This window comes from Rothia sp. (in: high G+C Gram-positive bacteria) (assembly GCF_015265375.1).
Taxonomy (GTDB): Bacteria; Actinomycetota; Actinomycetes; order Actinomycetales; family Micrococcaceae; genus Rothia.
On the sequence record NZ_JABZXW010000003.1, the window covers coordinates 1 to 57,671 of the forward strand.

Here is a 57,671-nt window from a genome sequence, read left to right on the forward strand (position 1 = left end):
GGCTGAATCTGTCCGATTCCGGGGAGCTTCAACCAGTTACGGTTACCGTTCACCTCAACGCCAACGACCACCACAGCAAGCTGCATGACCAGCGCGGTGGCCAGCATCGCGTACACCACAAACTTCTTGTGGTAGACACCCACCGGGATACGCGTAATACCCGCCATCGCGAGAACGCCCACGACCAAGAACATGATCTGAGACGAAACCTGCGAGAACGGCGACTGACCCTGCGAAATCATCGTGACGCTCGAAGCCGACAGCACCATAATGCAGCCAAAAATAGCCAGACCCAGGGTGGTGACCAGCAGCATCACCGGCACATCCCACAGGTCAGCCTTCAAACCACGACGGTACAGCCTACCGGCACGAGCACGGAACGGCGCAGAGAAATCCTCCAAACCGGCTCGCAAAGACGCCCAACGACCACTCGTAGTCGAACGCGCCGAAGAAGCCGAACGCTCCGAAGATGCGCTGGTACTCACATGCCCTCCTATAGGCCTCAACTGCCACGGATCCGTCGTGGCGAATACACGAAAAAGGTTCAGGGGTGGGACACCGTTACCATCCCACCCCCGAGAAGAACCCGCAGAAAACACCCCGGTCACCCGAAGCGCCTCCTGCAGGTAGCGTCCTAAGAGTCTGCCAGCTGGGCGGCGACAGCGTTCGCAAACGCATCACCGCGCACCGCGTAATTCTTGAACTGGTCCATCGACGCAGACGCGGGAGCCATCAGCACGGTATCGCCCGGATGCGCCAGCTCAGCAGCCTTCGCAACGGCCGCGTTCATCACGGCGATGCCGTCCGAAGAATCAGCCACTGCCGCGGTCATGTTGTAGGTCGGAACCTCGGGAGCGTGGTTAGCCAGCGCCGACTTCAACGCCGCAGTATCAGTACCGATAATCAGCACAGCCTTCAAGCGCTTGGCGTGAGCAGTAATCAGCTCATCGTATTCAACGCCCTTCGACAGGCCGCCAGCAATCCACACCAGCGAGGGGTAACCGCTCATCGACGCGTTCGCGGCGTGAGGATTCGTAGCCTTCGAATCATTCACCCACATGATGTCATTCGCGTAACCCACCAGCTGGTTGCGGTGCGCACCGGTCTTGAAGGAACGCAGGCCAGCGCCCACAGCCTTCGGGTCAATATCAGCCGCACGACACAGAGCCGCAGCCGCCAGGGCATTCTCCACGGTGTGCTTCGCGGGCATCTTACCGGGTGCCGGAGCCAGATCCTCCAGAACCGCCAGCTCATACGCCTCGTTGTAGCGGTTCTTCAAGAAAGCACGGTCCACCAGAATATCCTCAGCCAGGCCGAGCATCGACACGGCGGGCATCTCAGTGGAGCTGAAACCAATCGCGCGAGCGCCCTCAATGACGTCCGCGTTCTCGACCATACGCAGGGTGTCCACGTGGTCGGTGTTGAAGATGCAGGCGACCTGAGTGTGCTCGTACACGCGCGCCTTATCAGCCTTGTATCGTTCGAACGAACCGTGCCAGTCCACGTGGTCCTCAGCAATGTTCAGAACCACCGAAGCATACGGGGACAGCGAGTAGGTCCAGTGCAGCTGGAAGCTGGACAGCTCCACCGCGAAGAACTCGTAGGGCTCATCGTCGGCAATGGCGTACACGATGGGCATGCCCACGTTACCCACCTGAATAGCCTTCTTACCGGCGGCCTTCAGGATGGAATCAACCATGCCCACGGTGGTGGTCTTACCGTTCGTACCGGTCAGGCACAGCCACTTGGGGGTCGGGCGGTCGCTGCGCTCGTTCAAGCGCCACGCCAGCTCCACATCGCCCCAAATCTGGATGCGACGCTCGTACGCATCCAGCATCACCGGGTGGTCGGGACGCACACCCGGAGAGGTCACCACAAGCTCGGGTTCCTGACCGTCTACCAGGGGCAGGGCACGCATGTGCTCGGGACCGAACAGGCCCTCAACCGGGCCGTACGCGTTCTTGTAAATCTCGATGCGCTCACTCTTCTCCGGAGTATCCGCGCCGTCGATGACAACGATCTTCGCGCCCAGCTGGGCAAGCACGTCGGTCACAGCGTCGCCGCTGGTGCCCATACCCACCACGACCACGCGCAGGTTAGCCCAGGGCGCACCCCAGTGAGTCAGCTCCGCGAGGCGCTCGTTCTCGTACACCGGGTTCACCGCAATAGCGGCGGCGTTCGCTTCAATGCGAGCTGTATCCGGCTGTTCAATAGTTGACATTAGTGAATCACTCCAGAAGTCTGCGAGAACCAGTCACCGAAGAACAGCGCCAGGGCGACGAGCACGCAGAGGGCATTAACAACCCAGAGGCGGAACACGGAGTTCACTTCGCCGCTGCTGACGGTACCGGGGGCAATGCCTCGCTTATCAATTGAGTACATGCCGTTGACGCCGACCTTCTCCATGTGATGGTGGAAGGGGGTCATACGGAAGTAACGGTGCGCGTGTAGGGGCTTCTCCCCCGCTGCCACCGAACGCTTACGGCTGGTCTTGAACACGAACTTCTGCACAATCACAGAGAACACTTCCAGCACGGGAATCAGAGCGATAACCAGCAGAAGCAGCTCGGTGCGGGTGAACAGCGCGAAAGCAACCATTGCGCCGCCCAATGCCAGGGAGCCGGAGTCGCCCATGAAGATCTGTGCCTTCGACACGTTCCACCAGAGGAAGCCAGCCAGCGAACCCACCAGGGAAGCAGCAATCAGCGCCAGCGAGCCGGGGTCGCGCACATCGTAGCAGGCGGTGCCAGCGCCAGCGGAGCAGGCGTGCACGTACTGCCAGATGCTGATGGTCAGGTAGCCGGAGAAGATGGTCATCATGATGCCGCCAGCCAGGCCGTCCAGACCATCGGTGAAGTTCACCGCGTTCGTACCGGACAGGGAGATGAGGGTAATCCAACCAACCAGCAGGATGGAACCGAAGACCGCACCCGCCGCGAACAGATCAATAGGCAGGTCACGCACGAAGGAGATAGCGGTCGACGCCGGACGAGCACCCGACTCATTCGGGGACTGGAACGCCAGGTACGCAAAGGGCAGGGTCACGCCCAGAAGACCAATGGTCTTCTGTTTCTCGGTCAGACCCTCGTTGCCCTTATTGCGGAACTTCATGATGTCGTCCGCCGCGCCCACACCGAGCATGCCCAGGGTGAAGGCGATGGTCAGCCACGCGGTAGCGGTCGGTACCGGCGCGGTTCCGAAGAGCAGGGCGCTCACCGCCAGGGTCAAGAAGTAGGCGAGAATCGCCGCGGGGATGAAAATCAGACCCGCCATGGTGGGGGTGCCCGCCTTGTGCTGGTGGGCTGCCGGGCCTTCCTCACGGATGAGCTGGCCAAGCTTCAGAGACTTCATCTTCTTGATGAACACCGGCAGCGCGGTGAGGGAGATGAGGAATCCGAAGATTCCAGCAATCAGCACGGTAATCATAAAGCGCTACCCTTCGTTCGTGGTCTGTTCGGTCGAAGTACGGTCGCCATTAGCGGCACCGTCCAGGTGAGCGGCAAGGTGGTCGCTCAAATCGGTGGTTTCAACAAAGTCACCGGCAGAAAGCCAAGTCGGTGCCTGCTCTTCCTCAGCGCCGAAAGTGTACTCGGCGAAAGCAACCTGGTCACCCAGAATGCCCAGCTTCGCCCCGTTCGAGGACTTGAAAAGCACAATGTCGCCGGGGCGAACCTCGGCGCGCAGAATCTGCTCTGCCTCCTCCGGGGTCTTCACCCAGGTCGCCTCATTACCCCAGGAGCCTTCCAGGTGAGCCGCATTGTAGGTGGGCTTCGTCTCGTCGCCCACAGCAATCAGCTTAGAAATGTTCATGCGTACCACGAGGCGGCCGATGCGGTCGTGCTCCTCCAGGGAGGCGTCACCGAGCTCCAGCATGGCTCCCAGAACAGCCCAGGTGCGGTGCGGCTGACCGGTCGCCGGGTCAACGGTGCGGCCCAGCTGTGCCAGAGTGCGCAGCGCCGCCGCCATCGACTCGGGGTTCGCGTTGTACGCGTCGTTAATGACGGTCACGCCATCAGCGCGGTCGGTGCGCGCCATACGCCACTTCGAAGTTGCCGCTGCCTTATTGAGCGCGCGAGCAATCTTCTCACCGGAAATACCGCTGTTGTAGGCGACGGTCGCCGCAGCCAGCAGGTTGTGCACGTGGTGCTCACCGATCAGCTGCGAGGAAATCTCGTACTCGCTACCGTCGGGCAGGCGCAGAGTGAACTCGGGGCAGCCAGCGTCGGTGGTGCGCAGGTTCAGCGCCGCCACGTAACGTTCGTAGGGCTGGCCGTTCGCGTCGGTCTTCTCACCCACACCAAAGTAAGTAACGGGGGCAACCGAACGCGACGCCATGCGCAGCACGCGCTCATCGTCAGCGTTCAGAGCCAGGGAGCCGGTCGGCTGAACACCCTCAGCCAGCTCGCCCTTGGTGCGCTCAATATTGTCCACGCCGCCGAACTCGCCAGCGTGCGCGGTACCAACCTTCAGGATCGCGCCGTGGTCCGGGTGCGCAATATTCGCCAGGTACTCGATGTTGCCCACATGGTCCGCACCCATCTCAATGACCAGGTAGCGGGTGGACTCATCGGCACGGAAAACGGTCAGAGGCACGCCCACCTCACTGTTGTAGGAGCCGACCGGTGCAACGGTCGGGCCCTCCGGGGTGAAAATGGCGGCAAGAAGGTCCTTGGTGGTGGTCTTACCGGCAGAACCGGTAATACCGATAACGGTCAGCTCACCCTGAGCGCGCATCTGCTCAATGGAGTAGCGCGCCAAATCGCCCATCGCCAGCACCACATCGGGCACCTGGATGCTCGGGTAGGGCACGCCCTGCTCATCGAGTACTTCACGCTCGACCAGCGCCAGGGTCGCGCCCCTCTCAAACGCCATGGGGATGAACCTGTGGCCGTCAGTGACCGCGCCGGGCTTCGCCACGAACAGGGTGCCGGTCTGCACCTCACGGGAGTCGGTGGTGGCGAAGTCTGCGTACACCTGCTCCTCACGGCCCTCCAGGCCGATAGCGGTGCCGCCGGTTGCCTCAATAATCTGGGCGGCGCTGAGCTTAATCATTCTTCACCATACCTTCAGCGGTCTTAGAGTCACTTTCTTCGAGCATGCGCTGGTAGTCAGGCAGAATCTCGAAACCGTGCGCACGCAGGGCACGGGCGGTTTCAACGCGGTCGTCCAGGGCGATATCCACGCCGTCAACATCCTGTTCGGTTTCATGGCCGCGGCCAGCAATCAGGATGGCGTCATGCTCGCCCGCCAGGGCAATTGCCGCATCAATAGCGGCGGCACGCGGAGAAATATTCAGGATCTGGGTGGCTCGGCGGTTCTCAGCCTTCTGCGCGCCCTCCTCAACGGCGGCACGAATCGGCTCGGGCGCCTCACCGTGCGGATCGTCATCAGTCACAACCACAATATCTGCATACTGTGCCGCAATCGCACCCATAATCGGGCGCTTGAGCTGGTCACGCTCACCGGTCGCACCGAAAACAATCATGACCTTGCCGTCTCCGGGGCGGTCCATCGCCTCCAGTGCGCGGGTCAGACCGTCCGGGTTGTGCGCGAAGTCCACAATCGCGTGCGGAGCCAAAGAAATCAGCTGCATACGGCCCGGTACCACCGGAGTCAGAGCCGAACCGGACGCCAGCTCAGGGAGCAGATGCGCACGCTCAGCGGAGTCAGTGTCCAGGTACGCCATGAGAGCCGCCAGTGCAGCATTCGAAACGTTAAAGTCAGCGGGCAGACCGGTGTAGCATTCAACACTCTCACCGGCACCATTAGCCACGTGGAAGCGGTGGCCCAGGCCCTCACGCTGAACCTTCACCACAGCCCAGTCGCGGGCACCAAACTCTGCGGGCACCTCAGCCAGACCGGCACCGCGAGCCGTCACCAGACGGTGCACCTGCTGCGCACCCATCTGCTCGCAAGCGGCGGAGAACATCTTCTCGCCCCACTCGTCATCAGCAGTAATCACAGCCAGCTCGGCGCGCTCGGGAGTGAACAGCTGAGCCTTCGAATCGAAGTAGTGCTCCATGGTGCCGTGCAGATCCAGGTGATCCTGAGTCAGGTTCGTAAAGCCAGCAACCGCATACTTCACGCCGTCCACACGGTGGTAATCAATCGCGTGCGAAGACACCTCCATCGCCGCGCAACGCACCTGATGCTGACCCATAATCGTCAGCAGAGAATGCACGTGAGGAGACTCCGGGGTGGTCATCTTCGAAGGAACCGACACACCATCAATCAGAATCTGAATAGTGCCAATCAGACCGGTCTTCACACCCAGACCGGTACGGAACACCGACTCCAACATGTAGGTGGAGGTGGTCTTACCGTTCGTACCGGTCACCGCGTAACGGTGAGTAGCGGGGAACGACGCCGAACCATAAATCAGCGCCGCCAACGGACCGACGTACTCGCGCAGGTTCTCAGTCACCAGGAGCGGCACCGGCGCCTCACCCAGCAGTTGCGCACCGGCAGCATCCGTCAAAATAGCGGAAGCACCAAGCTTCAACGCAGCCTCAGCAAACTGCGCACCGTGCACCTTCGCACCGGGCAGAGCCACGTACAGGTCCTGCGGGCGAACGCCACGGGAGTCCATGCTGATACCGGTGACCTCAACAGAATCACCGGATTCAGAACCCTGAACGCCGCTAGCCGGCTGGGAACTCACCTGAGCACCCAAGCCCTGCAGATGTTCGCGAAGGTGCGCCAAACTCACCGGGCGCACAGAATTCGGGCGCAGAGTCTGAGCGTCGCCGCCCAGCAGGTTCTGGCCGGGTGCGTGAGATGCGGTATCCATCGTCCTTCTTTCCTCTCCGCTGTCCGAAGCGGTGAGCTCTGTACGGTCAATGCGCTCAAGGCACACAGGGTCATTCAATATTCTACGGGCTTTAGGCTTCGACAGGTGTTCAGTGCCGGGGCTTCTTCATCACGAATCAGCTACCGGGCGCCTCTCCCCCGCTCACCTTTAGCTCGTCTTATTGGGGCTATCCTCAGCAAAAAGCGGAATCAACTCCGGTTCACCGGTAGAACGCGGCACGTTATAGGTGTGCAGAGTCTTCTCCATAATCTTGGAGAACTCAGCCGTCGTACCGTTCGTACCCACGCTACCCTCAGGACGCTGCATGGTCACCGCCACCAAGAACTGCGGGTTCTCAATCGGCGCCACACCAATAAAGGACGTCGTGTTGCCGTCGTAGCCGCCCTTCTCACTCGGAGTTTCCGCAGTACCGGTCTTACCGCCCACGCGGTAGCCGGTCACCTTCGCCGGACGGGCGTGGCCTTGCTCCACCACATTCTCCATGAGAGTCAGGCAGGAAGCGGCAGTCTCCTCGCTGACCATGCGTTCGCCAGGCTCTACGGCACGCTTATGTTCGGTACCGTCGGCGTCAATGATCGCGTCCACAATGCGCGGCTTCAGACGAACGCCCTTATTGCCCAGCGCCTGGAAAATCATGGCGGTCTGCAAAGGAGTCTGCGCAACACCCTGACCGAACAGCACAGTGTACTGCTGACGGCCATCCCAATCACGCCAATCAGCGATTATACCCTGCTCCTCACCGGTCAGCTCAATGCCGGTAAACTCGCCGACGCCGTACTTCTTCAACCAGTTGTAGCGCTCTTCCTTGCTGAGCTTCTGACCGACCAGCACCGTACCGGTGTTCATCGAGTCATGAATAATGCCCGAGAAAGTACGCCGCTGCGCCCCGTGCTCAAACGCATCCTTGAAAGTCTGGCCGTCAATCGTGAGGGTCGCGGGCACGTCATACACGCTCGTCGGGGTGGTCAGGCCCTGCTCAATCAGCGCCGAAGCAGTTAGCATCTTCTCGGTCGAACCGGGCTCCACGCTCTGCGAAATAGCGCGCGGGGTCATGTCCGCCGCGTCCTCAATGGTTGCCGCACCCGGGTCCATCGTGGAGGAATCAGCAAGAGCCAAAATGGAGCCGTCACGCACATCCATAACAATGGCGGTACACCACTCAGCCTTCAGCTCCTCAGCGCGAGCACGTACCACCTGCTGCGCAAAATACTGCACATCACGGTTAATGGTCAGACGAATATTCTTACCGTCCACCGCCAGGCGCTGCTCTTCCTTCGCCACGGGGATACGCACACCATCAGCACTAATCTCGTAGGTACGCTCACCGGGAGTACCGGCAAGCTCCTTCTCGAAGACACGCTCAATGCCCACCGAGAAGTTACGGGAAACCGTACCGCCCTTACCGTTGCCGTCAGCCTCTTCAACAATGTTGTACTTGCCGACCACGGAGCCACCCACACTACCGTTGGGGTACAGGCGCTGGGAGAACGCCTCACCGTAGATGAAGGGCGCACCCAGGGCATCAATCTTATTGAAAATTTCCGGGGTGATATTTGCTTTGATCACCGAGTACTTTGAGGTGCCGTCCAGCTTGGACTTGATGAACTCGTCGGTAATGCCCGGGTCAACGGTCTTGAGAATATCGACCATCTCGTACACCAGCTGGTTGGGGGTGACCTCAATCTTCTGGGTGCGGTCCTCGTTGTAACGCTTGAAGGTCGCCACGGCACTCTGATCAGCGGTCAGGTTATAGCGCTGCACAGTACGCGCCATGACATTGCCGTTGATATCCAGAATCTGGCCGCGCACAGCAGGCAGCACCTGGGAGCGCAAACGCTTCTGACGGGACGCATTCGCCACCGCACCGGGATCAAAGCCCTGGCGGATAAACAGATTCGCACCAATGACGCCCAGAGCACAGGTGGCAGCGGCGCCGGCGACAAAGCCACGGCGGGTCAGGTCCGGCTGACCGGATGCCGATTCGTTCGCGTTCTTACGCGCGTCGGAGCTCATGCGGTGGTCCTTTCGCTGGTCTAGTCTATCGGTGATGCTACGCATCCTGTGGTCAGTGTTGTTTATCGTGCGGGCTGGCTAGCCGCGGGCTGCTGAGCGGTGCTCGGTGCGGCGGAAGCAACCGGGCTAGCAGGGGCGCTATTCGCCGGTGCGGGGTTGGCCTGCTGAGCTGAGTTAGTTTGCTGAGCAGGGCTCGCCGAGGCGCTTGCAGATGCCTTAGCCGCCGCGCTCGCCTGGCCGTGGCGCTGCTGAACGGACTTGTCCGCGTCCACAATGCTCTTGGCGTAGCTTTCGTTCGAGCCAGCTGCCGGAGGCGAAATCAGGTTCTCCTGCTTGTTTCCCTCAGCACCGGTCGGGCTTGCCACCGGGGCGGGGGTGCCCTCAATCGTGGAGGACTGCAGGTTCAGGGTCGCTTGCGAAGAGCTCACAAACATGCCCAGGGTACTGGCGCGTATTGCCAAATCCTGCGGAGCTTCCTTGAAGCCAATCTCCTGCTGTAGCGCCTGGTTCTCCTGCACGAGGCGCTGCTCCTGCGCGCGCAAATCCACCATGTCGTACTGTCGGGTCACAATCAGCACGTTGAGCAGCAGAATAAAGACCAGGGTCAGCGGGATTGCCGCAAAAACAGCGAGCATGGTGGGCGGGCTGAGCTTACGGGCTCGGCGGCGCACGGTCGAGAGCGGGTGACGCGACTTCGGCTTCTCCTCGCGGGGCTCTTCGGTGCGGGCTGCCGCACGAACGCTCGAGGGCACGCGGCTCGCGTTCGTCGAGGTGCGCTTACCGCCGTGCGAAGCAGCAGTACTGGCGGGGCGAACTACCGGCTGGGCTGCAGTGACCGGCTCCAGACGCGCGGTGCGGGTACGACCGGAGTGTGCGCGAGTGGAGGCGCGGCTCGCCCCGGTCGATGCGCCAGTAGAGGATGCGCGGGTAGAGCCAACGGCGCTGGGGGTACCGGCGGCAGGGCGCGAGGAACCGGCGCGTCGACTCCGCGGTGCGCCCTGGGTGCGGGTGGGGCGCTGGGATGCGTGCTGGGTGCTCACTCTTCTTCGCTTTCTGTCTTCTACTTGGCGGGGATGCGGATCTTCTCGGCTGCGCGCAGCTTGGCGCTGGCGGCGCGGGAGTTCTGTTCGATTTCCTCGTCGGTAGGCGGTTCGGCGCCACGGGTAATGATTTTGACGGTGGGCTTGTGTTCTTCAAGCTCCACGGGGAATCCCTTGGGCGCCTTGGAGGTTGCCTCTGCGGTCAGTGCCCTCTTGACGATTTTGTCTTCGAGGCTGTGGTAGCTCATGGCGACGAATCGGCCGCCGAGGTTGAGCGCCTCCAGGGCTGCCGGTACGGCGCGTTCGAGGGCTTCCAGCTCGTGGTTCACTTCGATGCGCAACGCCTGGAAGGTGCGCTTGGCGGGGTGGCCGCCGGTGCGCTGTGCGGCGACGGGCACTGCCTTCTGGATAATGCGCACGAGCTCGCCGGTGGTTTCCAGGGGCGCGTTGGCGCGGGCAGTGCAGATGGCACGGGCAATACGCGAGGCGAACTTCTCTTCGCCCCAGTTGCGGATAATGCGGCGCAGCTGGTCTTCGCTGTATTCGTTGACGACGATGCGGGCGGTGAGCTCATCTTCCGAGTTCATGCGCATGTCCAGGGGTGCGTCGTAGGAGTATGCGAAGCCGCGGGTGCGTTCGTCCAGCTGCATGGAGGAGACACCCAGATCCATCAGGATACCGTCGATGCCCTGCACGCCGGCGGTTTCCATGGCGCGGTCAATCTCGTCGTAGACGGCATGAACGGGTACGAAGCGGTCACCGAAGCGCGCCAGACGCTCACCGGCGATGGCGTGCGCCTGCAGGTCACGGTCAATACCAATCAGCACAAGGTTTTCGAAGCGCTCCAGCAGGGCCTCAGAGTGGCCACCCATGCCGAGGGTGCCGTCAATAACGTAGGCGGTACCGCGCTCCTCAACGGCGCGTTCAATGCCGGGGGCCAGCAGGTTAATGCAGCGGTCCAGCATGACGGGCACGTGGCGTTCGCTGGCTTCACGCTGGGAGAGGTTCTCAATGGATGCGCCGGTGACCTTGGCGGCAGTACCGGAGGCGGTCGTACCGGTTTCGGGGGCGTGGTCTACGCTCATGGGTGCTCCTGTGAGAGTTTGTCCTGCGGGAAGGCTTACGGAAGAGTAGTGCGGTGGTGATAGAGAGACGCCGGGCGGTAGCCGTCGCGCCGGCGGGGATGCCGGCTAGAGCAGCGGGCTGAACGGGTCCTCGTCGAGGGAAGCGAATTCAGCTTCGGTGCGGGCGAGGTATTCCTCCCAAGCGGCTGCATCCCAGATTTCTGCGCGGGTTCCGGATCCGATGACGACGAGATTGTCGCTCAGCCCTGCGTACTGGCGCAGTATCGGCGGGATGGTGATGCGTCCCTGCTTGTCAGGCAGTTCGTCTGAGGCTCCTGAGAGGAAGACTCGCAGGAAGTCTCGGGCGGCTCGTCCGGGCAGGGGCGCGGTGCGCATCCGCTCGTGGATGCGTTCAAATTCTGCGGCGGGGAAAACGTACAGGCATCGTTCTTGACCGCGGGTCAGAACGAGGCCTGCAGAGAGTTCCTCACGGAATTTGGCGGGAAGGATGATTCGTCCTTTGGCGTCCATTCGTGGTGAGTAGGTACCTAAGAACATTCACTTCACCTCCCCGATGTGTGCCGTTGTGCTGAAGCCTGCGGGAGCGGGGTTGCTCCACAATCCTGCAGGTGCCGGTGGCGGGGTGTGCCGGGCTGGCGCCTCCGCCGTTTGCTTGAGGGCACGGCGATAGGACTGACTTTCAGCATTCCCCTCCACTTTACCCCACTTTCCACCACCTACCCCACCCGGCAGAGTATCTTTTAGTGTTTTTATGCTCTCTTCTGCATTTTTAACGCTGGCGCACAGCTTCTACACAGCTTCGAGCGTGCGGGTGCTCAGCGCTGTACCCTCATCATGCTTGCCACGCACTGGCTCAACTACAGGCTCAATGGCGGGGTCGATTGCGGCAATCAGCATGCTCAGTCCATCAACCTCTAAAGCACCCGTCTATCACTAGTTCGGGCATAGAAAAGCGGAAGGCAAGAGAATTCTTACCTTCCGCTTGTAAAGTCTTGTTGAAGCCTTAAGGCCCTAGAGAGCACGGATGCTCAGCCGCGAGAAATACTAGTCGTGAGAAATACTAACCGCGAGAAAACTGTTGAACAAAGCAGTATTAGAACTGGCCGTTATTGCGCTCGTCCCAGCGGTCCTCCAGACGGTTCATGAAGGAGGAACGCTCCTTCTGCTCACGCTGACGCACACGCGCTGCACCCTCTGCCTTACCGCCCAGGAAGGAATCCACGGGAGTCTTCTTGCTGGTGGTCGCGAAGTACACGCCACCTGCCGCGAAGAGGAAGCCGAATACGCCCAACCAAATCATGTTGGACGCAACCGCACCAATAATGATGCCCAGGCCAATGAGAACGAAGAGAATACCGAGAGCCAGGTGGCGAGCACTGAAAACCGGTGCGGTGTTGCCGGTCGAAGACATGGAGGAGGCAAAGTGCGGGTCCTCATTACTCATGAGTTCTTCGAGCTGGTCCAGAACCTTCTGTTCACGCTCGGACAGTGCCATCGTTTTCTCCTTTGAGGTGTCGCTACTCAAGATGACGTCGGTATCAGCCGGGTTAGCTAGTGCATCAGCTGGCGCTGGGCACGATTCTTCCCGTCGTATGTTTCCGGTCGTATGCTTCCCATCGTACCGCGCGGGGTGGGGTTGGCGCATTCTTTTTCGGGCAGAAATACTTGAAGGTCTTCGGTGGAGGGCGCCTCCCCTTCTGTGGTGGCTACCCTCGATCTAGTTCCCTTCCTCTGCCTTTTGCTCAACCTGCTGATTCGGCGCAGCCACTCCGGAGGCGGGTTTGAGGCTTTCCTGCGAGTATTTGCGGTGAATCGCGTCCATGACGTGCTCCACTTCGGACCATCTGCCGCTCTTCACGAGGTGAGCACCAGATCCCGAATGAGCACCAGACCCCGAGCGAGTACTGTTCTCCATACTATTGCCCACTCCCCCGCCGCCGCCTCGTTGGGCTGAGGCAGTTCTGGCGGAGGCGGTTCTTGCAGAGCGTGAGCTTGCCGCGTTCTCGATGGAGTCGAAGAGTGTCTGCTGCACGCCGTCTTCTGCACGGGCGAGCTTTTCGGCGCGCACGCCAATGAGTCGCAGGGCGCGTGGCGCCTCCTGACCCACCAGAATCTCATCGGCACGCAAGGCTTCCAACGCGAGGGAAGCGATCTGCATACCGGAATCGATGGGCACGTTCAGGGCAATAGCGCGGGTGTGCGTTTCGAAGGTGCTGTAGCGGATTTTGAGGCTGAGCCCTCCGGCGAGTTTTCCAGCGGTGCGTAGACGCTTGCCGAGTTTGAGGCTCAGTTCCCGAACGGCTGCACTGATTTCGTGGACATCGGTCGTATCAGTCTCGAAGGTGTGCTCGCCGCCCATGCTTTTCTCTTCGCGTTCGGTAACCACGGGGCGTTCATCAATACCGCGCGCCATGGCCCAGAGGTGCTCTCCTTGGGCGGTGCCGAAGCGTTCTTTGAGCCAGTCCAGGCTCATGGAGCGCATTTGGGCGATGGTGTGAATACCGTATCGGGAGAGCTGTTCGGTGCTTTTCGCACCAACTCCCCACAGGTCGGAGACTTTTCGGGGGTCGAGGAATTCTTGAACCCGCTCGGGCGGGATGACCCACAGCCCGTTCGGCTTACTACCGGTGGACGCCATTTTGGCGAGTAGCTTATTGGGTGCAACACCGGCTGAGGAGGGCAGGGAGAGCTCCTGTGCGATGCGGTCGCGAGCGCGCTGTGCCAGGGCGACGGGGTCTTGGCCGTGCAGGTAGGCGCCGGTCAGGTCCACGAAGGCTTCGTCCACGCTGACCTGTTCCACGTAGGGGCTCAGGTCGTGCAGAATACCCATGACGGCGCGGGAGTAGTGCCGGTAGTCGCCGCGCAGCGGCAGAACGGTGGCGTTGGGGCTGAGGTTTTGGGCGCGGCTGAGCGGCATGCCCGAACGCACCCCGTGGGCGCGCGCCTCGTAGGAGGCGGAGCATACGACCGAGCGGGGACCCAGGGGCGCCACGATAATGGGCTCACCGCGCAGAGCGGGGTTTTCGAGGAGTTCGACGTTGACGAAGAAGGCGTCCATGTCCAGGTGCATAATGACGCGGCCCCTCCTTGCGCCGCTGTTCTTGCCGGTTCGCGTCTGCCCCATGTCGCCTCCTCTCATAGCTTCTACGCCCACCTACCAAAAATATAGCACATTTCTACGAATACTAGGGGTAATATATCGTAAACGTATTCGTAAATGCGTTCTCTTGGGCTTTTCTCCACTAAGCTAGAAGAAGTGCACACCGCACGGCATCAGGACCGTACATAGCGACCATCAGCGAGGATAGTATGACTCCCCCTTCTCCTTCCGGAGCACCCACTCCCCAGGCGACCGAGAGCCTCACCGTAGCAGCCCCGAAGATCCCGGCGGATTCTGCGCACCTCGCCGAGCGTATTGCTGAAGAGCAGCGAGCCTACCTGCACGCTTTTGACACTCTCATGGCTGAGTTTTTTACCCGCCAGCGCGAGCTACTCGAGGGCATTTCTTCTGAGACTCTACCCCTGCTGGAGGCTATTGAATCCCTCTCCACCGGCGGCAAGCGCCTGCGTGCCCTGCTGAGCTACTGGGGTTGGCGAGGTGCGGGCGGCGCACCCGTAACCGAGAACCGCGCATCCTGGTCTATTGTGAAGGCCGGCATGGCGGTGGAGCTGTTCCAGACCTCCGCACTGATTCACGACGACATTATCGACCGCTCCGATACCCGCCGCGGCGCTCCCTCCGTGCACAAGCGTTTCGAGGCGGCGCACGAGCAGAATGGTTGGCGCGGTGATGCTTTCAACTACGGTCTGACCGGCGGTATTCTTGCCGGCGATCTGACCCTGGCGTGGTCTGCCGAGGTTTTCGCGTCCCTGGGTGAGGGAGCGATTTATGGCGCCCCTGCACGCACTATTTTTGACCGGATGCGCACCGAAGTTCTGGCGGGTCAGTACCTGGACGTCTACTCCGAGGTTCTCGAAACCGAGGACGCTCAGGCAGCTCTGCAGCGTGCCCTGAACGTGATTCGTTTCAAGTCCGCCAAGTACTCGTGCGAGCACCCCTTCACGATTGGTGGTGCTCTGGCTCTGCAGGCTGCCGCGCTGGAGAACGGCACCGGTGCCGTGAGCGAGCAGCACCCGGTACTTGCAGGCTACCGCGCGTTCGGCCTGCCGCTGGGTGAGGGCTTCCAGCTGCGCGATGATGAGCTGGGCGTTTTCGGTCAGCCCGAGGTTACCGGCAAGCCCGCCGGTGACGACCTGCGCGAGGGCAAGCGCACCGTGCTGGTGGCGCTCACCTCCGCCGCACTCGATGAGAAGGATGCGGCGCTTCTGCACGATAGCCTGGGCAACCCCGAGCTGAGCGATGAGCAGGTGGAGCGCATCCGCGAGCTGATGGTCTCTTCGGATGCTTTCGCCAAGCACGAGCAGCTGATTGAGCAGAAGTCTCAGGCTGTGTTTGAGGCGCTGGAGGCGATGAACCTGGACGAGCTGGTGCACGCGGCGCTGACCGATATTGTGGGTCGCGCGCTGCGCCGCAAGGCTTAGGCTGTAAACGTTTAAAGAGTTGAGGCGGCATACCGAAGTATGCCGCCTCAACTCTTGAGTTATAGTACCAAGCCAGTGTTACCAGGCTAGTATTACCAAGCTAGTGTTACCAAGCTAGTGTTACCAGGTTAGTATTACCAGGCGAGTGCCTGCGCACGGCGACGGATCTCAGTCTTGCGACCGTCGATCAGTGCGTCAATCGGGCGGCCGGGCAGGGATTCGTCGTTGGTGTACAGCCACACGATGGCTTCTTCATCGCTGAAGCCGGAATCCTTCAGGACCACGAGGGTGCCCTTGAGGGATTCGAGTACTCGCGAACCGTTCAGGAACAGTGCGGGAACCTTGCGCACGTTGGTTTCCGGGTCGCGCAGAGCGATGAGCGTACCGTCAGAAATCAGGTTGTGAACGCGGGTCACCTTCAGGTCGAGGGCCTGCGCAATTTCGGGGATGGTTACCCACTCGCCGACGAGGGCGAAGGTCTGAGCAATATTTTCGTTAGTCACCTTTTAAGAGTGCCAGAGCTGGCACGTATTTACCACTTTTGACCCGCCGCAGGTTCGGCGCCCCTCCCGGATTCTTTCGTTCCTGCGTGCTGCCCGCTGTTCGTGCGTTGGGGTCGGAACCGCCAGCGCTTCTTAAGAGTTCGCTGAGTGTTCACCTGCTCGGTGCTCTTTGGCATCGCGTCTGCCCAGGTGGGCGGGCTAAAATGTTGAGACGTATGAATACTCCCAGCCCACGCCGGATTTCTCCCGTGAACCCCCGTTCTTCTAATACTTCTGTTCCTCCCGCCACTCGTCCCGCTGCCCCGGATACCGCTATTGGTTCTTCGCAGTGGCTCAGTGGCGCCATTATTGAGGGTCACTACCAGGTGGGTTCGCTCATTGGCCGCGGCGGCATGAGCGAGGTGTATTACGCGCTGGACCTGTGGTCGAATAACCCGGTCGCGCTCAAGGTCCTCTCCCCCGCCCTCGCTGAGGATGCGGCAAACCGCCAGAAATTCCACCGTGAAGAGCGTTCGATGCGCCAGGTGGGCGGCGGCGGACATACGGTGGGCGTGATTTCTTCGGGTACCGAGTATTTTTCCGGTCAGATGGTTATGTACATCGTGCTCGAGTACGTGCACGGTTGTACCCTGAGCCAGCTGCTGCGTGTGCGTAACGCGCTTTCCCTGGGTGAGGCGCTGGACATCCTCATTCCGGTGGTGGAGGCGCTCTCCGAGGTTCACGCCAACCGCTACCTGCACGGCGATATTAAGCCGGGCAATATTCTTCTCGACGCTAACGGCCAGGTAAAGCTCACGGACTTTGGGCTCTCCCGCCGTGACGATCAGGTGGATGCGGGCGCCCCCATGGGTACCCCCGCCTACGTGGCGCCGGAGGTTCTGGATCCGAAGGTGAAGGTCGGCGCGCAGGCTGATATTTTTGCGCTCGGCGTGATGATGTACCGCATGCTTTCCGGCCGCCTGCCCTTTGTGGGCCTGGAGAATGACCAGCAGGTGCTCTACCATAACGCCAATATTGAGATGCCCGCGCTGACCGATGTGGCGCCGGGTGCGGACCGCGATATTGCGGGGCTGATTTCGTGGTGTACCCGCAAGCAGCCTCACGCCCGCCCCGAGGATGCGACCGAGCTGTTCACGGCTCTGCTGGAGATTTCTGAGTCGTTGGGTGAGTCCGAGCGTGCATGGCGTGCACCCTCGTGCCCGGAGCCGGAGCTTCCTCTCTGGGAGGCTGTGGCGGACATTGCGGAGCGTAGCGGCGCCGCGCAGATGGTGCGTAACACCCCGATTAGCGCATTTAGCGATGCCCGCGACCTTCTGGCGTATGACGTCTATTCCCCCGACAGCCTCGTGTACGATGCCTCGGCGGCGGGTCAGGGCGTGCACCTTGCCGACGTTGACGCCGAGGACTCCGTGCTGAACCGCCAGGGCATTCCGCCGCTGGTGCGTTCCGCCTCCGACGATGACGAATCTGACGCTGACCAGGAGCACGACGGCGCAAAGGGCAAGTCCGGTAAGCGCGGCCTGGGGTCGTTCATGGGCCGCCGTGCCTCCGCGGCGAAGGGCCCGCTGACTCAGTCCGTCGGCATTGGTCCGCAGACGGAGCAGGAGTTCATCTCGGCTAACGGCGAGTACGCCCCGATTCACGCGGAGCGTTCCTTGAACCCCTCGGGTGCGCGCCGCCCGAAGTCTAAGGGGTCGGCGAGCGCCGCTGAGGCTTCACCGGATGAGGAGACCGTTTCTTCACAGGAATCCGAGCAGTCTTCGCAGAAGGATCCTCGCCTGCCCGCTAAGCAGTTTAGGACTCCGCCCTCTGGTATGGCGGTGGGCGGCTGGGCTCTGGCGCTCATTCTGCTGGGTATGGGGTCGAGCTTCACCGGCTGGTGGCTTGCGACCTCGCTCGTGCAGTCGCAGTGGTGGCGCAATATTGAGGCGTTCCTGACCTTCTAAACTTTGTCTTCGCGCTATATACCGCGCGCAGGTTAAAAGCAATTGCCCGGGTCTTCACTCAGTGTGAGTGAAGACCCGGGCATTGTCGCGTCTGCTACTCTCCGCCAACTATCGCGGTGAAAAGCGTGAGCGTTTTATGCGCGGTTCTTGAGGTACTCGGAGACCAGGAACGCGATTTCCAGGGACTGCGAGTGGTTCAGGCGCGGGTCGCACAGGGACTCGTAGCGGTCAGCCAGTGCTGCCTCGTCGATGGCGTCGGAGCCACCCAGGCACTCGGTCACGTCGTCGCCGGTCATTTCCACGTGGATACCGCCGGGGAACGAACCCAGAGCCTCGTGCACCTCGAAGAAGCCGCGAACCTCGTCGAGCACGTCGTCGAAGCGGCGGGTCTTGTAGCCGGAGGGCACGGAGATGGTGTTGCCGTGCATCGGGTCGGTTACCCAAACAACCTTCGCGCCTTCAGCCTGCACGCCCTCAACGATCGAGGGCAGCTTCTCGCGAATGTTCTTCGCGCCCATGCGGGTGATGAAGGTCAGGCGGCCGGGCTCGCGGTTCGGGTCGAGCTTGTCGATCAGTGCGAGTGCGTCCTCTGCGGTGGTGGTCGGGCCCAGCTTCACGCCGATGGGGTTGCGGACCTTGGAGAGGAAGTCCACGTGTGCGTCGTCGACGCCGCGGGTGCGCTCGCCAATCCACAGGAAGTGTGCGGAGGTGTCGTAGGGCAGCTGGGTGCGCGAGTCGATGCGGGTGAGGGCACGCTCGTAGTCCAGTACGAGTGCCTCGTGGCCTACGTACATGTCGGTGGTCTTGAGAGCTTCGAAGTTCACGCCGCAGGCTTCCATGAACTTGAGGGCGCGGCCGATTTCGTTGGCGGTCTTCTCGTAACGCTCGTGCGCGGGGTTAGCGGTGAAGCCGCGGTTCCACTGGTGCACGGCGCGCAGGTCTGCGAAGCCGCCCTTGGTGAAGGCGCGCACCAGGTTCAGGGTGGAGGCGCTGGTGTGGTAGCCGCGCAGCATGCGCTTGGGGTCGTGTACGCGTGCTTCGGGGGTGAAGTCGAAGCCGTTGACGGTCTCACCGCGGAAGGAGGGCAGGGTGACGTCGCCGCGGGTTTCCATATCTGCCGAACGCGGCTTGGAGAACTGGCCCGCCATGCGGCCCATCTTCACCACGGGCATGGATGCGCCGTAGGTGAGCACTGCAGACATCTGCAGGATGGTCTTGACGCGGCCGGAAATCTTGTCGGCGGTTGCGCCCGCGAAGGTTTCTGCACAGTCGCCGCCCTGCAGGAGGAATGCGCGGCCTTCAGCAACCTCACCGAGTGCCTGACGCATTGCGTCGACCTCACCGGCGAAGACGAGCGGCGGTACCGAGTTCAGCTCGGCGATGGTGCTTTCAAAATCTTCGTGCTCGCTCCAGGTGGGCTGCTGGTCAATGTGCAGCTCGCGCCAGGTGTCCAGGCCGTGGTCGGGGGCCTGCGAGGTGCTGAGGTTTTGGTTGCTCATCTTCACTCCATCGGGATGGTCTTGTGCGTTTTCTGATTCAGCCCTGGTTCGGGTGCCCGGTGCGCCGTGTTCGGCGTGCGTGCACGTGGTTCTCAGGGATGAATAGACTAATTGTACTCTTGCTTGCTTCAACACCTAACCCTGCAGTCAGGTACATCTCACATGTTTAGATAGCGCCACCCGGTATCGGCGATAAGCGGGTTGATAAGTGCCGTTGCAGAACGGCATACGAAAGGGCGGGATGCGGCGCGTACCGCATCCCGCCCTCTGGCGTATGTGCGCACCCGTTTGGGGTGCTGTCTCAATGTCTAGTACTGCAGGTCTAGTGCTGCAGGTGCGCGACTGCTTCGTCAGCGCTCATGTTCTTATCAGCCATGAGCTTCTTGACGCGGTCGGCGTACACGTTCACGTATTCCTGGCCGCTGAGGGCACGAATCTCAGAGCCGATACGGTCGGCGATTTCACGCTGAACGCGGTAGCTCGTGTCCGTTCCGTCGGTGTACTCCTCGAAGGTGAGGGGCTTGCCAATAATGGTGCGCACCTGGATGGGCTTGCCGTCGTGGCGCAGGCGAATACGGTTCGAGCCGGAGGGCTGAATCAGGTCGGTACCAATCTGTCCGACGGGCACCACGGGCACGCCGGTTTCCAGGGCGAGGCGGGCGACGCCAACCTTGGGGCGGTAACCGCGTCCATCGGGGCTGCGGGTGCCCTCGGGATAGATGCCAATAACGCCGCCGTCCTTGAGGACCTGCGCGCCAGCGTTGAGGGATTCCTGGCTCTTCTGGCCACCCGAACGGTCCATGGGCAGCTGACCGACGCCGCGGAAGAACGCCGCCATGGCACGGCCCTTCACGCCGGGGGTGGTGAAGTAGTCGCTCTTGGCGAGGAAGTTCACGGTGCGAGGCATGGCGAGAGGAATGAAAATGGAGTCGCAGAACGCCAGGTGGTTGCTGGCGACGATGTAGGGACCCTCGGGCAGATTCTCTAGACCCACCACGTCATGGTGGTACAGTCCCTGCAGCAGGGGGGAGCCAAGAATCTTGAGCGTTGAATAGAGGGCGGTGTTAGGCATGGGGTCTCCTCTCTGAATGTTCCCGGCTCAATTCTAGCGTGTCTGGAGAGGCGCGAGAGAACGCGCGATAATTAAAGAAAAGAGAACGATTTTTCTGCGCACCGGTGTGCTGGGTGCGCTGGGGGCGATATACCAGCATCGGCGCTGTATCTGTGGCGCCCCACCGGGGTACGCTATAGAGCCTGCACCTGCGTTCATATTCGCGCAGGTTGGCTAAGGAGGACCATGAGCATTTTCGATAACTCGTTGGAGCCGCTCAAGCGGATGCGCCGCAAGGCTCGCGAGCGCAGGCTTCTAGCAACCCAAAATGTTAAGGACTCCTTGGCGCGTCGCCTCGAGGGCGACCAGGAGACGTTCGATCACTCCCCCGTTTCTTTTACCCCTGACCATGCGCAGCATTCTGTGGGTATTTTGCTGGTGCACGGTTTTACGGGTTCGCCGCACAGTATGCGCCCGTTGGCTCAGCATTTTATGGAGCTCGGGTTTGCGGTGGAGATGCCGCTGCTGACCGGCCACGGCACCCGATGGCAGGATTTGCGTGATAGCACCTATGAGCAGTGGCTGGCTTCTGCCGAGCAGGGGTACCGCCGCCTGACCGATCAGGGTCTGCGTGTGGTGGTCATTGGCATGTCGATGGGTGGCACGGTGGCAACTCACCTGTCGGCGCGTCTGCCGGTGGCGGGTACGGTGTTGATCAACCCCTACATGGTGGATGTGAACCCGATGATGCGCCACGCGGGCAAGGTCTCTAAGGTTCTGCCGATGCTCAAGGCTATTGGCTCCGATATTGCGATTCCTGGCGTGAGCGAGGGTGCGTATTCTATCGTTCCGACGGCGGCGGTGCATCAGCTGCATCTTTTGGGTGCTGAGACGCGTGCGCTGATTCCGCAGTTGAAGGCGCCGGTGCTGTATGCGCGTTCACTGGGCGATCATACTGTGTCGGATAGCTCCCATAAATATTTTCTCGAACATTGTTCAGTTCCTGTAGAATTTAGGTGGCTGACCCGCAGCTACCATGTGGCAACGCTCGACTACGACGCCGAGTATCTTTTCTCTACCGTTCAAGCTTTTGTCGCATCCCTAAACCACTAAATTCTGATAGTTCCGCCCGCTGCACACCGGCGAATGCATCACCCGCCGCGGCGAGCAGAACAACCAGAAAGCCATCACGGCACCTCGAACCATCGAGGACAGCCCGCGGCACCGGATCCGCCACGGGCTCACGCCCTGATTCGAAAGGCGCATTATGAAAGTCTTCTCCGCTCCCGCTGAGGTTCTCGTCGACCCCTCGCTGAACCTGACAAGCATTGTTGAGCGCCACCGAGCCGATAGTTCCAACCCGGTGCTCTACCGTCGACAGATGTCGCCGGGTAACTGGCAGCCGGTTCGAGCCCAGCAGTTCCACCAGATGGTGACCGATCTGGCGAAGGGCATGATTGCTGCGGGTATCCGCCCGGGTGACCGTGTGGGCATTATGAGCCGCACCCGTTTTGAATGGACCGTCATTGACTTCGCGATTTGGTACGCGGGCGCCATCTCCGTGCCGGTGTACGAGACGAACGCTGCCGCCCAGGCGGCGTGGGCACTGTCCCATTCTGAGGCTGTCGCTATCTTTGTCGAGGATGAGAAGCTCCTGAATCGTGTGGCTGAGGCTGAGGAGTTCGCCTCCACGACTGAGGAACCCATGCAGTTGAAGCACCGCTGGGTCATTGAGAACGGCGACCTTGATACCCTCAGCGCTCGCGCGTCCGAGGTGAGCGATGAGCAGCTGGAGCAGGTACGTTCCGCTGCCGGCTGTGATGACATCGCGACCATTGTGTATACCTCCGGCACGACCGGCCGCCCCAAGGGTTGCGCGCTGACTCACGGCCACTTCCTAAACCTGAGTGTCAACACCAAAATGGTCGAACCCGAGATTGCGAACTCCCGCAACTCCTCCATTCTTTTCTTGCCGCTGGCGCACGTTCTGGCGCGTCTGATTCAGGTGCTGGCACTGGATGCCGGTCTGGTCATCGGTCACTCCCCCAATATTAAGAACCTGGCTGCTGACTTGGATAGCTTCAAGCCGACCATGCTGCTGGTGGTGCCCCGCGTCTTTGAGAAGGTGTACGAGGGCGCCATGGCGAAGGCGGCTAAGGGCGGCAAGTTCAATAAGTCGCTCTTTGAGCGTTCCACCGATATTGCGGTGCGCTGGTCACAGGCGAAGGTTGAGGGCCGTGTCCCGCTGAAGCTGGCGGCGCAGTACGCTCTCTACGACAAGCTGGTCTACTCGAAGCTGCGTGCGGCTCTGGGCGGCGAGCTGCGCTACGCGGTCTCCGGCGGCGGTCCCCTCGGCGAGCGCCTGGCGCACTTCTTCCACGCGGTGGGTGTGCAGGTGGTTGAGGGTTACGGCCTGACCGAGACCTGCGCCCCGATTGCGGCTGGCCGCATCAACCCGTACCAGATTGGCATGATTGGCCCGCTCATCCCCGGTTCCGAAGGCTACATCGCTGAGGACGGTGAGCTTCTGGTCCGCGGCGTGGGCGTGATTAGCAGCTACTACAAGAACCCCGAAGAGGACGCTCAGGCGTTCACCGAGGACGGCTGGTTCCGCACCGGTGACCTGGCTCGTTTCGATGAGCGGGGCTACCTGAAGATTGTGGGCCGCAAGAAGGAAATCATCGTCACCGCCGGCGGTAAGAACGTCATTCCGGGCATTGCGGAGAACCATCTGCGCACCTCTCCCCTGGTGTCTCAGGCGATGCTGGTCGGCGATGAGAAGCCGTTCATTGCGGCGCTGGTGACCTTGGATCCGGATACCCTGCCCGAGCAGCTCGAGCACCTGGGTCTGCCGCGTTCGCTCTCCATCCCGGAGGCTGCCGTTCACCCGGCGGTTCGTGCCGCAATTCAGAAGCTCGTGGATGAGGCGAACCAGCTGGTTTCCCGCGCCGAGGGTATTCGCGAGTTCCGCATCATGAACCGTGATCTGACCGAGGAAGATGGTTACCTGACTCCTTCGCAGAAGCTGCGCCGCGCGAAGATTCTGCAGGACTTCTCCTCCTACGTGGATGAGATGTACGGCAAGGTTTCCGATAGCACTTCGGATTCCTTGGCTCGCCTGCAGGAGTACGCTGCGGAGCAGTCTGAGAAGTTCGCTGAACTGCGTGAGCAGGCAGCCGAGCGTCTGCACGAGTATGCTGACCAGCAGACGGAGCGTCTTGCTGAGCTGCGCGAGCAGGCAGCTGAGAAGCTTGAGGAGCTGCGTGAGCAGGCGGCTGAGCGTATGCAGAAGCCGCAGGAAGAGAAGGCGGAAAAGGCAGAGGATGCTTCCGCTGAAGCTCCTGCTGAGAAGGCAGAAGCTAAGAAGGCTGAGAAGAAGCCTAAAAGCGACAACGACTAACCGGCTCCGGCTGGCATAACGAGAGGAGGGGGTCGTATCTAAGTGGTACGACCCCCTCCTCTCGTATATTGGCTCGTGTATGCTGACCGCCCAAAGCCTCGGCTTCCGGGCGTTATCTAGCCGGCGTTAGTTGGCGGGCGTTAGTTGGCAGGCTCGTCGAATTCCAGGCCGAGCAACGCGTTCTCAACGATTTCGGTCAGTGCCGGGTGAATCCAGTACTGGCCGCGTGCGAGGGTGCGCGCATCCATGCCGAAGCTCATTGCCTGCAGCAGCGGCTGGATGAGCACGGAGGACTCTTCACCGACCAGGTGCGCGCCGAGCAGCTCACCGTTGTCCTTGCGGGCAATCAGCTTGCACAGGCCGATCTTGTCTTCCATTGCCCAGCCGTAGGCGGTGTCGCCAAAGTTCTGTGCCTTGACGGTAATCTCATAGCCTTCACGCTCAGCCGCCTGGCGTGCCTGCTCTTCGGTCATGCCGACCACGGCGATCTGCGGGTTGGTGAAGACAGCACCGGGTACGTAGCGGTGGTCGCTTGCGCGCAGGTCCTCGGGGTGGCTGAGGTTGTGCTGCACGACGCGTGCCTCGTGGTTTGCCACGTGCTTGAGCTGGTAGCGACTGGATACGTCACCGAGGGCGTAGACGCCGGGTACGGGTGCGCCGTTGTAGAGCACGCGCTGGTACTTATCGACGCTGAGCTGACCGCCGTCCTGCACGTCGAAGTAATTCTTCGCGTTGAGGGTGTCGGTGTTGGGGCGGCGACCGGTTGCCACGAGCACAGCATCCGCAGGGATTTCGAGCAGCTCTTCACCGTTCTCGGTGGTGCCCTTCGCTACGACGGTCACGCTGCCGTCGGCGTTCTCACGGATTTCGGAGAGGCCAGCATTCTTGACGATGTTCCACTGCTTGCTTGCGGCTTCTTCGAAGCGTGCCACGACCTCTTCATCCACGCCGCGCAGCAGGCGGGAGGAGCGGTTCAGCTGGGTTACCTCGGTGCCGAATGCGGAGAAGACGTGGGAGAACTCTGCCGCAATCACGCCGCCGCCGATGACGACCATGCGTGCGGGCAGTTCGTCCATGCGCATGACGTTGTCGTTGGTATAGACCTTAGCGGAGTCAATGCCGGGCACGGGAGGCAACACGGCGCGGGAACCTGCCGCAATCACAATCTGGCGGCCCTGCAGGCGGGTGCCGTCGGTCAGCTCGATGGTGTGGGAGCCGACGAAGCGCGCGTACTGGTCGTAGAAATCGACGTTGGGCAGGCCGGCACGCCAGTTGCGGCCGCCTTCAGCGATCTGGTCGATGCGGGAGGCGAAGATACGGTCACGAATCTGCGCCCAGTGCACGGCGTCCACGTGTGCGTCGACGCCCAGGTGCTTGACCTCGCGGGTCTTCTGCGCGATAGTCGCCGGGTAGACGTACATCTTGGTGGGGATGCAGCCAACGTTCAGACAGGTGCCGCCAAAGATACCGCCGTCGACCAGGGCGACCTTCTTGTCGTCCCATTCGGGGCCGATGAGGGTGTTGCCGGATCCGGAGCCGATGACGATGAGGTCGTACTGTGCTACGCCGTCAATGCGTTCTACGTTCTCGATGCTCATGTGGTCCTCTCGTTTAAGGTGTTGAGGCTGGGCTCGTTCCCCAGCGTGCCCCTCGATGACGGGCTTATTTCTGTTACTGCCACTATAACGCGTGGAGGGTCTGGGCTATTCCCAAGATCTCATCTCATTGCCTGTTGATACGCAAAAGTGCGCCGTCCCAAGGAACACAGCGCTGAGAATACGGTGTTGAGAACACTGCTGTTTCTTGAGAAGACGCACTCAAGCATTGAAACTATTTGAGCCCGCGGATTAGCAAGGCTTAGATGTCTGCGTTTAGATGTCAGCCATGAGCCCTGCCAGCAGACGGGTGAAGTCAATGGCGGGGTCGACCGACTCTTCGTCGGGCCAAAAATGAATCGGGTAGGCGGCGCCCTGCGCACGCTGCAGCACGGGGCTTTCGGCGAGCACCGGATCTGCCACGAGCTCGCCAAAGAGGGAGCGCATTTCGTCACGGCGATAGCGGTGTTCGCTGTCGTTGGGGCGCATCTTATTGATGATGACGCCCGCACCGTCAATGCTGATGCCGCTTTCCTGCTGAAAGCGCACAATAGCGCGCAGGGTTCGTTCGGTACCTGCCACGGAGAAGAGGGAGGGCTCAGCGACCGAGAGGATACGCTCACTCACCGCCCAGCCCATCGAAGACAGGGTGCCGAGGAACGGAGGGCAGTCAATCAAGATGACGTCGTAGGCGTCCGCTGCCGCCTCCACCATGCGCTTGAATCGGCGGATGAACGGTGCGGCATCCTGGCGGTCCACGAGGGTGGAGCGTGCCGAGCCGCGCGCGACCTTCACGCTACCGGTGGTCACGGGGTTATTGGTCAGCAGGGTGGGCTTGCCGACAAGCGCATTCCAGGAGGAGCTACCGGCTTCCTCCGCGAAGGCACGCTCATTGGAGCTGGCAATCAGGGAGGCGACGTCAGGGATGGTTTCATCCACCGCCAGACCGGTGCTGGCGTCGCCGTGGGGGTCGAGGTCAATAACGAGTGTGGAGAGTCCGCTGTGTAATGCCGCGGAGGCAAGCCCCAAAGTGATGGACGTTTTGCCGACGCCACCTTTGAGGCTGCTGATACTGACGATGCGGGGCATGCAGGTCCCTTTTATGAGTGAGGTGTAATGCCCCTTTATTTTAGCGAATCTTCGCTTTTCTTCCGGCTCTGACAGGGGTGTATCTTGAGTTTTTTCTCAAGTGGGCATTGAATATTCCCTCGGGTTTAAAGCTTCAGACCGCGCTCGCCACCTGGCGGGTGGTAAACGCGGGCTGTTCTAAGTTTTATGTTTTATGCCTGTGCGCGGCGGGCACGGCGGGCGGCGAGTTCGTCGCCCTCGAAGTTTTCGTGCATTTCTTCGCCGGGCTGGCCGTTGAGGTTCATTTCGATTTCGCGCCAGACGCGACCGATAGCGATACCGAAGACACCCTGACCCGCCTGAACCAGGTCAATAACTTCGCTCGGGGAGGTGCATTCGTAGACGGTGGTGCCGTCACTCATCAGGGTAATGTTCGCGAGGTCGTCAATGCCGCGGGTACGCAGGTGCTCGATGGAGGTGCGAATCTGCTGCAGGGACACGCCGGTGTCGAGCAGACGCTTCACAATCTTGAGTACGAGTACGTCGCGGAAGCTGTAGAGGCGCTGGGTGCCGGAGCCGGATGCGCCACGCACGGTGGGAACAACTAGGTTGGTGCGTGCCCAGTAGTCGAGCTGGCGGTAGGTGATGCCGGCTGCCTTGCAGGCGACAGCGCCACGGTAGCCGAGATTTTCCTCGACAACAGAGACAGGGTCGGTGAAGAGCACGCCCTGTTCACCGCGCGGAGGCGGTGCTACGGGAAAGAGGGTGTCGAAGCCGTCCAGGGGCTGGTCGAAGCCCTGGGGTGCTTCTTGGGTGCCTGCGGCCTCGCCTGCATTTTCGGCTACCTGCTGCTCTAGCACGGTCCCTCCTTTTCGTTAAACCCTTTTAAGTGCTTCACCGCGCCCTATCAAATGCGGTCGATATCGTTCCGGTGTAGACCCGAGTTTCGGGTGAGATTCTAGGGTGGAGCCCTAGAATCTGTGTCTATGATTCGCGTGGTTCCTTTCGGTTCCGGCGCGGTTTTCAATGCTACACATTGGTTCGACAATACGATTCGCGGAACACGTCTCGATAGTGCGACCGATGCGCGATAGGCGCGGTTGTTCAATCTATTTTAACTGATAGAGGGCTCTACTTAAAATTGAACCCACCGGAGCGAATGATCTTTTCAGATTCATTCTCCAGCGTTAACACCTTATGAGGTGTCCCTCCCCCACTATCCCGTTCGCTTTTCCTGGGTATCCACCCCTCATGGGAGTTTAAAAAGTAAATGCGTACGGATAGGTAGTCCGTACGCATTTACAGCTGAGTTGAGTGAATAGCCTTGGCAGGCCGGGAGCCCCCTGGTGAGAAAGCTCTTCGTGTTGGACGAAGGGGTAGAAATTCCGAGCGTGCCAGCGTCGGCTTCGTCCAAGTCTAGAGGCCGCTACCCGTTGGTGCGGGCAGGGACTATAGAGGGAATCACCATGGTCAGCGGTGATTCCCGAGGGAAATCCCCGTTTGGGGAGAGCGGTAGAACCGCTCAGGGTTTACGAGCGGCAGACTGTCCGGTAGCCTGCGTCTTCGTGTGCCTACTCGTAGGTAGGCATTGCCGATTCAACGAGAGTTGCGTGCAGCTGCAGGCACAACTTGCGAATCTTGTCGGCACGTTCCTGCGCCTGAGCCTGGGAGGCTGCGTCGCGGCGCGATGCCAGCGGAGCCACTGCGATTTCCACGAGGGAGATTTCGCGGTCTGCCGCAGACTTGAATGCGCGCAGGTGGCGGGGCTGAATGCCGTGCTGGGTCAGCTCTGCGCTCACGCGGGCAATCAGCACGTCGTAGTCGGTGTATTCAACATCCGAGCCATCTTCGAGCAGTCCGAAATCAATCAGTTCACGGATCAGCTCGGGGGTGGTGTTAGCGTACTCTGCCAGCTCGCGCAGGGTGTAGGTGCGACCTTCCTGCTCATCCGGTCCGAGGACGCTGTCCAGGACGTCTTCGCTAACGGTGGCAGGCATGGAGTTCAGCACGCGACCAGCTTCCAGGTCCTCCAGATGCTGACGGATGACCTTGAGCGGCATGTAGTGATCACGCTGCATGGTGAGAATGTAGCGCAGGCGCTCAATGTCCGTCTGGGAGTACTTGCGGTAACCGGTTTCGGTACGGCTGGGGTGCACCAGACCGCGCTCCTCCAAGAAACGAATCTTGGATGCGCTAATTCCGGGGAACTCCAGGTCGAGCTGGCTAAGAACCTGACCAATGGTCCGGCTCTTAACGTCACGCGGGTTACGGTCAGAGTCGCCGTTCTCCACGTCCTCTAGTTCAACCTCAGCGTTAGTGAGGTTTTCATCGATGCGTGAGGTCATCTATGTCTTTCGGGTACTTTGTTCAGCCGATGTCGATACGAGCCGAAGTTTGAGTGAGTGGCTCGTTCCCCCGGTCGGGAGTCTCGCTTCGTGCCGAACATCTTTGCTTAGTGTTGAGAGTGTGATAGATAAGTTCAGTTGTTTATCACGAAATGATAAACCGCAAACCTTCGAGACAATCTTATAGCCTCACAAGGCATTTTGCTATTCAGTTCGCCCTTTTCAGGGGCTTTTTGAACCCAAAAATAGCCACACAATCAAACACTATCCAGTAGAGACAGTACCAATTTTAGCAAAATTCCAATACTTCGAGCGCGCATATCTCATATTGGACTGCTTTACGAGGAAAATTTTATCTTCTCGCGATAGTTGAAGTTTTCATCACATTTAACTTGAAAGAGGCTCCCACTAGGGGTTTAGCCTTCTTTCAAGCCCCTCAGATGGCTTCAGAGACCCTCAAGATGAACCTTAAATGCGCCCGTTTATTTGCGTTTGTGTGCACTTTAAATGAAAAACGGCGAGACCAATCGGTCTCGCCGTTTCATCAATACGTACCTCTCATGCTGAGGAACGCCAAAGCTATAGAGTCTATCGACTTAGAGCTTAGCCAGCTCAGCCTTGTACGCCTCTGCATCCAGCAGGTTAGCCAGGTCGTCAGCGTTCTCGGGGCGAATCTCAACAATCCAGCCCTCGCCGTAGGGATCGGAGTTGACCAGTGCGGGGTCATCCTCCAGACCCTCGTTGACAGCAACAATCTCACCGGAGATGGGAGCAAAGAGGTCAGAGACAGACTTGGTGGACTCAATCTCACCGAAGCTATCCTCAGCAGCTACAGAGTCGCCAACGGAGGGAAGGTCGACGTAGACGACGTCACCCAGTGCATCCTGAGCGTGGTCGGTAATACCAACACGGACGGTGCCCTCAGCGGTGAGAGCGGAAACCCACTCGTGCTCAGAAGTGTAAGAGAGTTCTGCGGGAACGTTGCTCATAGCAGCGGTGTCCTTTCAGTGTGTTCTTGCGTAGCGCGGACCGTCCCGCGCACGGTGTCGTTCCGTATGTGGGATGACGGAACGTCCTACACCAATTATCACATAAGAAGTAACGCGGGGCACGTCCAAACACCCCCGTACCACTTCTAAGACACTATATTTTCCTCTTCTTATTCGTGCACCTAACCATCCGCACCGTATTGGCTTCTAGGCGCCCTTCTATTCATCACTTCCACACACGGTTCTATACACAGGACTCTCTCCCCCGAGAGAGCCTAGCAAACACGCAAAAGGCTCAGGGCCCCACACCATGAAGGTGCAGGGCCCTGAGCCTAGGCTAGAGAGCTAAACTCTCACAGCGCCTTAGCGGGAAGAAATGACGCGCTCGGAGAAGCGGTTCGGGTTACCGAAACGGTGTGCGGTAATCGAAACAGCCTGCTCGCGGAGGAAGGGCAGCATCTCGATACGGCCAGCCTCGGTGACGGGTGCGAAGTACACTGCAACATCCGGGCGACCACCCAGTGCCGAGTAGATGGACTTCACGTCGTTACCGATGTAGCGGATACGGGTGCCTTCCAGCGGAGTACCAGCCAGTGCGCGAACCGGGGTCTTAGCGTTCGAAGCCAGGTACTCGCGGAACTGAGCGTCCGACTTGACTTCGTACTTGACGCCCTTGTTCTCGAGGACGCCACGGACGTCGACCGGCAGGTCCTTACCGACGGACAGAGCAACCGGTGCGTTAGCTGCCAGACCGGCGAGCACAACGCGCAGGGTCTCTGCTGCAGATGCGGACTCGTCTGCACGAACCAGAACCTGGGTGGGTACGTAGCGCAGGATGTTGCGCTCCACGCCCAGCTTCGAGGGATCGTGGCCGAAGCCGAACTCGGTGTCCCAAGCGTGTGCGTCAGAGGAGACACCGCGCTTGATGAATGCGAAGTCCTCGCGCTTGCCCAGTTCGGAGTTCTCGATGGTAGCCAGGGTCTCGCGGACGGTCACGGAGTGGGTGACAGCGGTTGCGGTTGCCTGTACGGGCTCCCAATCGGACAGAGCGATCAGGTAGCTGGGGCCACCAGCCTTGGTACCGGAACCCACGGTGGACTTCTTCCAACCACCGAAGGGCTGACGCTGAACGATTGCACCGGTAATTGCACGGTTGACGTACAGGTTACCTGCCTGAACCTTGGAGAGCCACAGCTCGAGCTCGTCAGCATCCAGCGAGTGCAGACCTGCGGTCAGACCGTAATCGGGTGCGTTCTGCAGCTCGATTGCCTCTTCCAGGGTGTCAGCGGTCATGATGCCCAGGATGGGGCCGAAGTACTCGGTCATGTGGTACTCGGAACCGGGCTTGACGCCTTCGCGAACACCGGGGCTCCACAGGCGACCGGTCTCGTCCAGCTCCTTGGGCTGAACGAGCCAGCGCTCGCCCGGGCCGAGGGCGGTCAGACCGCGCAGCAACTTCTCTTCCGGCTTCTGAACAACGGGGCCCATCTCGGACTCGATGTCCTGCGGGTGTGCCACGTGCAGGGAGCTGACGGAGTCAAGCAGCTGACGGCGGAAACGCTCGGACTGTGCCACGGAGCCAACCAGGATGACGGTGGAGCCAGCGGAGCACTTCTGACCTGCGTGGCCGAATGCCGAGTAGACGACGTCCTTGACGGCGAGGTCGATGTCAGCGTTCGGGGTGACGATGATGGAGTTCTTACCCGAGGTCTCACCGAACAGGGGCAGGTCATCACGCCAGGAGCGGAAGAGCTCAGCGGTCTCGTAACCACCGGTCAGGATCAGGCGGTCAACCTCGGGGTGCGAGATGAGCAGCTTGCCTGCAGCGCGGTCAACAACCTTGACGAGCTTCAGAACTTCCTTGGGAACGCCTGCATCCCACATGATCTCTGCGATCAGGGCACCGGTGCGAGCGGTGATGGTTGCGGGCTTGAAGATGACAGCAGAACCTGCAGCCAGACCAGCCAGAACACCACCGGCGGGGATAGCGGTCGGGAAGTTCCACGGGGGAACAACCAGGGTCAGGTCAACGGACTTGGGCTTTGCGCCGTCAATCTTCTCGAGGTCCTCAGCCAGCATTGCGTAGTAGTATGCGAAGTCGATTGCCTCGGAGACCTCGGTGTCGCCCTGCTCCAGGGTCTTGCCAGCCTCAGCTGCCATAACCTCCAGCAGGTCACCGCGGCGCAGTGCGATAGCCTTACCGACCTTGCGCAGAATCTCTGCACGCTCGTGGCCGGAGAGCTTGCCCCATGCCTTACCAGCTTCCTCAGTTTCCTTGATCAGCTTCTCAGCCTCAGCCTCGCTGGTCAGCTCGTTAGCCTTGAGGGTGTCGATGCCCAGCTTGGTGGTCTTGGAACGCTCGAGGATTGCGCGGCCCCACTCGCGGTTACCGGAGAGTGCGGGGTCGGTGTCGGGGGTGTTCTCGAAGCGGCCGGCCGGCACGAAGACGTTGTCCTCGTTCTCGGTCAGACGGTTCTGGGTGCGCTTGGAAGCGGGAACCTCGTCGGTGACGGAGTTCAGTGCACGCATGAAGCGGTCCTCTTCGCGCTTGAAGATGGACTCGTCGGTTGCCAGGTCGAAGATACCGGACATGAAGTTCTCGGAGGAAGCATTCTCCTCGAGACGACGGATCAGGTATGCGATAGCAACGTCGAATTCCTTGGGGTTCACGACAGGCACGTACAGCAGCAGGTGGCCAACGCGGCGGCGGATGATCTCTGCCTGCTGCTCAGCCATACCAATCAGCATCTCGAACTCGACGCGATCCTTCACGCCGCGGTCCTCGGACAGCAGCAGTGCGAAAGCAACGTCGAAGAGGTTGTGGCCTGCAATACCGAGGCGGACGTTCTTCACGTGCTCGGGGCGCAGTGCGTAGTCCAGAACGCGCTTGTAGTTGGTGTCAGCAGCCTGCTTGGTGTCCCAGGTGGTCAGCGGCCAGCCGTGCATAACAGCTTCCACGATTTCCATGGAGAGGTTTGCACCCTTAACCAGGCGGACCTTGATGCCTGCGCCGCCAGCAGCAACGCGCTTTGCGGACCACTCCTGCAGGTGCTGCATTGCAGCCAGGGTGTCGGGCAGGTATGCCTGGAGCACGATGCCTGCTTCCAGGTCCTTCAGCTGGGGCTGGTCCAGGATCTTGGTGAATACCTCAATGGTGAGGTCCAGGTCCTTGTACTCCTCCATGTCCAGGTTGATGAACTTCTTGGGGGAGGAAGAAGCAGCCAGCTCGTACAGCGGGGTCAGGCGGCGAACAGCAGTCTCAACAACCTCGTCGAATGCCCAGTGCTGGTGGGGGCCGGAAACTGCGGACACCTTGATGGAGACGTAGTCAACGTCGTCACGTGCCAGCAGGCGCTTGGTCTCAGCCAGGCGGTGCTCTGCTTCCTTGTCACCCAGAACTGCCTCACCGAGCAGGTTAACGTTCAGGCGGTTACCGGTCTTGGTCAGCTCTGCGATAGCGTCGCCCAGCTTCTCCTCAGAAGCGTCAACAATCAGGTGACCGACCATCTCGCGCAGCACGCGACGTGCAACGGGAACGGTGGGCCATGCAACCTTGCCAGCCAGCTTGCCGCCGAAGCCAACAGCGGACTTCATGTACCAGGGCAGGAAGGAAGGTGCCAGACCGGAAATGCGGGAGAGGTTGCGGCCGGAGACATTGTCGTCTTCGGGGCGAATAACGCCATCAACAAAGCCGACGGTGAAGGGAAGACCATTGGGGTCCTTCAGAACACCGGCGAGCTGCTCAGCTGCGAAGGTGGGCTTGATCGACTGGGACTCGTTTACCCACTGGCGAACAAGCTGACGAGCTTCCAGAGCCATCTTCTGGTAGTGCTCAGATGCGAAAGGATGGGTCATCCTTGACTCCTAACTATCTTACTGTGTGCGGTGCACACCACGTTTGGCGATGTCTCTATTTCACCACAAAAGGGTAATAAATACCTCATTAGAAAAACTGAATGTTTTTTCCAAAATCCATTTAGTTTTTCTAAATGATTGTGCGGTGAGGTTTTCACCCCGCGCCCCCTCCGAACCTCCTGTTCGAAGAGACAAGGTGAAGTTTGTAGCGACATCGCTATCCATCTCTCTCAGGCTAGCACTTTCAGAAAGCAAATACCGAACCGATTTCGTAACAATCGAACACTTCAAAACCAGTCCCAAAAGCATCTTCGCCCCTGAGAATCATCACGTTCACGCAAAATACCCGTCACACAAGCCAACACACACATCCGCGGCTCCCGCCGTCTCAAAAAGAGCCGCAACAAAGCCCACGCGGTACCATAGACAAGAGTCCACAATGAGAGACGCCCCACGGCAGAGCTCAGCGGCACAAACTGCAGAACAACCGGGCGCGCCAGGGAGGAAATAACGTGTCAATCTACGACATCCGACGCATGCAAATGCTCCTCGAAATCCAAGAACGCGGCACCGTCATCGCTGCCGCAGAAGCGCTCAGCCTCACCCCCTCCGCCGTCTCCCAGCAGATTGCCACCCTCGAAAAAGAAACCGGCACCCCGCTGTTGCAGCGCATCGGCAGGCGCGTACAGCTCACCAGCGCCGGACTCATCATCGTCGACAGCGCCCGCAGCATCCTGCGCGAACTCGACCGCATGCAAACCTCCGTCGCCAACCTCACCGGCGAACCCGCAGGCATGGTCCGCCTCGCAATCTTCCAGTCCGCGGCCTTCGCATTGCTACCGGAAACCCTCAGCTACCTTGCCGAACACGCACCCTCACTCACGCTGCAAGTACTGCAAATCGACCCCGAAACCGGAACCTCACTCACCCGAAGCCGCGAATACGACATGGTGCTCTCCGAAGCCTACCCGCACCACCACATCCCCGAATACCCCGAACTGCACTCCGAGCTGCTCACCGAAGACCCGCTCAGCCTCATCGTGCCCAGCACCTCCACCATCACCTCGATTGAGGAAGCGCACGCACTGCCCTGGGTTCTCGAAATGGAACAGAACACCTCCCGCAGCTGGGCGCTCAACCAGTGCCGCACCGCAGGATTCGAGCCGGTCATCCGCTATAGCGCCAATGACATGATTACGAACTCCAACCTCGTCAAAGCAGGATTCGCCGTCACCATCGTGCCCGGCTTCATCCTCTCCTCCCTCTCCACCACCGAGGGGCTACGCATCGTGGAGCTGCCCGGCAAGCCCTGCCGCAAAATCTTTACCGCCGTACGCCGAGAGTCCGCCGCCAACCCCGCCATCGCCATGGTGCGTGAAGCACTGCACCACGCGGTCAAGGTAGCATTCGGCGAACACGACAGGACCGAAACCGCATAGGACATCTCAGCCGCCGCCCATGCCGGCACGCTAGAGAACACAAACACTAGAGAACGCAAAGGTCGGGGCCGTTCCCACGAACGACCCCGACCTTTCACCATACCTTTTTGAACAGGCGCCTATATATAGAGGTATAGAATCACACAACAGCGGAGCCGCTCCCCCGCCGCGCCCATCCCTCACAAGGACTAGGCCAACTGCTAGTTCAGTGAAGCAACCACAGCCGGGCTCTGCACCTCGTAGAACGAAGAGGACAAACCGGCTGCCGTCATATCCAGCACAGCGCTCACATGAACCTGCTTCAATGCAGAACCGGCAACACCCGAAGCCACCTGATAATTCAGCTGAACATCCAAGCGGTGACCGCGAGGAATAGCAGTGCGCAACTCCAGAACATTCTCGCTACCGGCACCAGCTTGACCGGTCTGTTCACTACGGCGCACCGCATCAAGATTCAGAGCATCCACAGGAGCCACCAGGGCCGAAGCACCCAGGTTACCCGAAGGCAGCACCGCCTGACCCGAGGCAACACGAAGAGTCACCGCAGGATTCAACAACAAACCAGTCTTCGGGTCCTGCGCGCGAGCACGCACCATCAGGCGAGTACCCACCGGCAGCGTCGAATTGCCCTCATTAATAATGCTCAGGCGAGTCGGCAGATTCCGGAAAGCAACAGTACGCGCCGGCTGACTCTGCAAAGACACAGCCTGCACACCAGAGACCGCCTTCAACTCCAGGCGGATGCACGACTCGTTATAACGCATCGGAACCTGCACCAGCGCAGAACTCGCCGCGCCGCCGTTCTGTCCACCACTGTGCTGTCCACCACCGTGCTGACCGCGCTGTCCACCACGCTGTCCGCCAGGACGCTGGGTCACCGGGGTCACGCGAGCGCGCTTACCGCCCGAACGAGTTGCCGCCTCCGCAGCGCTCACGCCGCCAGCCACCAGGGCAGCCGAAGCCCCAGCAACCTTCAACGCGGTACGGCGAGAAGCATTCATCAGATTATTCTTAGTCATTTTCTACTCCCCTTATGCCTTCGCGATACGGTACACGCCGCTAATCGTGCCCTGCCACCAGGTGCCGTAACGGTCAATCGTGCCCACCATCTGCAGGGTGTCACCACCGCCAAGTAGCAGGCTCACGTGCTGAGGCAGACGCTGCTCGTGCATCGTCTTACCGGTTTCCATATCAATCGCAACAGCCCAGGCGTAGGCACCATTCGCCAAACCAGCCGGACCGCGGCGACGCTCACAGGTGTAAATCAGCCCGTCAGCGGTGGAATAGCGCGGAACGGCCGAAGAGTACACGTCCTTACGGTCCCAAATCTTACGCAGACCACGGTTGGTAATATCCCAACGCTCCATACCGGGGGCAAAAAGCGCGTTCGCGGGAACCGACGGGCCGGCACCCTCAGGGTACTTCGGGTAGGGATAGCCGTAGGTGCTTGCACCCACCATCGTGTTACCCACACCAATCATGGAGTTCTCGGTGCCAGAGGTGCCAGCGTTAAACAAGCCAGCGCTACCGACCTTCGCACCGTTATCGGTGCGGTACACAATGACCGACTCCTGAACATCAGAGTTATCGGTCAGCATCACGTAATCGGAGCCGTTCGGGCCAAAGAACGTCGGGGAAGCACCGGAACCCCACGCGAGCTTACCCGGCTTACGGGCGCTACCGCGGTCATAGGCATGCCACCACTTAAGGGTGGGCGCACCTGTTGCGGTAGCGTTCAGCATATAAATAGCGTGGGAAGTCACCACGCTCACGCCCTGCGGGCACGCCGAAATCGAGTTATCGATACGCTCACCAGCAATCGACGCCTTATTCAGGCGCATCGAGCGAATCGTGCCGCGGGCAGAGTCAATCACCGCAATGTAGCCGTTCTTCGTCGCAACCCAAATGCGACCGGACCAGTCGGGCACCAGACCAACCACAGCGTCGTTGGCGCTCTGGGCGAGCATGCGGCTCAGGTCAATACGCTCATCAACCCGGATGCTGCGTCCGTCAGCAGAATGGGAGAGGCGCAGCAGACACTGGGAGCCATCCACCAGAACCATACGGTCCTGCGCGTCAAGGTAAGCGTACACGCCACCGAGCAGTGCGCCCTTCGGAATGTCCAGGTACGAAAGTTCACGGCCGGTATGCGGATCAAGGATGGAAAGCTTCGGGGTAATGAACTCGCCGTGGGCGAAGACCTGGGTACAGAGCACCTGAATGAAGCCGTCGCGTCCGGCGAGAATCGTCGGGCAAGCGCCGCCGAGCTTCGTACCGGTAATCTTCCAGTTACCGGCGCCGGGGCCGGCAAGAGGAGTAGCATCAGAGGACTGGGCATCACCGTGCATGGTGGTAATGCCGGGTGCGCCCAGGTGGGGATTCACCTGGGCGTTATAGGTGGGGGTCATGGTTGGTTCTTTCTAACGGTGAGTGGCGCACACCTTCAATGGAGTGCACAAATATGCGCTTTCACGTGCGCAAACGTTTCACATTGTAGGGTCAGAAAGCAGTTTTTGACGACACTAAAGGGCACCTTGAAACATTGTTCAGGCGACGCTTGAGAGCTTCACCAGGAAAACTCTCAGCACTACCCTTTCAGATTCAAGGTGCCCCTTTAACCCATCACCACAGGCTCTCGCACTCGTGGCGATAATTTATAGCTATTTCTCCATGAGCGCCTTCGCCAGCGCATCATCAAGAACCAAGTCAGTAATCGCACCGGTACGCAACGCACCGCGCAGAGCACGCACACGGTGAGTGCCGGAGGCAACACAAATACGGCGCGGAATACGAGCCAGCTCCTTCGGAGTCGGACCGGACGCACGCTTATTCAACTCAAGATCAGCCCAGGAACCATCCTCACGCAGAAGAATCGTACACATATCCCCCACAACACCCAGCTCACGCAACTGACGCTGCTCCTGCACCTCAAAATAGCCACCCGAATACACGTGAGAAGGAATAGGTCCACCAAAAGCACCCACACCAAAAATAGCGAGGTCAACATTGCGCTGGGCATGCAGGTTCTTCTGAACGCTACGCTCACGCCACATGGCGGTCTTCGTGTCCGCGTAGTCAAAGAACGCAGGAACCGGGAAGTGAATCGCCTGCGCATCATAGGCATTCACCAACTGCCCCAGCAAGGAGCCCAGGTACGGAATACCCGAATGGTGCGCGTTACCGGCACCATTCATCTGCACCACAGTCACGCCCTTCAGTGGGCGGCGCGGCAGATGACGAGAAATCTCAGTCATGGTTGAACCCCACGCCACACCCAGGCTCGTTCCATTATCAATCAGGGAATCAAGTAGAGCCGCCGCAGTACGGGACACCTGGCTCATGCGGGCGATGGGGGTGGCGTCCGAACGGACATTCACGAGAGTAACGCGCACTTTATAGCGCTCGCCGATGCGGCGCTCAAGCTCGCTGCGGGCACGGAAGGAATCATCTAGACGGATCTGCACCATGCCGCTCTCACGAGCACTTTTAAGCAGACGCGACACAGTGGCTCGAGAAACCCCCAGACGAGCCGCGATAGCGTCCATCGTCATGTTGTGGATGTAGTACAGCTGCGCCGCCTCATAAGTGTGGTTAGCGCGTTCGTTCATCGACCCCAGACCCCCAGTGAAAATCCGTTCAAGCTACTTGGTTATTATTTCACCATTGTGTTTTACTATTTGCAAGATGAAACCCCACGCCGCGCACGCGGCACGACAAGAAAGAGCACTACATGAGCTCCCAGCACATTGCACAGCAGTCCCAGCTGACCGCTGAGTCCCGCGCCAAGGCACTCAAGAGCATGGTCAACGAAGAACTCGACATCCTGGTCGTCGGCGGCGGCATTACCGGTGCAGGTATTGCCCTCGACGCAGCAACCCGCGGTCTGCGCACCGGTATCGTCGAAGCAGGTGACTGGGCTGCAGGCACCAGTGCATGGTCCTCCAAGCTCGTTCACGGCGGCCTACGCTACCTCTACAACCTCGACTTCAAGCTCGTGACCGAAGCTCTCACCGAGCGCGGCCTGCTGCTGAACAAGATTGCACCCCACCTCGTGCACGCACAGCCCTTCCTGTGGCCCCTGAAGATGCCCGTCATCGAGCGCGCATACTCCGCAATCGGCATCGGCATGTACGACACCCTGGCATTCCTCGGCTCCCGCGGCAACAAGGGCGTCCCCTCCCAGCGTCACTTCACCAAGGCCGGCACCAAGACCGTCTTCCCCGACATCAAGGACTCCGCATTCAGCGGCGCAATCCAGTTCTACGACGCACGCGTTGACGACGCACGCCTCGTCATCGACGTCGTCCGCACCGCAGCAGGCTACGGCGCACTGGCTGCATCCCGCACCCAGGTTGTCGGCTTCACCAAGGACGCATCCGGCCGCGTCATCGGCGCAGAGCTGGCAGACCTGGAGACCGGCGAGCGCCTGAACGTGCGCGCAAAGCACGTCATCAACGCAACCGGCGTGTGGACCGAAGAGTCCGAGTCCCTCGCTAACCCCGAAGGTGGCCTGGAGGTTCTGGCATCCAAGGGTATTCACATCGTGGTTCCCCGCGACCGCATCAACGCAACCAGCGGTATCTTCACCAAGACTGAGAAGTCCGTTCTCTTCATCATCCCCTGGCAGCGTTACTGGATCATCGGCACCACCGACACCCCCTACTCCGAGGACCGCGAGCGCCCCGTCGCAACCAGCAAGGACATCGACTACGTCCTGATGCAGGCCAACAAGCTGATCGCTAACCCGCTGACCCGCGAGGACATCATCGGCACCTACACCGGTCTGCGCCCGCTGCTGCAGCCCAAGGTCAAGGACGGCGCAGCATCCACCAAGGTTTCCCGCGAGCACACCGTGACCGAGGTTGCACCCGGCATGAGCGCAATCGCAGGCGGCAAGCTCACCACCTACCGTGTGATGGCAGCCGACGCTGTCGACTTCGCACTGGGCGAGCAGGCTAAGCAGAGCCCCTCCGTGACCGCAAACATCGGCCTGGTCGGCGCAGACGGCTACCACGCAATCGCTGCTAACCGTGCACGCTACGCCGAGCGTTACGGCTGGGATGAGGACCGTATCACCCACCTGCTCGAGCGTTACGGCGCGCAGATTGAGGACCTCGGCGCTCTCATCGACGCTGACCCCTCCCTCGGTGCTCCCCTGGCTAAGGCACCCCAGTTCCTGCGTGCAGATGTCGTCTTCGCTGTCCGCTACGAAGGTGCCCTGCACCTGGAGGATGTACTGGTCCGCCGCGTACGCCTCGACCTCGAGCAGCGCGACCGCGGCCTGGCAGCAGCAGACGAGATCCTCGACATCATGCGTGCCGAGCTCGGCTGGGACGATAAGAAGGTCAAGGAGGAACTCGACCTCTACGCAGCACGCGTTGCAGCAATGCGCGAGGCAGAGTCCACCTCCACCGACGCTGAGGCATCGGCAAAGATTGAGGCTGTCACCCCCGTGGCACCTCGTGTGAAGCTCTAATCTTTAGAGATTCCACGCACCTTTCGTATCCGTTTATTCAGCACGAACCAACCGCTCACCCCTCATCTGTCATGAGTTATCTCACATTTTGGTGAGGGGTGGACGGACGGTTAAATAACCGTTTACGATATTCCCCTAGCTAAGAAGCAGCGAGTTAAATACGGGGTTAGCCCACTGGTACGATCTGCTTCTCAATCAGACATTCAACCAACAATTTTCGTAGCAACCGCTACACATTTCAGCACAGCGTTGTGCCCCGATCCGCCCGTGCGGTGAGGACGCACGGGAATGCGCGAGCAAAGGTTCGCTTGCCTTCCAGACGCTTCGTCTTCAAGGAGCATCAATGTCTCTTCTTGTTTCCGCAGGAACTGTACTTGCAGCCGGCTCTTCCGCTCTCGTGGATGCATCCGGTGCCCCCACCACTCTTGGTTTTGTACTTTCCGAGTTCTTCGGTACCTTCATCATGATTCTGCTCGGTGCCGGCGTATGCGCCGCAGTGACCCTCAAGAAGTCCTACGCTAAGGACGCAGGCTGGGGTGTTATCACCTTCGGTTGGGGTCTGGCAGTGTTCACCGCCGTGTACTTCTCCTTCCATTCCGGTGCGCACATGAACCCCGCTGTGACCGTTGGCCTGGCAACCGCAGGCAAGGACCTGGCAACCGGCGTTCCCGCAACCCCCGGCAACATTGCCCTGTACATCGTCGCTCAGATGCTCGGCGCAATGGCCGGCGCAACCGGAGCGTACCTCACCTACAAGAAGCACTTCGATGAGGACCCGGGCGACCGCCTCGGCATCTTCTCCACCGGCCCCGCCATCAAGTCCTACGGCTGGAACTTGCTCACCGAGATTATCGGCACCTTCGTCCTGATTGGCTGGATCATCGCATCCGGTAAGACCCCCAGCGAGCTCGGCCCCCTGGCTGTTGCCCTGGTCGTTGTATCCATCAGTATGAACCTCGGTGGCGCAACCGGTTCCGCTATCAACCCCGCACGTGACCTCGGCCCCCGTATCGCCTACACCTTCCTGCCCATCCCCGGTAAGACCGGCTCCAACTGGTCTTACGCATGGGTTCCGGTTGTTGGCCCAATCATCGGCGCTATCCTCGCAGGCCTGATCGTTCCGGCAGTTCTGCCCCTCTAAACCTCTCTAATACCCCCGTTCTTTTGTTCTAAGGAAAAATCAATGACGACTTCTCTGCACTCCGCAACCCTCAACGTCGAACGCAAGTACATCCTCTCCATCGACCAGGGCACCACCAGCTCCCGCGCGATCCTGTTCAACAAGGCGGGCGAGAACGTGGCTCAGGGCCAGCTCGAGCACGAGCAGATCTTCCCCAAGGCCGGCTGGGTCGAGCACAACGCAACCGAGATTTGGCAGAACGTCCGTAAGGTCGTAGCAATGGCTATGGCAAACGGCGAAGTCAACCACCACGAAATCGCTGCAGTCGGCATCACCAACCAGCGTGAAACCACCGTCGTGTGGGACAAGAACACCGGCGAGCCCGTCTACAACGCAATCGTCTGGCAGGACACCCGCACCCAGGAAATCGTTGAAGAACTCGCAGGCGAAGAGGGCGTTGGTAAGTACCACGACATCGTTGGCCTGAACCTCTCCACCTACTTCTCCGGTCCCAAGATCAAGTGGATCCTGGACAACGTTGAAGGCGCACGCGAGCGCGCAGAGCGCGGCGACCTGCTCTTCGGCAACACCGACACCTGGCTGGTCTGGAACCTGACCGGTGGTGTTGACGGCGGCGTTCACGTCACCGACGTAACCAACGCATCCCGTACCCTGCTGATGGACATCCGCACCCTCGAATGGGATCCGCAGATTGCTGCAGACATGGGCATCCCCATGAGCATGCTGCCCGAAATCAAGTCCTCCTCCGAGGTGTACGGCTTCGGCCGCGCGACCGGTCTACTCAGAGGCACCCCCATCGCGGGTATCCTGGGCGACCAGCAGGCTGCAACCTTCGGTCAGGCTTGCTTCGAGAAGGGCATGGCGAAGAACACCTACGGTACCGGTAACTTCATGCTCATGAACACCGGCAACGAGCCCGTCTTCTCCAACAACGGTCTGCTGACCACCGTCGCATACAAGATTGGCGATGCAGCACCCGTCTACGCTCTGGAAGGCTCGGTCGCAATGAGCGGCTCCCTGATCCAGTGGCTGCGCGACAACCTGCGCATGATTGAGCACGCTGCAGAGTCTGAGGAACTGGCTACCTCCGTCAAGGACTCCGGCGGCTGCTACGTTGTTCCCGCATTCTCCGGCCTGTTCGCACCTCACTGGCGTTCCGACGCTCGCGGCGTGATCGTTGGTCTGACCCGCTACGTGAACCGCGCACACATTGTGCGTGCGGCACTGGAAGCAACTGCATTCCAGACCCGCGAGGTTCTCGACGCAATGAACGCTGACTCCGGTGTTGAGCTCTCCGAACTGCGCGTGGACGGCGGCATGACCGCTAACGAGTTCCTCATGCAGTTCCAGGCTGACATCCTCGGCGTTCCCGTGATCCGCCCGAAGGTTGTTGAGACCACCGCTCTGGGCGCAGCATACGCTGCAGGTATCGCTGTTGGTTTCTGGAGCGGCAAGCAGGACGTTGTGGACAACTGGGCTGAGGACAAGCGCTGGCTGCCCTCCATGGAGCCCGCAGAGGTTGACCGCCAGTACCGCCTGTGGAAGAAGGCTGTCTCCCGCACCCTCGAGTGGGTTGACGAGGACGTTCCGACCGCCTAATCGCAGCACCCGTTGCCTGACGGCACGGCCCGCGTACTAGCGAAGCCCCGGTTGCTTCTCCCCCGCTATGGGGTTGAAGCAGCCGGGGCTTTTCGCTGTTTTATGACGCTCAATTCAGCGTTTATTGCGGCGTAATTTCTACAAAAATTAGTGCTGGGGTACCGTTGGTTTTTGTAAATTTGGTATCTTCCGCCGGTCACCTGGCGCGGTGTTGTTCGTGAGGTGTCAGTACCGCACAGGACGCGTACGCGACATATTCATGCGCTGTCCTGATAGGAGTCGACGGTTCGCGCTGATACTTTATTTACGCTCCCGTCCGCCGTGGTGCTTCATGTACCGCGGCGGACGGACTTTTATCTCTTGTTACTGGGTTCTCTGCATTAACGATGAGTGGGGTTCGCTTTTCATATTGCAGATCTCGCTGTAAAAATCACTGGTTTTACGCCCCTTGTTGAGATACCCGTTCACTTGTTGTGTGGGGTTGGTCTAACAGCGTTTGTTTGCCTTTGATGTCCACTTCAAGCGCCGTATCATAGGTATATAGGCTTCTTGATTCTATTCTGGTCGCCGAAGATGGCGGTTGGTTACGTATCTGGCACCTTCCGGTGCTCATGAGAACGGAGAGAGGCTCCGTTGGAAGGAGGGAGCGGGTTTCCCCGCACCGATTATGGTTGATGTCCGTCGCCGTAAGCTTGCAATTATTGCTATGAACGTTTCGGTTCTTGCAGCTGCTCTCTCCTGGTTGTTGGTGCTCTTCTCTGCCCTGTACTCTGCCACCGCTGTGCCGTGGGCTCTGGGTGTTGCTATCGTGCTGACTGTGATTGGTGCCTACGCGCTGTACCGCTACTACTCCAAGTACTCGCATGTGCTCCCGAACGAGGACCCGGATGCGCACGATGTGCTTGGCCACGACCTGCACTCGACTCACCTGCCGCATCTGCACCACACGGAGCGTACTTCTGATGGAGCGTAATTCTGACATGGCAGCCGCTAAGTAGCGAGCTCTTCATCCCCTAGACAGCGAATGTGCCGCCTCACCAATACCGGTGAGGCGGCACATTTACTTTAAGATTGCGGTTCAGAGTCCGGTACTGCAACCATGTCTGAACGGTTTGAGTCAGTACTTTGACGCGTTTCAGCTTCGGCTCTGGCTAGTTCTAGTCTTTTGTTCTTTTCGACGATTAGAGCGTTATATTTCCAGCCGGGGATTCGTTCAACAAGCCACCCAACCCAGAGAAGCGCAGCGGTAATGAGAGCGACAGGAATCAGAAAAATGAGGGCTCTCGGGTCGCGGGTGTGGTCTGAGCCAAGCACGGTGAGTTCCCATAGCAGAAGGACTGGTGCCGCCATGGAAGGCATCACTATAAAAAGGATGAGGGCATAGTAAATGCCCATCTTGCTACCGGGTTTACCTCTATTTATACGAGCCTGGGTAACGGCTCTCTCCAGGCGTTTGTATTCCTGCAAGGTTTTGCCGTCTAGAAGCGAAGCGTTAGGGATCTTGGCCATGACGTACCGTACGGCTTCTAAATCTGAGGGCGAGCAAATAAAGATATGTCCCTGGGACGTAACGGTATATTCTTTCGCGATGTCGAGGCACGCCTGCACGTAACGGTTATTGAGTTCTCGACTCTCCGGGTTTTCCTTGAGTTGTCGGCGGATGTCTTTCAGCTCTTCCATGTTTCTCCTTGCAATTTCAGTCGTCGTTGAACCCATCGTTGAGGCACGAGAAACACAGGCCATCCCCTACCCGCTGCGGGGTGGAGAAGCCGGAGTATTGAATTGCGGTGTATCGGTGTGTACTTCACAGAATGCCAGCTCTTCAGGTTCAGGCAAAATTGACGGGGCATCCTGAGATGCTTCAACGGCGGTGCATACATCTCATATATAACGGCCAGTTATAGACAAAACCCGCTACGGGTACGGTACGGAGGCACCCCTCCCCTATGATGGTTGAAAGGGGTATTTACCCCTACCATCATCTGCAGTACACGCCCACGAGCCTACGAGGAAGAGCATGACCAAAGCGACCGATTCGCCGCAGCCGCCGGAAGCACTCGCGCGCTGGTACACTCGCTATTCGAGCCCCGTCGGCGTGCTCTACCTTGCCGCCCGTACGGATGCGATTGTGGGCATCTGGTACGAGGATCAGGCGCACTTCCCGCTCCCCCATGAGCTTGGTGGACTGATTGAAAACCCCGGTGACTATCTGCGGGGGCACAACGTTGCAGAAGGTGAAGAGCCAGCCGGTGAGTATGCGGCAGCGCAGTTGCTGTCCCGTGCCGAGGCGGAGCTCTCCGAGTATTTTGAGCGCAAGCGCACTTCTTTTACGTTGCCCCTAGACCCTGAGGGCACCGATTTTCAGCTGATTGTGTGGGAGCACCTGAAGACTGTTCCTGCCGGGTACACCACCACGTACGGCGAGATTTCGCGTGCGGTTGGCCCCGGCGCTCCGGCGCAGGCTGTGGGGCAGGCGGTCGGCCGCAATAAGGTTTCTATTATGATTCCGTGTCACCGCGTTATTGGTGCTGATGGTAGTTTGACTGGCTACGCTGGCGGTGTTGAGCGTAAGCAGTTCCTCCTGGATCTGGAGGAGCCGGAAGAGGTGCGGGAGGCGCGGCTCTTCTAGCTAGGTCACCCGGCGGTGTCACTCGGCGGTGTTTGAGACTTATCAGAGGGCGGAGCATGCATCGGATGCGGGCTCTGCCCTTTGTCGTACCTATTTTCGGTTTCGTTGCTCTGCACCACGACATATAATCGAATATACTTGCGATTTACTCACGCTAGGGCTACTGTTTAAGTAGAACATGCTTCCGAAATATTCGGATGAGCTCAGCACTCTCAGAGAGGAGAAACCGTGACCTCACAGCCTACTATTCCCGCCAACCCCCTCGAAAACCCCCTGAGTTACCCCACGTGGGTGACCGATGAGCTTCTGCGCGACTACTACGACACCGAATGGGGTATGCCCGTCACCGATGAGCGGGGACTCTTCGAAGCCCTGAGCCTCGAGGCTTTTCAGGTGGGCCTCTCCTGGCGCACGATTCTTGCCCGCCGTGAGGCATTTCGTCGCGCTTTCGAGGGGTTCGATCCCGAACGTGTAGCTGCGTTCACTGATCAGGATGTTGCGCGGCTCCTCCAGGACGAAGAGATTATCCGTAACGAGCGGAAGATTCGCGCGGTCATCTCCAATGCACAACTGACCCTTCGGATGCGTGAGCTTGCCGCCACGCCGTATGACGCATCCGCGGAGGATATTAATCTTCCCCTCATTGCTCCGGCATCCATCTCAGCTAAGGCAGACAGTACCGAGGCGACAGCCGCACGCCGCCGTCGAGTTCGTACGCTAAGCGATGAAGACCTGGACCGGATGCGCGAGCGCACCCTGCCTGACGGCACACGTGTACCGGGCGGGCTGCCGGCGTGGCTGTGGTCCTTCGCGCCACACGAGACTATCGCGCCGCATACCCTGGAGGATATCCCGACAGATACACCCGAGTCCGCGCTTCTTGCCAAATCTTTTAAAGCTCTAGGAGGTGTGTTCTTGGGTCCGGTGACCGCCTATGCGCTTATGTGCGCGGTCGGTATGGTCAACGCGCACCTGGTGGACTCGCATCGGCGAGGCTGTTCGGGGCTCTTTACCTAAGCCCCCTCGCCCTAAGCTCCCCACGCTTGGCGTGCTTGCGTGCAAGGGCGCAGAAAAGCCGCGCGCCACTTCGTAGAAGTAAGCACGCGGCTTCTATACGTTGAGAGGTTCCGCTCTGAATTAGATCGCCACAGGGTTAGATCATCACGAAGAGGAAAATCAGCGCCAGCAGCGGCGGGGTCAGCTGAATCAGTGCCGGCTTGCGCTTATCCGGGGAGGTGAGGAACAGGTAGACACCGGCAATCGCCATGGAGCCCAGGCCTGCGAACATGAGCGCCACGCCCACCTGCGGGGAGCCGAACCAGAAGGCAAGTAGACCGGTTGCTGCAATCCAGGCGAGCATCAGGTTGTACAGGCCCTGGTTTGCCGCCATTTCCTTGGTGGACTCGGCAAATTCTTCGGTCATTCCGAAGGTCTCGCGGCCCTTGGGCTTAGTCCACAGGAATGATTCAATAATCCAGATGTACACGTGAATAGCGATTGCTACGAAGGCAAAGACGGTAGTAATCGTTGCGAGCGTCTGCATTGTTTTTTCCTTAAGCAGTAGGTGTTCTATTAGGCACCTGCCCGTTCTTTCTTCTGGAGCACAATCTGTGGTGATGTGCAGAATCATGCAGGAGCAAGCACAAGAAGTAATTCTACGCCTCTTCCCGGCTTGTTGGAACTTCCCTGAATATGCACAGAACCCCTCGATTCGTCTCCTGCAGAGAAAACTGCAGGGTTCTTATCGAGGGGTTTCGTATGCTGGGTTACACCGAATCCGTTATCGGCCTTTAGCCCATCATGAGCGACAGAGCGAAGGACCAGACGCAGACCAGGCCCAGCAGAATAGCGCTGTACTTAATGGACATGGAGGTAATCTTCGATTCCTCACCGGCGCTATTTACTGCCGCCGCCGCAATCGCAATGGACTGCGGAGAGACGATCTTACCCATCACGCCACCTGCGGTGTTTGCGGCAACGAGCAGGGTCGGGTCAACAGCAATCTGAGCTGCGGTGGTGGACTGCAGACCCGCGAAGAGCACGTTAGCGTTCGTCACGGAGCCGGTCACGAACACACCAATCCAACCGATGATCGGGGACAGCAGCGGGAAGACCGGACCCGCTGCCGCGAGCGCCAGAGCAATGGAAGTGGTCATACCGGCGTGGTTCATCACGTTTGCGACGGACATGACCAGACAGATCATGAGGATCGGCATCTTCAGCTGGTTCCAGGTGCCGCCGAGCTCTTCAAAGGCTTCACCCCAGCTAATCTTCGAGGTCAGCACGGTAATGAGTGCCGCCACCAGAATTGCGGTGCCGGATGCGCCCAGGGTGTTCCATGAGAACATTGCGGTCACGGTCTTACCTGCACCGGTGACGATTGCCTCGTGGATGCCGGGGATGGGGAACGCCAGGGTTGCGGCGCCCAGCGGACCAGTGGTTGCGAACACGGGCTTGAGCGCGGTGGACCAGAGCAGGATGGTTGCGGAGAGGAAGATGAAGGGGCTCCACGCCTTAACAATCTCAGCGCCGGTGTGCTTGACGCTCTGCTGTGCCTGAACTTCTTCGAGGCTGGGAGCGGTGGGTTCGCGGTAGATGTGCTTGGGCTGCCACTTCTGCATCACGAGCGCCAGTGCTACCAGGGACAGCAGCGGCGGGATGATGTCGACCAGTTCGGGCGAGCCGAGCAGTATCAGGATAGCTGCCTGACCGCCGGAGAAGATCACGCCGGTCATGAGCGCTACGAGACCGACTTCGCGGATGCCGCGCATACCGTCCTGGATTGCGACCATCAGCAGCGGCACGAAGGCGACGAAGATCTGCAGTACCGGAACCATGCCTGCGGACAGGTGCGCGGTGTCCAGGCCGCCGACCTTAGCTGCGGTGGTCACGGGAATGCCGATAGCGCCGTATGCGCCGGATGCGGCGTTAGCTACCAGCGCCAGCATGGATGCCTTGAGGGGGTTGAAACCCAGGGATACCAGCAGCGCCGCGGAGATAGCGATCGGGATGCCGAAGCCTGCCGCGCCTTCGATGAAGCCACCGAAGCAGAAGGCAATCAGCAGCACCTGGATGCGCTGATCGTTCGAGATGGAGGAGACAGATGCCCGCACAATGTCGAAGTTACCGGCGCGCACGGCGATGCGGTAGAGCCACACCGCCATGAGTACGATCCAGCCGATGGGCCATGCGCCCGAGAGGAAGCCGGAGAGGATAGAACCGGCACCTGCGGTGATGGGCAGGCCGAAGATGGCACAGCCGATGATGAGGGTGGTGCCGAGGGTCAGCAGCGCTGATTTGAGGCCGCTGAGTTTCAGGACGGTCAGGCCCAGCAGGAAGAGAATGATGGGCACTGCGGCAACCAGTGCGGAGAGCACCGGTGCGTTTAGCGGGTCGTAGGTTTGCTGCCACATTGGGGCGGGTGTTCCTTTCGGTCTGTGTGTATTAGCGGTCGCTTCTTCCGGTACGGCGCCTGCGCTGTATGGAAGCATTAGGCCGCATAAAAACCGATGGCCCCGGTCCTTGCGTCGTGGATGGGTCCATCGGTGAAGCGTGATGGTCTTGAGCTGCCGGGCGTTTGGTTGTATGACGTGGCGATATGCCGAGGCCATATACCGGGGCCATATACCGGGGCGCGGCGGCGGTGAGCGGAACCTTTCCCTCTCACTAGGTGCTCTTGACTTTATCTGTCTAAGCTAACAGGTCTTCCTCGAGACTTCAGGATAGGGTGACCTTAAGTGTGCACAAATGAAACTTATGTGCATAATTGCGCTCCTTAGCCGCGAACCTCCTCCCCAGCGCACAAATACAGAAATGCGAAAGCCCCCTCCTACCGAAGTAGAAGGGGGCTTGATACAGACCGTGTCGCGGGTACCTCACCTTTCAGAGAAGGTAGGTTACACGCATCAGGTACTCACGCTATTTACAGGCCGACCAGGGACAGGACGTAAACCCAAACACAGGTGATAGCCAGCAGTGCTGCACTGTACTTGATCGCCATGGAGGTAATCTTGGATTCCTCGCCGGAGCTGTTCACTGCAGCAGCTGCAATTGCGATGGACTGCGGGGAAACAATCTTCGCCATCACACCACCGGCGGTGTTAGATGCAACCAGCAGGGTCTGGCTGACGCCAATCTGCTGTGCGGTGGTAGCCTGCAGGCCAGCGAAGAGGATGTTGTTGTTCACCACGGAGCCGGTCACGAACACGCCAATCCAACCGATGATCGGGGACAGCAGCGGGAAGATAGCACCCACAGCGGCAACAGCCAGTGCGATGGAGGTAATCATACCCGCGTAGTTCATGACGTTAGCAACGGACATGACCAGGCAGATCATGAGGATCGGGGTCTGCAGCTGCTTCCAGGTTGCACCGAGTTCCTCGATAGCCTCGCCCCAGCTGATGGAGGAGGTCAGGATGGTGATGATTGCAGCCACCAGAATTGCGGTACCGGAAGCACCAATGATGTTCCAGGTGTAGGTCACGTCAATTGCCTTGGGGGTTGCAACGATCGGTGCGGTCTGCTGGATGGTCTGGTGCAGCCACGGAACGGGGAAGGTGATGTTACTGAAGGCCAGCAGACCCCCCTTAGCAAAGAGCGGCTTCATCGCGGTGGACCAGAGCAGAATCACGACGGACAGGTAGACGAAGGGGCTCCATGCTTTGAGGATTTCACTACCGGTGTGCTTGACGCTCTGCTGAGCCTGAACTTCTTCCAGGGAGGGAGCGGTGGGCTCACGGAAGATGTGCTTGGGCTGCCACTTCTGCATAACCAGTGCCAGAGCGACCAGTGCCAGCAGCGGCGGGATGATGTCGACCAGCTCGGGGTTACCCAGGGCTGCGAGCAGAACGGACTGGCCGCCGGAGTAGATCAGGCCAACCATGAGAGCTACCAGACCGACCTCGCGGATACCGCGGATGCCATCCTGAATAGCAACAAGCAGTACGGGGATGAGAGCCGCCATGATCTGGATAACCAGGACCATTTCGATGGACAGTGCATGCAGGTCCACGCCGCCGCGGGTTGCCGCGGTGGTCACGGGGATGCCGATAGCGCCGTATGCACCGGAGCTCACGTTAGCAATCAGCGCGAACATTGCGGCCTTGAGCGGGTTGAAGCCCAGGGACACGAGCAACGCAGCACAGATAGCAATCGGGATACCGAAGCCTGCAGCGCCTTCAAGGAAGCCGCCGAAGCAGAATGCAATCAGCAGCATCTGGATGCGCTGGTCGGTAGAGATGGAGGAGATGGAGGAACGAACGATTTCGAAGCCGCCGGAACGCACGGAAATGCGGTAGAGCCACACTGCCATGAGAACGATCCAGCCGATGGGCCACATGCCCGAGAGGAAACCGTAGAGGATGGAGCCTGCACCTGCGGTGACGGGCATACCGAAGATAGCGCAACCGATGACGAGTGCGAGCGCCAGGGAGATGACGGCAGATTTAATACCGCTGAGCTTCAGGACGGTGAGGCCCAGAAGGAAGAAAATAATCGGGACTGCTGCCACGAGTGCGGAGAGTGCGCTCGAGTTCAGCGGGTCGTAGACTTGCTGCCACATAATGTACTGTGTTCCTTTCCGCGTCCATATAGAACGGGATCGAGTTGTGTCGTAAAGCCATCCCAATGGTGCGCGTGGCGGTGTGTGTGCCGTATGCATCAGGCGTGTTTTCCCGTTGCTTTGTGCGGTGGGGAGGCTACCCCACGGGGATATTTGCCTTTGCTTGGGTTCGTGTTGGTTTTACGACTATGAAATTTAGCGTGAATGAAGCCGTGTTCTAGTCACAAAAACCTAATTAATCCTTGATTTGTCAAGGAAAAATTAGTACCGAAGTTGAAGTTTCTGGTTCCTAAAACGCGGTTCCTTGATTACCAATGTACCACCCGTCACCCACAAAATCGGGCATATTCCAACATTTAGATTGAAGCTCATAATTGCACACTAACCTAAAGCCCACCCCGAATTGAGGGCTGGTCCAAGCCACTCCCCCGGTATCTCAAGGAAGAGAGTGCACTTCGGTACTTCCAATCGTGTTTTTGGCGCCGACTCCCGCATTTCCTCATCCAAGCAATCAAAACATAAACCCACTAAACGGCATACAAAAAAGCTCCGGAAGGAAAACCTTCCGGAGCTTTATCTGTCGGGTTGACAGGATTTGAACCTGCGACCCCTTGACCCCCAGTCAAGTGCGCTACCAAGCTGCGCCACAACCCGATTCGTTATTCACGATATTGTTTTCAAGGTTTCCCCTGAACACTCGAATAACTATACCGGGCTTTTAACCCCCGCGCAAGCCAGAATCCCTATTTTTAGAAAAAATCTTAAAAATCTTTTCCTCACGGATTTTTCGTGCAGATTTTCCGCACAGAATCCAGCGCGCGGGAGCCAAGCCTAGCACAAGCCTAGCAAGGGAGCCAGCCCAGCAACACGGCATCAGGCAGACACCCCCGCTACTAGCGGCGGCCGCCCTTACCCTTCTTAGCCTTCGCGCTCTGACGCTCACCCAGGGAGCGGCGCTCACGCACACGCATCGAAATCTCAATCGGAGTACCCGTGAAATCAAAAGTCTCACGCAGACGACGCATAATGAAGCGACGGTAACCCGGGTCCAAGAAACCGGTAGTAAACAGCACGAACTTCGGCGGACGCGAAGACACCTGAGTACCAAAGAGAATACGCGGCTGCTTACCACCACGCAGCGGGTGCGGATGCGCAGCAACAATCTCGCCCAGGAACGCGTTCAGGCGACCGGTCGGAATACGCGAATCCCACGACTCCAGCGAGTGCTCCAGCGCCGGCACCAGCTTGTCCTTGTGCCAGCCGGTCTTCGCCGAAATGTTCACGCGAGGAGCCCACTGCACGTGCGCCAGGTCGCGCTCAATCTCGCGCTCAAGCATGTCGCGGCGATCCTCATCGAGGGTATCCCACTTATTGAATGCCAGAACCATCGCACGACCCGAATCAATCACGGTCTGCACAATACGCACATCCTGCTCAGAAATCGGCTCAGAAACATCCAGCAGCACCACGGCAACCTCAGAACGCTCCAGAGCAGTCTGAGTACGCAGCGAAGAGTAGAACTCCGCGCCCTTAGCCATGTGCTGGCGACGGCGAATACCCGCGGTATCCACAAAACGCCAGGGGTAGCCGCCCAGCTCAATAATCTCGTCAATCGGGTCACGAGTCGTACCAGCCAGGTCATTCACCACGGCACGCTCAGAACCAGCCAGCTTATTCAGCAGCGACGACTTACCCACGTTCGGGCGACCCACCAGAGCCACACGACGCGGGCCGCCCAGCGCCTCCGGCTGAGCGAACTGCGAGTGCTCCGGCATGACCTCAAGGATTTCGTCCAGAGCATCCGCCAGGCCACGACCGTGCAGACCCGACACCGGGAACGGCTGACCCATACCCAGCGACCAGAGGTTATAAATCTCCGGCTCCAGGTGAGCGTCGTCAATCTTGTTAGCAATCAGAATGATCGGCTTCTTCACGCGGCGCAGCATACGCACAATCTGCTCGTCCGAAGCGGTCACACCCACACGGGCATCCACCACCAGGACCACAACATCGGCCTGCTCCACGGCAATCTCAGCCTGCTCAGCAACCTGAGCATCAATACCGCGAGCGTCAGACTCCCAACCACCGGTATCAACCAGGGTGAAGCTCTTACCCAGCCACTCAGCCTTATAGGACACGCGGTCACGAGTCACACCCGGCTTATCCTCAACCACCGCTTCACGGCGGCCCAGAATACGGTTAATGATGGTCGACTTACCCACGTTCGGGCGGCCAACAATCGCCACTACCGGATCAGCGAGCTGCTCTTCCTCTTCCTCAATGTCGAAACCCCAGGCACCCAGCAGGGCGCGGTCCTCTTCATCCAGGTCGTAGTCCTCAAGACCCTCAAGCAGAGCCTGAGCACGCTGGTCAGCGGTCTCATCATCAATCTCAGCGAGGCGCTCGGTAACGTCGTCCTCGCCACCGCCCAGGTACTTATCTTCGTAATCGTCGCGGATAGCGTCCTCAGCCATGCGCATTCCTTTCTCTACCCGCCCCCGCGCCCAACCCATTGGTCAGCACGCGAGCACGGCTCAACGTCTTATCGGGAGCGGATGCACCACTCCCCCAGCGTTTCGGCGGGGCCTAGCCCGCGCGCTTCGCCTTCAACTGGTCATTCACAGCGTTAATCACTGCAGAGACCGTCGCATTAAAATCAAGATCCGAGCTGTCCACCAGGGTCACGCCCTCGGCAGCTTCCATAAAGTTATTGACCTTCGAATCCTTCGCATCACGCTCAGCGATCTGCTTGCTCAAATCACCCGAAGCACCCGACTTCTCAGAGTTCTCCAGGCCACGGCGCGCCATGCGCACCTCTTCAGAAGCAGTCAGCAGGATGCGCGCATCAGCATCGGGAGCGACCACGGTGGTAATGTCGCGGCCCTCAGCGACCATGCCGTTAATAGCGTGGTTAATCATCCACCGCTGCAGGCCAATCAGGTGCTCACGAACCGCCGGAACCGAAGCCACAGCAGACACAGCCGAAGAAATGCGCTCGCTACGAATCTCCTCACGGATATCGGTTGCGCCCATCAGAATCTCTTCTTCCTTAATGTTCGTACCGAACACCAGGGGCATCTCCTCGACAGCCTTCGCGATCGCTTCAGCGTCGTTCAGGTCAATGCCAAGTTCCAGCACACGGTAGGTTGCGGCACGGTACATTGCACCGGTGTCCAGGTACGCCAGACCAAAGTGGCGTGCAACTTCCTTAGACACAGACGACTTACCGGAACCGGAGGGACCGTCAATAGCAATCGTCAGTTTAGGGTTCTCGTGCATCAGCACTCCTTAAAATTCGTCTCAAACTTTATGCCGGAAAATACAGCTTTAACTCTACTTCACAACACGCCAACCGCGAGCCGACAAATCGCGGACCAGCGCCTCATGAATAGACGGATTGACCGAGATTTCAGCCATACCCACCGGGGCGCCCGTCGAGTGCTCCAGACGCAAATCCTCAAGGTTCGCGCCCAGCTCACCAATTTCGGCAAGCAAACGAGCCAGCGTGCCGGGGGTATCGTCCACCAGCACCGTCATCTTCGCGAACGCGGCGGGCGCCGTACCGTGCTTACCCGGAATACGGCTCACACCCGCGTTACCTTCGCTCATCAGCTGCGCCAAATCCAGGCGAGCGCCGGATGCCGTCGGGTTCTCCAGCGTCGCGATGAGGCGGTTCAGGTCATCACGCACCCCGTAGAGGGTCTTCACAATCGGGTCAGCGTTCGCCGCAAAAATCTGTACCCACAGCGTCGGGTCCGAAGCCGCAATACGCACCGTATCGCGCAGGCCCTGACCCGCCAGGGACAGCGCGTACAGCGGAGTGTCCTGCAGACGCGAAGCCAACAGCGAGCTCATCGCCTGCGGCACATGCGAAATCAGAGCAACCGTCTGATCATGCTCCTCAACGCTCAGAGACGTCACAATCGCACCCAGCTCAACCGCCACAGAACGCACCAGACGCACGCACTCCGGGCGAACCGAATCGTGCTCGCAGATAATCCACGGACGTGCCTGGAACAGCTCACCGCGAGCCGCTACCGGACCCGACTTCTCACGCCCAGCCATCGGATGCGACCCCACGTAACGGGACGCATCCGCACCCGAGGCAAGCACATCAGCCAGCGGCTGCACCTTCACCGAGGCAACATCCGTCACCACGGCGCCGGGGTAGCCCGCCTCCGGTCGAGGCGCATAGGTGTTCAACGCGCGAGCGCACACGGCACCGGCACTATCCGGAGGCGCAGCCACCACCACCAGCTGCGGGGCGAGGGCGGCGCGTTCCTCCTCCGACAGGGTGGAGAAGCTTGTACCGGCACCGATATCCTGCGCCACAGCCTCGGCGGTGGGTGAAATATCTTGGACGTACACGTCCTCGCATCCTGCCGCACGCAACCCCAAACCGATGGAGGCACCCAGCAGACCCGAGCCGATAATGAGTACCGGCCCGGTCAGCGTTGAGTCCATGGGCAGCTCAGATGCGGAAAGCTCAGCGGGCGAGTTCATGACAACTCCTTAGCGTTATTACATGTCCACCGAAGCGAGCAGGTGACCGATCTCGACCTTGGAGAGGTTACGGACGGTGCCCTGCTTCTGCGAACCAATACGGATCGGGCCCATCTCGACGCGGACCAGGCGCTCAACCGGGTAGCCGACAGCGTCGAAGAGTCGGCGCACGATGCGGTTCTTACCGGAGTGGATGGTCACCTCAACGAGCACGTGGCCGGGGGTGGAGTCCACCAGCTTGAACTCGTCCACGCGGGTCACGCCGTCTTCCAGGCGGATGCCCTTCTTCATGGCTGCGCCGACGCCGGGCTCCATGGGGCCGGGAACCTGCACCAGGTAGGTCTTGGGCACCTCGTAGGAGGGGTGGGTGAGGCGGTTCGCCAGTTCACCGTCGTTGGTCAGCAGCAGCAGACCCTCGGTTTCGACGTCCAGGCGGCCCACGTGGAACACGCGCTCGCTCATGGAGGAACGCAGGAAGTCGGAGATGCAGGGGCGGCCTTCGGGGTCTTCCATGGTGGAGACCACGCCGGCGGGCTTGTTGAATGCCATGTAGACGAGCTTGTCGTTGGTCTGAACGGTCATGCCGTCGACCTGCACGGTCACCTTGGAGGGGTCAACGCGCACGCCCAGCTCAGTCACGACTTCACCGTTGACGGTGACGCGGCCTTCGGTAATCATTTCTTCGCAGACGCGGCGGGACGCCACACCGGCCTGAGCCAGCAGCTTCTGCAGGCGCACGCCGTCGTGGTCGTAGAACTCGTAGTGGTCTACCGGGGCGTTGCGGGGGCGGCGGGGACGGTGCGGGCCCGCGTAGTTGCTGACGCGGTACTCGCCGCGCTCGTTTGCGAAGGCTTCGCCGGAGCGGTAGGGACGGCCCGGTGCGCGGCGTTCGCGCTTGGGCAGTTCGGTACCGCGGCCGCGACCTGCACGACCTGCGCCGAACTTCTTCTCGCCGAACTTCTTGTCACCGAAGCCCTTAGCGCCGCCCTTACCTGCGCCGCTCTTCGGTGCGCCGGGGCGACCGCCGCGTGCGGATGCGCCCTTAGCGCCGGGCTTACCGCCCTGACCGGGACGACCGGCGCCGGGACGGCCACCGCGAGAGTTCTGGGGGCGACCGGATGCAGAGCGGCCGCCGCGGGAGGAGTTTCCATATGCCATGGTGTTCTTCTCTTTTCTGTCGTATAGTGCGAACGTTTCGGGCATTTCCCGAACGTTCCTTCGTCTTATTGGTTCGTTGTCGTTGTCTTAGTCGTTGCCCTCGGCAAGCACTGCGGCTTCCGTGTCATCGGGCAGGAAAGGCGCGAGCGCCGGTAGCTCCTCCAGGGAGTTCAACCCTAGCTTCACCAGCAGCAGCTCCGTGGTTTCGTAGAGGGTCGCGCCGCTTCCGGCTTCTCGACCCGCCTCACGAATCAGCTGCCGTTGTAGCAGCTGGCGGATTGCCGCGTCCGCGTTCACTCCTCGAATGGAGGCTACCCTCGCCCTGGTCACCGGTTGCTGGTATGCAATCACGGCGAGCGTCTCGTAGGCGGGCTTGCTGAGGGTTGCGCTCTTGGAGCGGGTCACGAAGCGTGCCACCCAGGGG

At 59.9% G+C, this 57,671-nt stretch carries 43 protein-coding genes and 1 tRNA gene (1 of these 44 running past the window's edge); 11 read left to right on the forward strand and 33 right to left on the reverse strand.

Going from position 1 to position 57,671, the window contains the following annotated elements:
- The 11 genes from HXO69_RS00955 to dinB form a co-directional block, all read right to left on the reverse strand.
- On the reverse strand, positions 1-485 hold a 485-nt coding region (locus tag HXO69_RS00955), incomplete at its 3' end, for an FtsW/RodA/SpoVE family cell cycle protein (protein WP_296544746.1).
- Positions 486-634: 149 nt separating this feature from the next.
- A complete protein-coding gene (gene murD / locus HXO69_RS00960; protein WP_296544747.1) occupies positions 635-2,221 on the reverse strand; it encodes a UDP-N-acetylmuramoyl-L-alanine--D-glutamate ligase in 1,587 nt (528 codons plus the stop codon).
- Complete coding sequence (mraY, locus tag HXO69_RS00965) at positions 2,221-3,426, reverse strand: phospho-N-acetylmuramoyl-pentapeptide-transferase (protein WP_296544748.1); 1,206 nt, start codon at positions 3,424-3,426, stop codon at positions 2,221-2,223. Before mraY ends, murD begins: the two co-directional genes overlap by 1 nt.
- 6 nt (positions 3,427-3,432) lie before the next feature.
- Positions 3,433-5,052 carry a UDP-N-acetylmuramoyl-tripeptide--D-alanyl-D-alanine ligase gene (gene murF / locus HXO69_RS00970; RefSeq protein WP_296544750.1) on the reverse strand — a complete coding sequence of 540 codons (1,620 nt, stop codon included), beginning with the start codon at positions 5,050-5,052 and terminating at the stop codon, positions 3,433-3,435.
- On the reverse strand, positions 5,045-6,790 hold the full coding sequence (locus HXO69_RS00975) for a Mur ligase family protein (RefSeq protein ID WP_296544751.1): 1,746 nt from the start codon (positions 6,788-6,790) through the stop codon (positions 5,045-5,047). Before HXO69_RS00975 ends, murF begins: the two co-directional genes overlap by 8 nt.
- A 168-nt stretch (positions 6,791-6,958) precedes the next feature.
- Positions 6,959-8,824 carry a penicillin-binding protein 2 gene (locus HXO69_RS00980; RefSeq protein WP_296544753.1) on the reverse strand — a complete coding sequence of 622 codons (1,866 nt, stop codon included), beginning with the start codon at positions 8,822-8,824 and terminating at the stop codon, positions 6,959-6,961.
- 62 nt (positions 8,825-8,886) lie between these two features.
- Positions 8,887-9,864, reverse strand: coding sequence for an amino acid ABC transporter ATPase (locus HXO69_RS00985; protein WP_296544755.1), 978 nt, complete (start codon positions 9,862-9,864; stop codon positions 8,887-8,889).
- Between the two features lie 20 nt (positions 9,865-9,884).
- Positions 9,885-10,949, reverse strand: a complete 1,065-nt coding sequence (gene rsmH, locus HXO69_RS00990; protein ID WP_049326886.1) for a 16S rRNA (cytosine(1402)-N(4))-methyltransferase RsmH — start codon at positions 10,947-10,949, stop codon at positions 9,885-9,887.
- Positions 10,950-11,054: 105 nt separating this feature from the next.
- On the reverse strand, positions 11,055-11,486 hold the full coding sequence (gene mraZ, locus HXO69_RS00995) for a division/cell wall cluster transcriptional repressor MraZ (RefSeq protein ID WP_070688007.1): 432 nt from the start codon (positions 11,484-11,486) through the stop codon (positions 11,055-11,057).
- A 556-nt stretch (positions 11,487-12,042) separates the two neighbouring features.
- Positions 12,043-12,444, reverse strand: a complete 402-nt coding sequence (locus tag HXO69_RS01000) for a DUF3040 domain-containing protein (protein ID WP_005506566.1) — start codon at positions 12,442-12,444, stop codon at positions 12,043-12,045.
- Between the two features lie 222 nt (positions 12,445-12,666).
- Positions 12,667-14,073, reverse strand: coding sequence for a DNA polymerase IV (gene dinB / locus HXO69_RS01005; RefSeq protein WP_296544758.1), 1,407 nt, complete (start codon positions 14,071-14,073; stop codon positions 12,667-12,669).
- A gap of 185 nt (positions 14,074-14,258) precedes the next feature.
- Between dinB and HXO69_RS01010 the strand changes: the two genes are divergently transcribed.
- Complete coding sequence (locus HXO69_RS01010; RefSeq protein ID WP_296544759.1) at positions 14,259-15,491, forward strand: polyprenyl synthetase family protein; 1,233 nt, start codon at positions 14,259-14,261, stop codon at positions 15,489-15,491.
- A 134-nt stretch (positions 15,492-15,625) separates the two neighbouring features.
- On the opposite strand, the gene HXO69_RS01015 is transcribed toward HXO69_RS01010, so the two are convergent.
- Positions 15,626-15,994 (reverse strand): Rv2175c family DNA-binding protein, encoded by a 369-nt coding sequence (locus tag HXO69_RS01015; RefSeq protein ID WP_296544761.1) that lies wholly within the window; start codon positions 15,992-15,994, stop codon positions 15,626-15,628.
- 248 nt (positions 15,995-16,242) lie between these two features.
- Between HXO69_RS01015 and HXO69_RS01020 the strand changes: the two genes are divergently transcribed.
- Positions 16,243-17,940, forward strand: a complete 1,698-nt coding sequence (locus HXO69_RS01020) for a serine/threonine-protein kinase (protein ID WP_296544763.1) — start codon at positions 16,243-16,245, stop codon at positions 17,938-17,940.
- A 134-nt stretch (positions 17,941-18,074) separates the two neighbouring features.
- Here the strand turns inward: HXO69_RS01020 and HXO69_RS01025 are convergent, their stop codons facing one another.
- Both HXO69_RS01025 and HXO69_RS01030 read right to left on the reverse strand, forming a co-directional pair.
- Positions 18,075-19,439, reverse strand: a complete 1,365-nt coding sequence (locus HXO69_RS01025) for a class II 3-deoxy-7-phosphoheptulonate synthase (protein WP_296544765.1) — start codon at positions 19,437-19,439, stop codon at positions 18,075-18,077.
- Positions 19,440-19,761: 322 nt separating this feature from the next.
- Positions 19,762-20,511 carry a 1-acyl-sn-glycerol-3-phosphate acyltransferase gene (locus tag HXO69_RS01030; RefSeq protein ID WP_296544766.1) on the reverse strand — a complete coding sequence of 250 codons (750 nt, stop codon included), beginning with the start codon at positions 20,509-20,511 and terminating at the stop codon, positions 19,762-19,764.
- A gap of 225 nt (positions 20,512-20,736) precedes the next feature.
- Between HXO69_RS01030 and HXO69_RS01035 the strand changes: the two genes are divergently transcribed.
- Both HXO69_RS01035 and HXO69_RS01040 read left to right on the forward strand, forming a co-directional pair.
- Positions 20,737-21,603, forward strand: coding sequence for a carboxylesterase (locus HXO69_RS01035; protein WP_296544768.1), 867 nt, complete (start codon positions 20,737-20,739; stop codon positions 21,601-21,603).
- 154 nt (positions 21,604-21,757) lie between these two features.
- The gene (locus HXO69_RS01040; RefSeq protein ID WP_296544769.1) at positions 21,758-23,890 is read left to right on the forward strand and encodes an AMP-binding protein; all 2,133 of its coding nucleotides are present in this window, start codon (positions 21,758-21,760) and stop codon (positions 23,888-23,890) included.
- A 140-nt stretch (positions 23,891-24,030) separates the two neighbouring features.
- Here the strand turns inward: HXO69_RS01040 and HXO69_RS01045 are convergent, their stop codons facing one another.
- The 6 genes from HXO69_RS01045 to HXO69_RS01070 form a co-directional block, all read right to left on the reverse strand.
- Complete coding sequence (locus HXO69_RS01045; protein ID WP_296544771.1) at positions 24,031-25,488, reverse strand: mycothione reductase; 1,458 nt, start codon at positions 25,486-25,488, stop codon at positions 24,031-24,033.
- 273 nt (positions 25,489-25,761) lie between these two features.
- On the reverse strand, positions 25,762-26,574 hold the full coding sequence (locus tag HXO69_RS01050) for a ParA family protein (RefSeq protein WP_296544773.1): 813 nt from the start codon (positions 26,572-26,574) through the stop codon (positions 25,762-25,764).
- A 191-nt stretch (positions 26,575-26,765) separates the two neighbouring features.
- Positions 26,766-27,413: a MerR family transcriptional regulator gene (locus tag HXO69_RS01055; RefSeq protein ID WP_296544775.1), complete on the reverse strand. Its 648-nt coding sequence runs from the start codon at positions 27,411-27,413 to the stop codon at positions 26,766-26,768.
- A 711-nt stretch (positions 27,414-28,124) separates the two neighbouring features.
- A complete protein-coding gene (locus tag HXO69_RS01060) occupies positions 28,125-28,898 on the reverse strand; it encodes a MerR family transcriptional regulator (RefSeq protein WP_070830439.1) in 774 nt (257 codons plus the stop codon).
- A 596-nt stretch (positions 28,899-29,494) separates the two neighbouring features.
- Positions 29,495-29,887 (reverse strand): glycine cleavage system protein GcvH, encoded by a 393-nt coding sequence (gene gcvH / locus HXO69_RS01065; protein WP_294627101.1) that lies wholly within the window; start codon positions 29,885-29,887, stop codon positions 29,495-29,497.
- Between the two features lie 363 nt (positions 29,888-30,250).
- Positions 30,251-33,742, reverse strand: coding sequence for a bifunctional proline dehydrogenase/L-glutamate gamma-semialdehyde dehydrogenase (locus HXO69_RS01070; protein WP_296544778.1), 3,492 nt, complete (start codon positions 33,740-33,742; stop codon positions 30,251-30,253).
- Positions 33,743-34,254: 512 nt separating this feature from the next.
- Between HXO69_RS01070 and HXO69_RS01075 the strand changes: the two genes are divergently transcribed.
- Entirely contained in the window at positions 34,255-35,181 is a 927-nt protein-coding gene (locus HXO69_RS01075; RefSeq protein WP_296544779.1) for a LysR family transcriptional regulator, read from the forward strand.
- A 200-nt stretch (positions 35,182-35,381) separates the two neighbouring features.
- Here the strand turns inward: HXO69_RS01075 and HXO69_RS01080 are convergent, their stop codons facing one another.
- The 3 genes from HXO69_RS01080 to HXO69_RS01090 all read right to left on the reverse strand — a co-directional run bounded on the left by HXO69_RS01080 (position 35,382) and on the right by HXO69_RS01090 (position 38,789).
- Positions 35,382-36,200 carry a transcriptional initiation protein Tat gene (locus tag HXO69_RS01080; RefSeq protein WP_296544781.1) on the reverse strand — a complete coding sequence of 273 codons (819 nt, stop codon included), beginning with the start codon at positions 36,198-36,200 and terminating at the stop codon, positions 35,382-35,384.
- A 12-nt stretch (positions 36,201-36,212) separates the two neighbouring features.
- Positions 36,213-37,589: a 6-pyruvoyl tetrahydrobiopterin synthase gene (locus tag HXO69_RS01085; protein ID WP_296544783.1), complete on the reverse strand. Its 1,377-nt coding sequence runs from the start codon at positions 37,587-37,589 to the stop codon at positions 36,213-36,215.
- A 252-nt stretch (positions 37,590-37,841) separates the two neighbouring features.
- On the reverse strand, positions 37,842-38,789 hold the full coding sequence (locus HXO69_RS01090; RefSeq protein WP_296544784.1) for a sugar-binding transcriptional regulator: 948 nt from the start codon (positions 38,787-38,789) through the stop codon (positions 37,842-37,844).
- A 122-nt stretch (positions 38,790-38,911) separates the two neighbouring features.
- On the opposite strand from HXO69_RS01090, the gene HXO69_RS01095 reads away from it, so the two are divergent.
- The 4 genes from HXO69_RS01095 (at position 38,912) to HXO69_RS01110 (ending at position 44,370) form a co-directional block, all read left to right on the forward strand.
- Positions 38,912-40,657 carry a glycerol-3-phosphate dehydrogenase/oxidase gene (locus tag HXO69_RS01095; RefSeq protein ID WP_296544786.1) on the forward strand — a complete coding sequence of 582 codons (1,746 nt, stop codon included), beginning with the start codon at positions 38,912-38,914 and terminating at the stop codon, positions 40,655-40,657.
- Between the two features lie 343 nt (positions 40,658-41,000).
- The gene (locus HXO69_RS01100) at positions 41,001-41,798 is read left to right on the forward strand and encodes an MIP/aquaporin family protein (protein WP_296544787.1); all 798 of its coding nucleotides are present in this window, start codon (positions 41,001-41,003) and stop codon (positions 41,796-41,798) included.
- A 42-nt stretch (positions 41,799-41,840) separates the two neighbouring features.
- Positions 41,841-43,397: a glycerol kinase GlpK gene (glpK, locus tag HXO69_RS01105; protein WP_296544789.1), complete on the forward strand. Its 1,557-nt coding sequence runs from the start codon at positions 41,841-41,843 to the stop codon at positions 43,395-43,397.
- Between the two features lie 667 nt (positions 43,398-44,064).
- The gene (locus HXO69_RS01110; RefSeq protein ID WP_239663434.1) at positions 44,065-44,370 is read left to right on the forward strand and encodes an N-acyl-D-glutamate deacylase; all 306 of its coding nucleotides are present in this window, start codon (positions 44,065-44,067) and stop codon (positions 44,368-44,370) included.
- Positions 44,371-44,462: 92 nt separating this feature from the next.
- Here the strand turns inward: HXO69_RS01110 and HXO69_RS01115 are convergent, their stop codons facing one another.
- Complete coding sequence (locus tag HXO69_RS01115; protein ID WP_296544792.1) at positions 44,463-45,077, reverse strand: hypothetical protein; 615 nt, start codon at positions 45,075-45,077, stop codon at positions 44,463-44,465.
- Between the two features lie 337 nt (positions 45,078-45,414).
- On the opposite strand from HXO69_RS01115, the gene HXO69_RS01120 reads away from it, so the two are divergent.
- Both HXO69_RS01120 and HXO69_RS01125 read left to right on the forward strand, forming a co-directional pair.
- Positions 45,415-46,026 (forward strand): methylated-DNA--[protein]-cysteine S-methyltransferase, encoded by a 612-nt coding sequence (locus HXO69_RS01120; protein ID WP_102034022.1) that lies wholly within the window; start codon positions 45,415-45,417, stop codon positions 46,024-46,026.
- 228 nt (positions 46,027-46,254) lie between these two features.
- Complete coding sequence (locus HXO69_RS01125; protein WP_296544796.1) at positions 46,255-47,043, forward strand: DNA-3-methyladenine glycosylase I; 789 nt, start codon at positions 46,255-46,257, stop codon at positions 47,041-47,043.
- Positions 47,044-47,179: 136 nt separating this feature from the next.
- On the opposite strand, the gene HXO69_RS01130 is transcribed toward HXO69_RS01125, so the two are convergent.
- From HXO69_RS01130 to scpB, 9 genes are all read right to left on the reverse strand, one after another.
- A complete protein-coding gene (locus HXO69_RS01130; protein WP_296544798.1) occupies positions 47,180-47,569 on the reverse strand; it encodes a DUF1304 domain-containing protein in 390 nt (129 codons plus the stop codon).
- Positions 47,570-47,816: 247 nt separating this feature from the next.
- Positions 47,817-49,439, reverse strand: a complete 1,623-nt coding sequence (locus HXO69_RS01135) for an L-lactate permease (protein WP_296544800.1) — start codon at positions 49,437-49,439, stop codon at positions 47,817-47,819.
- 509 nt (positions 49,440-49,948) lie between these two features.
- Positions 49,949-51,586: an L-lactate permease gene (locus tag HXO69_RS01140; protein ID WP_296544802.1), complete on the reverse strand. Its 1,638-nt coding sequence runs from the start codon at positions 51,584-51,586 to the stop codon at positions 49,949-49,951.
- Between the two features lie 580 nt (positions 51,587-52,166).
- Positions 52,167-52,240 (reverse strand) — tRNA-Pro (locus HXO69_RS01145).
- A gap of 239 nt (positions 52,241-52,479) precedes the next feature.
- A complete protein-coding gene (gene der / locus HXO69_RS01150) occupies positions 52,480-54,060 on the reverse strand; it encodes a ribosome biogenesis GTPase Der (RefSeq protein ID WP_070634467.1) in 1,581 nt (526 codons plus the stop codon).
- Between the two features lie 112 nt (positions 54,061-54,172).
- On the reverse strand, positions 54,173-54,865 hold the full coding sequence (cmk, locus tag HXO69_RS01155; RefSeq protein WP_296544804.1) for a (d)CMP kinase: 693 nt from the start codon (positions 54,863-54,865) through the stop codon (positions 54,173-54,175).
- 54 nt (positions 54,866-54,919) lie between these two features.
- Complete coding sequence (locus HXO69_RS01160; RefSeq protein ID WP_296544805.1) at positions 54,920-56,089, reverse strand: prephenate dehydrogenase; 1,170 nt, start codon at positions 56,087-56,089, stop codon at positions 54,920-54,922.
- 18 nt (positions 56,090-56,107) lie between these two features.
- Positions 56,108-57,247, reverse strand: a complete 1,140-nt coding sequence (locus HXO69_RS01165; RefSeq protein WP_296544808.1) for a pseudouridine synthase — start codon at positions 57,245-57,247, stop codon at positions 56,108-56,110.
- An 87-nt stretch (positions 57,248-57,334) separates the two neighbouring features.
- Positions 57,335-57,671, reverse strand: partial view of an SMC-Scp complex subunit ScpB gene (gene scpB / locus HXO69_RS01170; protein WP_296544810.1) — the final stretch only. 662 nt of this gene lie beyond the right edge of the window; only the last 337 of its 999 coding nucleotides appear in the window; its start codon lies beyond the right edge, outside the window; it ends in the stop codon at positions 57,335-57,337.

What these genes read in the sequence shown, in the direction of transcription:
- murD (WP_296544747.1), bottom strand. Translation starts at nt 2,221, where the DNA reads ATGTCAACTATTGAACAGCCGGATACAGCTCGCATTGAAGCGAACGCC.
- mraY (WP_296544748.1), bottom strand. Translation starts at nt 3,426, where the DNA reads ATGATTACCGTGCTGATTGCTGGAATCTTCGGATTCCTCATCTCCCTC.
- murF (WP_296544750.1), bottom strand. Translation starts at nt 5,052, where the DNA reads ATGATTAAGCTCAGCGCCGCCCAGATTATTGAGGCAACCGGCGGCACC.
- HXO69_RS00975 (WP_296544751.1), bottom strand. Translation starts at nt 6,790, where the DNA reads ATGGATACCGCATCTCACGCACCCGGCCAGAACCTGCTGGGCGGCGAC.
- HXO69_RS00980 (WP_296544753.1), bottom strand. Translation starts at nt 8,824, where the DNA reads ATGAGCTCCGACGCGCGTAAGAACGCGAACGAATCGGCATCCGGTCAG.
- rsmH (WP_049326886.1), bottom strand. Translation starts at nt 10,949, where the DNA reads ATGAGCGTAGACCACGCCCCCGAAACCGGTACGACCGCCTCCGGTACT.
- mraZ (WP_070688007.1), bottom strand. Translation starts at nt 11,486, where the DNA reads ATGTTCTTAGGTACCTACTCACCACGAATGGACGCCAAAGGACGAATC.
- HXO69_RS01000 (WP_005506566.1), bottom strand. Translation starts at nt 12,444, where the DNA reads ATGGCACTGTCCGAGCGTGAACAGAAGGTTCTGGACCAGCTCGAAGAA.
- dinB (WP_296544758.1), bottom strand. Translation starts at nt 14,073, where the DNA reads ATGGGGCAGACGCGAACCGGCAAGAACAGCGGCGCAAGGAGGGGCCGC.
- HXO69_RS01010 (WP_296544759.1), top strand. Translation starts at nt 14,259, where the DNA reads ATGACTCCCCCTTCTCCTTCCGGAGCACCCACTCCCCAGGCGACCGAG.
- HXO69_RS01025 (WP_296544765.1), bottom strand. Translation starts at nt 19,439, where the DNA reads ATGAGCAACCAAAACCTCAGCACCTCGCAGGCCCCCGACCACGGCCTG.
- HXO69_RS01030 (WP_296544766.1), bottom strand. Translation starts at nt 20,511, where the DNA reads ATGCCTAACACCGCCCTCTATTCAACGCTCAAGATTCTTGGCTCCCCC.
- HXO69_RS01035 (WP_296544768.1), top strand. Translation starts at nt 20,737, where the DNA reads ATGAGCATTTTCGATAACTCGTTGGAGCCGCTCAAGCGGATGCGCCGC.
- HXO69_RS01040 (WP_296544769.1), top strand. Translation starts at nt 21,758, where the DNA reads ATGAAAGTCTTCTCCGCTCCCGCTGAGGTTCTCGTCGACCCCTCGCTG.
- HXO69_RS01045 (WP_296544771.1), bottom strand. Translation starts at nt 25,488, where the DNA reads ATGAGCATCGAGAACGTAGAACGCATTGACGGCGTAGCACAGTACGAC.
- HXO69_RS01050 (WP_296544773.1), bottom strand. Translation starts at nt 26,574, where the DNA reads ATGCCCCGCATCGTCAGTATCAGCAGCCTCAAAGGTGGCGTCGGCAAA.
- HXO69_RS01060 (WP_070830439.1), bottom strand. Translation starts at nt 28,898, where the DNA reads ATGACCTCACGCATCGATGAAAACCTCACTAACGCTGAGGTTGAACTA.
- gcvH (WP_294627101.1), bottom strand. Translation starts at nt 29,887, where the DNA reads ATGAGCAACGTTCCCGCAGAACTCTCTTACACTTCTGAGCACGAGTGG.
- HXO69_RS01070 (WP_296544778.1), bottom strand. Translation starts at nt 33,742, where the DNA reads ATGACCCATCCTTTCGCATCTGAGCACTACCAGAAGATGGCTCTGGAA.
- HXO69_RS01080 (WP_296544781.1), bottom strand. Translation starts at nt 36,200, where the DNA reads ATGACTAAGAATAATCTGATGAATGCTTCTCGCCGTACCGCGTTGAAG.
- HXO69_RS01085 (WP_296544783.1), bottom strand. Translation starts at nt 37,589, where the DNA reads ATGACCCCCACCTATAACGCCCAGGTGAATCCCCACCTGGGCGCACCC.
- HXO69_RS01090 (WP_296544784.1), bottom strand. Translation starts at nt 38,789, where the DNA reads ATGAACGAACGCGCTAACCACACTTATGAGGCGGCGCAGCTGTACTAC.
- HXO69_RS01095 (WP_296544786.1), top strand. Translation starts at nt 38,912, where the DNA reads ATGAGCTCCCAGCACATTGCACAGCAGTCCCAGCTGACCGCTGAGTCC.
- HXO69_RS01100 (WP_296544787.1), top strand. Translation starts at nt 41,001, where the DNA reads ATGTCTCTTCTTGTTTCCGCAGGAACTGTACTTGCAGCCGGCTCTTCC.
- glpK (WP_296544789.1), top strand. Translation starts at nt 41,841, where the DNA reads ATGACGACTTCTCTGCACTCCGCAACCCTCAACGTCGAACGCAAGTAC.
- HXO69_RS01110 (WP_239663434.1), top strand. Translation starts at nt 44,065, where the DNA reads ATGGTTGATGTCCGTCGCCGTAAGCTTGCAATTATTGCTATGAACGTT.
- HXO69_RS01115 (WP_296544792.1), bottom strand. Translation starts at nt 45,077, where the DNA reads ATGGAAGAGCTGAAAGACATCCGCCGACAACTCAAGGAAAACCCGGAG.
- HXO69_RS01120 (WP_102034022.1), top strand. Translation starts at nt 45,415, where the DNA reads ATGACCAAAGCGACCGATTCGCCGCAGCCGCCGGAAGCACTCGCGCGC.
- HXO69_RS01130 (WP_296544798.1), bottom strand. Translation starts at nt 47,569, where the DNA reads ATGCAGACGCTCGCAACGATTACTACCGTCTTTGCCTTCGTAGCAATC.
- HXO69_RS01135 (WP_296544800.1), bottom strand. Translation starts at nt 49,439, where the DNA reads ATGTGGCAGCAAACCTACGACCCGCTAAACGCACCGGTGCTCTCCGCA.
- HXO69_RS01140 (WP_296544802.1), bottom strand. Translation starts at nt 51,586, where the DNA reads ATGTGGCAGCAAGTCTACGACCCGCTGAACTCGAGCGCACTCTCCGCA.
- der (WP_070634467.1), bottom strand. Translation starts at nt 54,060, where the DNA reads ATGGCTGAGGACGCTATCCGCGACGATTACGAAGATAAGTACCTGGGC.
- cmk (WP_296544804.1), bottom strand. Translation starts at nt 54,865, where the DNA reads ATGCACGAGAACCCTAAACTGACGATTGCTATTGACGGTCCCTCCGGT.
- HXO69_RS01160 (WP_296544805.1), bottom strand. Translation starts at nt 56,089, where the DNA reads ATGAACTCGCCCGCTGAGCTTTCCGCATCTGAGCTGCCCATGGACTCA.
- HXO69_RS01165 (WP_296544808.1), bottom strand. Translation starts at nt 57,247, where the DNA reads ATGGCATATGGAAACTCCTCCCGCGGCGGCCGCTCTGCATCCGGTCGC.